Raw genomic sequence first — 56582 nt, forward strand, 5'->3', positions numbered from 1 at the left:
CCTGCGCGATCTGGCACAACCGCACCATCGGCGCACCCATCACCAGGTCACTGATCGCCTACGACCACTGAGCCACATCGGAACTACTCGTCTAGGGGCCCTCCATTGCAGGCAGCCCCGCTCGACTGGGCGGGGCCCGGGCAGGGCCGGGTTGTCAGTGGCCGCCCGTAGGGTGGCCGAATGAGCGAACGTGCCTCTCGGACCACTGCCTTCGGCCTCTCCGCGGCTCTGACCCGCGCCGCCGTCGCCGCCCTGCGCGCCAAGGCGCCCGGCGGCGGTGAGCGCTGGGAGCGGAAGAACTACGCCGGGCGGACCGTGGAGTTGTACGCCGGGCCCGCCTCCGCCCTGGCGGCCGCGGTCGGGGCCGGGCGGGTCTCGCCGGCCGCGGGGGCCGCCGTCGCGGTCGCGGGCATCTGCGGCGGCTACGACGACGTGGCGGGCGCCGATGACCCCCGCCGTGGGTTCCGGGCGCATCTCGGCGCGCTTCGGGACGGTGAAGTCACCAGCGGGACCGTCAAGTTGTTCGGGATATCGGCCGCCGGGCTCGTCGCGGGGGCCGTCATGAAGGAACGGCCCCTGGACAAGCTGCTCGCCGGGGTCGTGATCGCCGGCGCCGCGCACTTCGTGAACCTGGTGGACGTACGGCCCGGACGGGCCGCCGCCACGGTGCTCGCGCTCGGTGCGCCGGGGCTGCTGCGCCCGGGACATGCCGGCGCGCTGGCCGCCGGTGCCATGGGAGCCGCCGCGGCCGTAGTGCCCGACGACCTCGGGGAGCGGGCGATGATCGGCGACACCGGCGCCCATGCGCTGGGCGCGGCCCTGGGTGCCGCTGTCGTCGCCGGGAACGGCCGGGCCGGACTGGTCGCGCACGCCGCCGCCCTCGTGGCCGCGGCGGTGTACGGCGACAAGGTGAGCGAGGTCGCGCGGGGCGCCACCGCGCCGTGAGGTCGGTGAGGCTCGGTCCGCCACGCCGGTGCACGCCGGTCGCCGAAACGTGCTCCACGCGCGCATGTTCGGCCACAAACCCCACCCCGGATCACTCGTGCAGGTGACTCCGGCCACCGAGTTGCCCGGCACCAGGGCCGCCCGGGGCCTGCCGGCGTTCCCGGAACGGCCGTACGTCCTGGCATCCTTGGCGTAAACACGTCGTACGCGTAGGGATTCTCGCGGTGCACCCGGTCCGCCCGATCCTTCTGTACGTTCTTCGTGACCGCCCGACCCGAAGCAGGAGCCCCGGCCAGGTGACCCCCGTGAGCAGCCACGCACCGCACGGCCAGTCCTCGCTGCGCACCGTGCAGGTGCTGGGCGGTGGCAACGCCGGCAGCAGCGCGCATGTGCGATCACTGGCGTCGGGGCTGGTCGCGCGGGGCGTGCGGGTCACCGTGTGTGCCCCCGTCGAGGCCGAGCAGCTCTATGACTTCACCGGAGCCGGCGCCGACCATGTGCACGTGCCGCGCAGCAGCGATCCCGGCTCGGTGGCGGCCCTGCGGGCGGCGTGCGCGGACGCCGACCTGGTGCACGCGCACGGACTGCACGCGTCCTTCCGCGCGGTCCTGGCGCTGAGCGGGCGGCGTACCCCGCTCGTCGTCACCTGGCACGACCGGGCACATGCCGAGGGGGCCCGCGCCCATCTCGTACGGCTGTTGGAACGGCGGGTCGTCAAGGCCGCCTCCGTCGTGCTCGGAACCACCTCGGCGCTGGTCGACCGGGCCCGCCGGACCGGCGCCCGGGACGCGCGCCTGGCCGCGGTCGCCGTGCCCGGACCACCCCTGCGTGCCGTCGAGCACGACGACCCCGACCGGCTGCGGCCCAAGGTCCGGGCCGAACTCGGGGCCACCGGGCGACCGTTGCTGATCGCCGTCGGCTCGCTGGAGCGGCATCGCGGGTACGACGTGCTGCTGGACGCCTCGCGCGGGTGGCTGCAGCTCGACCCCGTGCCGTTGGTCGTGATCGCGGGGGAGGGAGCGCAGCGGGCCGAGCTCCAGCGGCGGATCGAGGACGAGGAACTGCCCGTACGGCTCATCGGGCGGCGCGACGACGTGTCCGAGCTGCTGGCCGCCGCCGATGTGGCGCTCCTGCCGAGCAGTTGGGAGTCGCGGTCCGTTCTCGCCCAGGAGGCGCTGCACGCGCGCGTGCCGCTCGTCGCCACCGAGGTGGGCGGCGTGCCGGAGCTCGTCGGCGACGCGGCCGAACTCGTCCCCTACGGTGATGCGAAGGCCCTCGCCGACGCCGTCGTACGGCTGCTCGACGACCCCGAGCGGCGGGAGCTGCTCAGGGAGCGCGGTGTGCGGCAGACGGCCACCTGGCCGACCGAGGACGAGACGGTGGCCCAAGTCCTCAGTGTGTACGACGAGTTGACCCAGACCCGGTTCGTGATCTAGACGCCGAGATTCCTGATCCGGACACCGACACGCGGGTCCGCCTCCCGGACGTCTACCCCGCGTGTCTGCGCGCCCGCAGCGCCAGGCTCAACGCCAGCACCGTCTGCGGGTCGTCGAGGTCGGTGCCCAGCAACTCGCCGATGCGGGCCAGCCGGTTGTAGAGCGTCTGCCGGTTGAGGTGCAGCTCGCGGGCCGTTTCCGCCTTGCGGCCCGCGTGGGCCAAGTACGTCTCCAGGGTGGGCAGCAGGGGCGGTTTCGAGCGGTTGTCGTGGTCGCGGAGCGGGCCGATCGCACGGTCCACGAAGGCCGCGAGGTCCGGATGGTCACGCAGCCGCCACAGCAGCAGGTCGATGTCCAGACGCCGGGCGTCGTACCAGGGGCGGTCGGTCAGGCCCTGCGCCGCCGTCGCCGTCTCCGCCGCGTGTCTGAGGCCCGCCGAGGCCGCCGCCCAGCCACCGGCCACGCCGACGACCACGACCGGCGGCGGCGCCCCGGGCCGCTGCACCCCGGCCCGCTCCACGCCCGCCCGCAGCGCCACCGCGACCCGGTCCGCGACCGCCGACCGGTCCGCCTCCGCACGCAGCCCCAGCAGCAGCGGCACCCGGCCCTCCACGGGCCGTACGCCCAACAGCACCGGCACACCGACGGAGGCAAGCTCCTCGCCGACCGCACGCGCCAGCACCGCCCAGCCTCCCCCTGGCGACAGCGCGTCCCCCAGCCGCATCACGACCGGCAGCAGCAAGCCGTCACCCGGCTTGAAGCCCAGCACGCGCGCCTGTGCCGGGGCGTCCTCGGCGGCGACCCGGCCCTCCGCGAGGTCGGTCAGGAAGTCGCCGCGCCCGCGCGCCGCCAGCTCCTCCTCCTGCCGTGCCTGCATCAGCACCACGGCCAGGATGCCGGCGGCCCGCTCGGCGGCGATCCGGTGCACCGGTGAGAGAGGGCCCCGTACGGGAAGGAGCGCGAGACGGGCCCGGACCGACACCGTTCCCGGGCCGCCCCCCGGAACGTCCACCAGCACCGAACCGGCGGGCGGCGGCCCGTCCTTGTGCTGCCCCCGCAGCCCCTCCCACACCTGAAGCGGATCCGCACCCTCCGGACCTGCCCCGGCGGCGTACAGCAGCTGTCCGTCCGTCGTCTCGAGGAACACCGGGTTGCCGCTGAAGTCGGCCAGGATGCCGAGCACCTGGGGCACTCCGCCGCCGCCGAGCAGGGCCTGCGTGCACCGTCGGTGCACCTCCTCCGCCCGCTGCAGCAGCGCGTAGTGGCCGTTGACGATCTCGGTGTGGATCTCCTCGGTGACCGTCACGAACGGCACCTCGCGATGCAGCTGGACCAGCGGGAGACCGGCCGCGCGTGCCGTGTCGACCAGCGTGGCGGGCAGCCGGGTGAAGCGGGTGCCGAGCTCGATGACCAGGGCCGCGATGCCCCGCTCGGCCAGGGTGCGCACGAACGCCCGCTGGTCGGCGGGGCGGGTGCCGATGCCGTAGCCCGTGGTCAGCAGCAGTTCCCCGCCCTTCAGCAGCGAGGCGATGTTGGGCACCTCGCCCGCGTGCACCCAGCGCACGGTCCGGCCCAGCCGGTCGGCGCCCGCGAGGACCTCCGGGAGCCCGCTGCGCAGACCGGGCAGCTCCAGCGCCCGGCGCACGGTGATCCCGGCGCTGTGGGTGTCGAATCCGCTGCTCATACCGCCCGTACCGCTGTCCATGAGGCGGACGCTACCCGTGGGCTCGCCGCCACGACATATCCGGACCGTCGCGTGCCTGTCGCGGAGGGGATCATCGCGCCGGGTTGGGGCGCGCTCGGCGGGGTAGCGGCGTCGGCATGGACTTCAGCGTGGTTGCCGTGGCACGGGAGGACGACAGTCCCATCGAGGAGCCGCTGCGGGTGGCGGTCGCCGCCGATCGGCTCGGGTACCGCGAGGTGTGGGCGGGGGAGGGGCCGACCTGGGACTCCTTCGTCCTCGCCGCGGCCATCGGACGGGCCACCGAGCGGGTCGCGCTGACGGCCGGTCCCGTGGCGGTGTCGGTGCGCGAGCCGTTCGGGATCGCACGGGGTGCCGCGTCGGTCGCCGCCGTCACCGGACGGCCGGTCGGGGTGGCGCTGGGGACGTCCAGCAAGCGGGTCGTCGAGGGCGTGCACGGGGTGCCGCGGGTGCGGCCCGCGGCGGCGATGGAGGCCTCCGCCGCGGCCCTGCGCGTCTTCCTGCACGGCGAGCCCGGTGAGCCGATCGTCCCCGGCAGTGCCTTCCCGCGCCGCCTCCCCCCGCCCGGCGGTCCGCTCACCGTCGCCGCCTTCGGCGACCGCGCCATCGCCACGGCCGCGACGCACGCCGACCGGATGCTGCTCGACATCGTCTCGCCGGACCAGGTGCGGACGCTGCGGGCCAAGCTGACGGCGGCCGCGGAACGCGTGGGCCGTACGCCGCCGACGCTGGCCTCCTGGCTGCCGGCCGCCGTCGACCCGGACCCGGAGTCCCTCGCGCAGGTCCTGCGCAGCGTCGCCGGGTATCTGACGGTGCCGGGCTACGGCGACATGTTCGAGGCGGCCGGTTTCGGGGAGGCGGTCGAGCTGGCCCGTACCGGCGCCGGCCTCGGCACACTGGTCCGGGCACTGCCCGCGACGGCGGCCGGCACGGTCGGTCTGGTGGGCGACCTGGACACCGTACGCGCGCGCGTGGCGCAGTACGCCGACGCCGGGCTCGACGAGATCGCCCTCGTCCCGGCGACGGCCGGCGATCCGGGCGGGGAACGGACGCTGACGGCGTTCCGGCGGGCCTGGTGACGGTGGTCAGGCCGGACGGATGTTGTGGTTGAACCGGAAGACGTTGTCCGGGTCGTAGCGCCGCTTCAGCTCCGCCAGCCGACGGGTGTTCCCGGCGCCCAGGCCGGCCACCACACGATCCGCGCCCTCGTCGCCGATGAAGTTCAGATAGACCGCGCCGCTGCTCCACGGCTGTACGTCCGCGCGGACCTCACGCACCCACTGCCGGCACCGCTCGTCGTCCGCAGGGTCCTGCCACATGCCGTACGGGTGAACCGCCCAGGGCGCGTCCCGGTACGGCACCGGGTACTCGTGCGGACCGGCGGCGACCGCCCCGCCCTGCGGCAGGAGCGCGTGCTGGGTGCCGGTCGGCACGGGCATGGACCGCCCGGCCGCACAGTAGACGTCGACGAAGTCGTCCGGCGCGCCCGTCAGGTACTCCGCCGACCAGTAGTGCCGCATGCCGGGCGGGTCGTCGATCATGCACTGCACATCGGCGTACGGCATCGGGCCGACGATCTCCGCCTCGTGCGGCAGCGCCAGCAGCGGCTCGGCGTACCTGCGCATGTCCTGCTCGGCACCGGCGTACGTCAGGAGCGCACCGCACACCAGATCGCCGACGAGGGACGGCGGTACGAACTCCTCGGGCGGGCCGGTGAAGTGGATGACGCCGCCGCTCACCTCGTCCGGGCCGGACTCGATCACGTCACGGAAGGTGCGCACGGCGTCCGGCGCGAACTCGGGCCGGTACAGCACCATCGCGATGGCGAAGTCGGGCAGCTCGTGCAGCTTCAGGGTGATCGCGGTGGCGATGCCGAAGTTGCCGCCGCCGCCGTGCAGGGCCCAGAACAGGTCCGGGTTCTCGTCCGCGCTCGCGTGGACCCGGCCGCCGTCGGCGGTGACCAGCTCCACGCCGAGCAGATTGTCCACGGCGAGCCCGCACCAGCGGTCCAGCCAGCCCGTGCCACCGCCGAGCACGAAGCCGCCGACGCCGGTCGTGGAGGCCCGGCCGCCGGTCGTGGCGAGGCCGAACACCTCGGTGGCGCGGTCCAGGTCGCTCATCGTCGCCCCGCCCGCGACCCGCACCGCCTCGGCCGCCGGGTCGACGGTGACCGCGCGCATATGGCGCAGGTCGACGACCAGGCCGTTGTCGTTCGACGCCATGCCCGCGACGCTGTGCCCGCCGCCGCGCACCGCGATGTGCAGATCCAGATCGCGGGCGAAGCGCACGGCGCGGACGACGTCGTCCTCGTCCACGCACTGCGCGATCACGGCGGGCCGCCGGTCGATCATGGTGTTGAAGACGACCCGCGCGTCGTCGTAACCGAAGTCCCCCGGCGCGAAGACATCACCGGCGAGATCCTCGCGCAGCGCGGCGAGGGCCGCGCCCGCCTTGGAGTGGGTAGCCATGGCCGCCCCCTTCCGACAAGGGGCAAGACAAGCGGCAATCGCTTGCTTCCAGGCTAGGCGGGCGCGATACGGGCGTCCTGTCGAGCGGTGCGGCGGCCGCTCGGCTCAGCCCCCGTAGGCCCCGGACGCCGTCAGCCGCAGGGCCGTGTCGATCAGTGGAACGTGGCTGAAGGCCTGCGGGAAGTTGCCCACCTGGCGCTGCAGGCGCGGGTCCCACTCCTCGGCCAGCAGACCGAGGTCGTTGCGCAGCGACAGCAGCTTCTCGAACAGCTTGCGGGCCTCGTCGACGCGGCCGATCATCGCCAGGTCGTCCGCCATCCAGAACGAGCAGGCGAGGAAGGCGCCCTCGTCGCCGGGGAGTCCGTCTACGCCCTCGTCGTCGCCCTGGGTCGGGTAGCGCAGGATGAAGCCGTCCGAGGTGGACAGCTCGCGCTGGATGGCCTCGATGGTGCCGATGACGCGCTTGTCGTCCGGCGGCAGGAAGCCCATCTGCGGGATCAGCAGCAGCGAGGCGTCCAGCTCCTTCGAGCCGTACGACTGCGTGAAGGTGTTGCGCTCCTTGTCGTAACCCTTCTCACACACGTCCCGGTGGATGTCGTCGCGCAGCTCGCGCCACCGCTCCAGCGGGCCGTCGGCGTCGCCGGACTCGATGAGCTTGATGGTGCGGTCGACGGCGACCCAGGCCATGACCTTGGAGTGCACGAAGTGGCGGCGCGGGCCGCGTACCTCCCAGATGCCCTCGTCGGGCTCGTCCCAGTGGTCCTCCAGGTAGCGGATGAGCTTCAGCTGGAGCAGGGAGGCGTAGTCGTTGCGGGCCAGGCCCGTCATGTGGGCCAGGTGCAGGGCCTCGGTGACCTCGCCGTAGACGTCCAGCTGGAGCTGGTGCGCGGCGCCGTTGCCGACCCGGACCGGTGCGGAGGCCTCGTAGCCGGGCAGCCAGTCCAGCTCGGCCTCGCCCAGCTCGCGCTCGCCCGCGATGCCGTACATGATCTGCAGGTTCTCCGGGTCGCCCGCGACCGCCCGCAGCAGCCACTCGCGCCAGGCGCGGGCCTCCTCGCGGTAGCCGGTGCGCAGCAGCGAGGACAGGGTGATGGCCGCGTCGCGCAGCCAGGTGTAGCGGTAGTCCCAGTTGCGGACGCCGCCGATGTCCTCGGGCAGGGAGGTCGTCGGCGCGGCGACGATGCCGCCGGTCGGGGCGTACGTCAGCGCCTTCAGCGTGATCAGCGAGCGGACCACCGCCTCGCGGTACGGGCCGTGGTATGTGCAGTGCTCGACCCACTCGCGCCAGAAGTCCTCCGTCGCCTCCAGCGACTGCTCCGGCTCCGGCAGCGCCGGCGGCTGCTTGTGCGAGGGCTCCCAGGAGATGGTGAACGCGATCCGCTCACCGGGGGCGACCGTGAAGTCCGAGTACGTCGTCAGGGACTTGCCGTAGGTCTCGGTCTCCGCGTCGAACCACACCGAGTCCGGACCGGCGACGGCGACCGTGCGGCCCTCGTGCTTGTGCACCCACGGCACGACCCGCCCGTACGAGAAACGCATCCGGAGCGCCGAGCGCATCGGCACCCGGCCCGAGACGCCCTCGACGATCCGGATCAGCTGGGGAGCGCCGTCACGCGGCGGCATGAAGTCGATCACCCGGACCGTGCCGCGCGGCGTGTCCCACTCGGACTCCAGGATCAGCGAGTCGCCGCGGTAGGTGCGCCGGGCCGCGGTCGGCGGCGGCGCGTCGGAGGCGTGGGCGGGGCCGAGCCGCCAGAAACCGTGCTCCTCGGTGCCCAGCAGCCCGGCGAAGATGGCATGCGAGTCGAAGCGGGGCAGGCACAGCCAGTCCACTGTGCCGTCCCGGCAGACCAGCGCCGCGGTCTGCATGTCTCCGATGAGTGCGTAGTCTTCGATGCGCCCGGCCACGTGCATCTCCAGTCGAACGGCCACGTCACCCCCTTCTGACAAGGGGGCTCTCGCTTGGTGCGGTCAAGGGGTGGGTTTTGTCATGCGTCGTTGAGCGATGAAGCAAAGCAGTCGTCTCGGCCGTGAGGCAAAACGACAGTCTCTTCTCGACAATCTCTGCTCAACGAACTGACGAGCTCTCGTTGTTCCGGTGGTTACGGGCGAGGGGTGGTGCCGTGATACCGGCCGGGCCCGGCAGCGAATGTCCGAGCAGGATACGACGCACGTAGATGATCTGCGTGCCGCTCCGGGCAACCCGGGTCGGCCGAACGGGTGAGCAAGGGGTGACCGATGGGTGGGAACCAGGTGGGGCGTGCGGATCCGTGCCGACTCGTGTGCGGAGCGTGGCCGGAAGCCATCGGTCCTAGTCGCTGATACCCTGGTAGCCCGTGGACCGGTGGGCGTGAAGACCCCCGAACCGCACTTCAAGATCGCGACCACGGGAGCCCCCTCTTGGCCATGCCAAAATCCACGACGACCAAGCACATCTTCGTCACCGGGGGTGTCGCCTCCTCGCTCGGCAAGGGCCTGACGGCCTCCAGCCTCGGCATGCTGCTCAAGGCCCGGGGTCTGCGTGTGGTGATGCAGAAGCTGGACCCGTACCTCAATGTCGACCCTGGCACGATGAACCCCTTCCAGCACGGCGAGGTGTTCGTCACCAACGACGGCGCCGAGACCGACCTGGACATCGGCCACTACGAGCGCTTCCTCGACCGCGACCTGGACGGTTCGGCGAACGTCACCACCGGCCAGGTCTACAACACGGTGATCGCCAAGGAGCGGCGCGGCGAGTACCTCGGCGACACGGTGCAGGTCATCCCGCACATCACCAACGAGATCAAGCACCGCATCCGCCGCATGGCGACGGACGAGGTCGACGTCGTCATCACGGAGGTCGGCGGCACGGTCGGCGACATCGAGTCGCTGCCGTTCCTGGAGACCGTCCGCCAGGTCCGTCACGAGGTCGGTCGTGACAACGTCTTCGTCGTCCACATCTCGCTCCTGCCGTACATCGGCCCCTCGGGAGAACTGAAGACGAAGCCGACCCAGCATTCGGTTGCGGCGCTGCGCAACATCGGTATCCAGCCAGACGCGATCGTGCTGCGCTGCGACCGCGAGGTGCCGACCGCCATCAAGCGGAAGATCAGCCTGATGTGCGACGTCGACGAGGCGGCGGTTGTCGCCTGTCCGGACGCCCGCTCCATCTACGACATCCCCAAGACCGTGCACGGCGAGGGCCTGGACGCCTATGTCGTCCGCAAGCTGGACCTGCCGTTCCGGGATGTGGACTGGACGACCTGGGACGACCTGCTCGACCGCGTCCACAACCCCGACCACGAGATCACCCTCGCGCTGGTCGGCAAGTACATCGACCTGCCGGACGCGTACCTGTCGGTCACCGAGGCGCTGCGCGCGGGCGGCTTCGCCAACAAGGCCCGCGTGAAGATCAAGTGGGTCACCTCCGACGACTGCAAGACCCCGGCCGGCGCCAAGCAGCAGCTCGGTGACGTCGACGGCATCTGCATCCCGGGCGGCTTCGGCGACCGCGGCGTGCTCGGCAAGGTCGGCGCGATCAAGTACGCCCGCGAGAACAAGATCCCGCTGCTCGGCCTCTGCCTGGGCCTGCAGTGCATCGTGATCGAGGCGGCGCGCCACCTGGCCGACATCTCCGACGCCAACTCCACCGAGTTCGACCCGGCCACCGGCCACCCGGTGATCTCCACCATGGCCGAGCAGCTCGACATCGTCGCCGGTGAGGGCGACATGGGCGGCACCATGCGCCTGGGCATGTACCCGGCCAAGCTGGCCGAGGGCTCGATCGTGCGCGAGGTGTACGACGGCAAGGAGTACGTCGAGGAGCGGCACCGTCACCGGTACGAGGTGAACAACGCCTACCGGGCGGAGCTGGAGAAGAAGGCCGGCATCCTGTTCTCCGGCACGTCGCCCGACGGCAAGCTCGTGGAGTACGTGGAGTACCCGCGCGAGGTCCACCCCTACCTGGTGGCCACGCAGGCCCACCCCGAGCTGCGCTCGCGCCCGACGCGCCCGCACCCGCTGTTCGCCGGGCTGGTGAAGGCGGCCGTCGAACGCCGGCAGGGCGGCGGCGCAGGCAAGAATTCGAAGTAACACGAGAGTTGTACGGTGGCCGGGGTGCAAACCTTCAAAGGTGGGCACCCCGGTTTTCTTTGCGCACGTGGAAGGGCAGGGCATGACGATCAAGGACACCCCCGAGGACTGGGAGGTCCGGGCGACGGACACCCCCTTCGTGGGCAACAAGACCTCCGTCCGCACGGACGACGTGGTCATGCCCGACGGCTCGGTGGTGCGACGCGACTACCAGGTCCACCCCGGATCGGTGGCGGTCCTCGCCCTCGACGCCGAGGACCGGGTCCTGCTCATCAAGCAGTACCGCCACCCGGTGCGCGAGAAGCTGTGGGAGATCCCGGCCGGACTGCTCGACGTCCCCGGTGAGAACCCCCTGCACGCCGCCCAGCGCGAGCTGTACGAGGAGGCCCACGTCAAGGCCGACGACTGGCGGGTCCTGACGGACGTCTACACCACCCCCGGCGGTTGCGACGAGGCCGTGCGGATCTTCCTCGCCCGCGGGCTGTCCGAGGCGGACGGCGACCGCTTCGAGGTGGAGGACGAGGAGGCCGACATGGAGCACGCGCGCGTGCCGGTCGACGAGCTGGTCCGGGGCGTCCTCGCGGGCGAGCTGCACAACAACTGCCTCGTCGTGGGCGTCCTGTCGCTGGTCGCCGCGCGGGCCTCCGGCGGGGTGGACGGGTTGCGGTCGGCGGATGCGCCCTGGCCCGCGAGGCCGTTCGAGGCGTGAGCGCTCCGCTGGGGGAGCCGGACGACCACGGGGGCTCCGCGGCGGGTCGTCCGGTCGCCTGCGGCGCCGTTGTGGCTGAGCGCGCAGTTCCCCGCGCCCCTGGGGCGTTGCCGTGACGCTCGTCAGTAAGTGCCGGTCCCGCCACCTGCTGGACAGCGCCGGTCGTACCATCTGCTGATCCGGTCGGGGGATGTATCCGCCGTGCTGCGCCCAGATCGTCGCAGAGCGTGAACTAGGCTCTGGAAACGCCCTGACCGGAGTCCCGGCGGGCTTGCGCGTGCGTGGGACGGGAGCGTGGCCCGTGACGGATCAGGTGGTGGACACAGGCGGCGTGCAGGTGTCGGCTCGGACTTCCGCTGCGAACCAATTCCTCGGCCGCACCCGCGAGTTGAAGGAGCTCCGCGCCGACATCGAGCGCGCGGGCCTGGACACCCTCTCCGGCCGCAAGGCGCCACGCGCGCGTGTGCTGCTCATCGCGGGCCGCCCCGGCTCGGGCCGCACGGCCCTCGCCGAGGAGCTCGTACGGCAGGTGGCGGACCGTTACGCCGACGGCGTGCTGCGCGCCCGCCTCAGCGAACCCGACGGCACTCCCGTCCCCGTCGAGCGCACCGCCCGCGAACTGCTCACGGTCCTGGACAGGCCCGCCCCGGCCGGCGCCGCCGATGACGACCTCACCGCCGAGCTCCGCGAGACCCTCGCCGACCGCCGGGTCCTGCTGCTGCTCGACGACGCGGCCGAGTCCGAGCAGGTCGACGCGCTGCTCCCGGACACGCCGGAGTGCCTGGTCGTCGCCGTCTCCCACGGCCCGCTGACCGGGATCCCGGACGTGCGGCCCTGCACGCTCGGCGGTCTCGACACCAAGTCGGCGGTGGAGCTGCTGTCCCGGCACGCCGGCTCGGTCCGCATCACCGTCGACCCACGGGCCGCCGAGGGCCTCGTCGAGGTGTGCCAGGGCCAGCCGGCCGCGCTGACACTGACCGGCCGCTGGCTCGCCGCCCGCCCCAAGGTGGCCGTCTCCGACCTCGCCAAGCAGGTACGTGCCGAGGGCGAGGAGGGCAGCCCGCTCAGCCGGGTCTTCCGCCTCGTGTACGGCGCCCTGCCGGCGCCCGCGGCCCGGCTGCTGCGGCTGCTCACCCTCGCCCCGGGCGGTGTCGTCGACCCGCACACGGCCTCCGCGCTCGCCGGCTGCTCGGTGGACGGCGCCCGCGCCACCCTGGACGACATCGTCGCCCTCGGCCTGCTGCGCGCCGTGGACTCGCCGCTGCCGCAGTACGAGGTCCCGGCATGTCTGTACCCGCTCCTGAAGGCCCTCACCGAGACCCAGGACCGCCCCGCAGAGCTCCAGCTGGCCCGGGCCCGGATGCTGGAGCGGACCGTACGGCTGCTCCAGTCCTGCCGGGCGATCACCGAGACCGACAGCCCCGAGACCCGCCAGAAGCTCCTCGGCATGCCCCAGGCCCTGCGCTTCCCCAACCCGCGGGCCGCCGCCGAGTGGCTCGGCATCCGCCGGCCCGCCCTGCTGGCCTCGGCCCGCGCCGCGGTCGCCGACGGCGAGCTGGACACCCTCGCCCGCCGTCTGATGTCCCAGCTGGTCAGGGCGATGGTCGCGCACTTCGGCACCCAGGAGGCCGCCGCCGACCTGTACGGCATCCACAGCCTGGTCCTCGATGTCGCCGAGCGCCGGAAGCTGCCCCGCGAGAAGGCCGCCGCACTGCTGAACCTCGGCGACCTCGACGCCCGGACGGGGCGTACGCGCGAGGCGCTGGTGCGGTACCGGGCCGCGCTGGACGCCGGATGGGAGGCGAACGACCCGTATGCGACCGGCCGCGCGATGGAATCCGTAGGCGGCGCCCATCTGGAGCTCGGGGACTACGACCGGGCCGCCGACTGGTTCGGCCGCGCGCTCGCCCAGCGGCTGGCCCGGGGCGAGCGGGCCGACGCCGCCCGGCTGTACGGCCGTATCGGCGAGGCGCACACCTATGCGGGCCGGTACGGCGACGCGCTGCGCAACTGGCGGGCCGCCGTCGCCGGACACCGCAAGAACGGCGATGTCGCCGGGCACGCACGGGCGTTGAGCGAGCTGGCCCGGGTCCAGGAGTACGCCGGCCGGCCCGAGGAATCGCTGCGCACCTGCCAGGAGGCGGTGGAGTGGGCGCGGCGCGCCGAGGACGTACGGCTCCAGGGGGCCCTGCATCTGCGGCTCGCCGACACGCTGGACCATCTCGGCGACTCGTCGGCGGCGCAGCTGCACCGCGGCGCGGCCGAGCGGATGCTGGGAGAGGAGCCTCGGGAGCCCGATGCGGCGGTGCCTGAGCCCGGGCAAGACGCTTTCGAGCCGGAACACGACGCTAACGCCTGCGAAATCCGTAGTACATCCGCTGAAGATTGATGCAATGAAAGGCTAGACAGCGGGAACACCTTCATTAGACTGGCTCTGCCGCACCTTCTCCTGCGGTGTACCCCGGTGTGCCCGCGCATGCCTGGGAATGTCATGCAATGCCCCACACCCTCTGAGCCAAGGACCGTGATCGACGTGAAGGTCGGCATCCCCCGCGAGGTCAAGAACAACGAGTTCCGGGTGGCCATCACCCCCGCCGGCGTGCTGGAGCTGGTGCGCCACGGCCACCAGGTCGTCGTCGAGCAGAACGCCGGTGTCGGCTCGTCGATCCCGGACAGCGAGTACGTCGCCGCAGGCGCCCAGATCCTGCCGACCGCCGACGAGGTGTGGGCCGCCGCCGACCTGCTGCTGAAGGTCAAGGAGCCCATCGCCGAGGAGTACCACCGCCTCCGCAAGGACCAGACGCTCTTCACCTATCTGCACCTGGCCGCCTCCAAGGAGTGCACGGACGCCCTCGTGGAGTCCGGCACCACGGCGATCGCCTACGAGACGGTCGAGCTGCCCTCCCGCGCCCTGCCGCTGCTCGCCCCCATGTCCGAGGTGGCCGGCCGGCTCGCCCCGCAGGTCGGTGCCTACCACCTGATGCGCGCCGGCGGTGGCCGCGGCGTGCTGCCCGGCGGCGTCCCCGGCGTGCCGGCCGGCAAGGCCGTCGTCATCGGCGGTGGCGTCTCCGGCTGGAACGCCGCGCAGATCGCCATCGGCATGGGCTTCCACGTGACCCTGCTCGACAAGGACATCAACAAGCTCAAGGAGGCTGACAAGATCTTCGGCACGAAGATCCAGACCGTCGTCTCCAACGCCCTGGAGCTGGAGAAGGCCTGCCTCGAGGCCGACCTCGTCATCGGCGCCGTCCTCATCCCGGGCGCCAAGGCCCCGAAGCTGGTCACCAACGAGCTGGTCTCCCGGATGAAGCCGGGAAGTGTCCTTGTCGACATCGCGATCGACCAGGGCGGCTGCTTCGAGGACTCGCACCCCACCACCCATGCCGAGCCGACCTTCCCGGTCCACAACTCGGTCTTCTACTGCGTCGCCAACATGCCGGGTGCGGTGCCCAACACCTCCACCTACGCGCTGACCAACGCCACGCTGCCCTACATCCTCGAACTCGCCGACCGGGGCTGGGTGGAGGCGCTGCGCCGCGACGCCGCGCTGGCCAAGGGCCTCAACGCGCATGACGGCAAGGTGGTTTACCGGGAGGTCGCCGAGGCGCACGGCCTGGAGCACGTGGAGCTGGAAACGCTGCTCGGCTGAGCCGATCGGTTAAGTCACTATCTGGTAAAGGCGATACGTCAACACGAGTCGTCAACCGAACGCACCCGGCCGGACCTTGCCCGAAAAGGTCCGGCCGGATGTGTGTATGGTCACTTTGCGACTCTCGGTCAACTCGCCTCGAACGCAACCCTTCGCCCGATTCGCACACCCGTGAAACCTGCCGTGCGACGGCCGTACGCCCTTGACAGCGGGATGTTTCATTGTCGACACATCTGCCCGGTCCGGCGGATTGTGTTGCTGCGGATGCCCGACACGCCATAGAGTCGCCGACTGTCGGCATGGTGCCACGCTGACCTGTCTAGAAGTTTCCTGGTCACCAAGGAGGTAAGACGACTTGTGAATGAGTCGACATTTTCTCCCGGGGGTGGTCAACCAGGAATGCCGGTACGGGGCCAGGGTCCCGCGGGATTCGAGGCTGTCGGCTCCGTTGCGGTGCGCACCTTCGCAGCCCACCAGAGTCACCAGATCTCAGGGTTGACTCAGACAGCACACCAGAGCATGGATGGCCATCACGTGAACGCCATGGCCGGCGACGGAAGTGGCGCGCCCCACAACCAATTCGCCGACTACGACGAACTGCCCGAAGGGCACTTCTACGACCCCGACGCGGAGTACGAGCCCGACCCCGAGTACGCGGCCACCCTCGCGCCCGACGCTGCCCGTCAGCGCCGCGAGCGCATCGGCCCGACCGGGCGTCCGCTGCCGTACTTCCCGATCCCGGGTCCGCTGACCGACCACGGCCCCGCGAAGATCATCGCGATGTGCAACCAGAAGGGCGGCGTCGGCAAGACGACGTCGACCATCAACCTGGGTGCCGCCCTCGCGGAATACGGACGCCGGGTCCTGCTCGTCGACTTCGACCCCCAGGGCGCGCTCTCGGTCGGACTCGGCGTCAACCCGATGGAGCTCGACCTCACGGTCTACAACCTGCTCATGGAGCGGGGCATGTCGGCCGACGAGGTGCTCCTGAAGACGGCGGTCCCCAACATGGACCTGCTGCCGAGCAACATCGACCTGTCGGCCGCCGAGGTCCAGCTGGTCAGCGAGGTCGCGCGCGAGTCGACGCTCCAGCGCGCCCTGAAGCCGCTGATGGACGACTACGACTTCATCGTCATCGACTGCCAGCCCTCGCTCGGCCTGCTCACGGTCAACGCGCTGACGGCCGCCCACAAGGTGATCGTGCCCCTGGAGTGCGAGTTCTTCGCCCTGCGTGGTGTGGCGCTGCTGACCGAGACCATCGAGAAGGTCCAGGAACGGCTCAACCCGGAGCTGGAGCTCGACGGGATCCTGGCCACGATGTACGACTCGCGCACGGTCCACAGCCGTGAGGTGCTGGCCCGTGTGGTCGAGGCGTTCGACGACCACGTCTACCACACGGTCATCGGGCGCACGGTCCGCTTCCCGGAGACCACGGTCGCCGGTGAGCCGATCACCACGTACGCCTCCAACTCCGTCGGTGCCGCCGCCTATCGCCAGCTCGCCAGGGAGGTGCTCGCCCGGTGTCACGCCGAGTGAGTCTGCCGGGGGCCGACGAACTGTTCCGTACGACAGGGGGTATGGCGCTCCAGCCGTCCACTCCCCGGCGCCCGGCCAACGGCGAGGCCCGGGTGCCGGCTCCCGCGGGGGAGAGCGATCCCGCCGCGGGCGCCGAGGACGCGCCGCAGTCGGTGCCCGTGCAGGGCGGCGACGGTGACGGCGCGGAGCATGTGGCGGCCGACGCGGAGTCCGTCGACGCCGGTGAGTCACGCAGCAGGGCGGCGGAGCGTTCCGGGCGACGGCAGGGGGCGCAGGAAGGTTCTGCCGCGGGTGCCTCCGGCGGTTCGGCAGGGCCCGGTGCCGCTTCTTCCGGTTCGGCTCCCGCTTCCGCCGCCGCTTCGCCACGCAAGCGGGGGCGCAGTGCCTCGCGTCGGCCCAGTGGGCGTGAACGGCACGACGAGAAGATCACCGTGTACGTCTCCGCCGAGGAGCTCATGGACCTGGAGCACGCGCGTCTGGTGCTGCGCGGTGAGCACGGGCTGGCCGTCGACCGGGGGCGGATCGTCCGGGAGGCGGTGGCCGTGGTGCTGGCCGATCTGGAGTCCCGCGGGGACGCGAGCATCCTCGTACGACGGCTTCGCGGGCGGTAGCGGTAGCCTGCGGGGGCCATGACCTCGAACGACGTTCCCGCCTCGGCCTCCGGTGCAGCAGCCGGTCGTCGGCGTGCGCTGGGGCGAGGGCCGGGGGCTCCGCCCGTGGCTCCGCCGGTTGAGCCGGTGCTTTCGCCTCCTGCGGAGGCGGAGAGCGGGTCGTCGGCTGAGGTCCAGTCATCGGCTCCGGCCGGTGGGCCGTCGTACCCACCCGTTCCGCCCAGCGGAACAGCCGCCCACAACGGCGGCGGCAACGAAGCGGAACCGCCCCCTGCCGAACCGGAAGAACCCGACGACGGCGTCTTCAAGGTCCGGCTCTCCAACTTCGAGGGGCCCTTCGATCTCCTCCTCCAGCTGATCTCCAAGCACAAGCTCGACGTCACCGAGGTCGCGCTGTCCAAGGTGACCGACGAGTTCATGGCGCACATCAGGGCCATGGGCTCGGACTGGGACCTGGACGAGACGACCGAGTTCCTGGTCGTCGCGGCCACGCTGCTCGATCTGAAGGCGGCCCGGCTGCTGCCCGCCGCCGAGGTGGAGGACGAGGCCGACCTCGCGCTCTTGGAGGCGCGGGACCTGCTGTTCGCGCGGCTGCTGCAGTACCGGGCCTACAAACAGATCGCCGACATCTTCAGCCGGCGGCTCGACGACGAGGCGCGGCGCTATCCGCGGACCGTCGGGCTGGAGCCGCAGCACGCCGAGCTGCTGCCCGAGGTCGTCATCAGCATCGGGGCGGAAGGATTCGCCAAGCTCGCGGTCAAGGCGATGCAGCCCAAGCCGAAGCCGCAGGTCTACGTCGATCACATCCACGCGCCGCTGGTCAGCGTGCAGGAACAGGCCGGGATCGTCGTCGCGCGGCTGAAGGAGCTCGGCGAGGCCAGCTTCCGGGCTCTCGTCGAGGACACCGACGACACCCTCACCGTCGTGGCGCGGTTCCTGGCCCTGCTGGAGCTCTACCGGGAGAAGGCCGTCGCCCTGGACCAGGAGACCGCGCTCGGGGAACTCACCGTCCGCTGGACCGGCGGGGACGGGGACGAGACGCCCACGGTGACCGACGAGTTCGACCGGCCGCCCGAGCCGCCGAAGGAGGAGAAGAAGGCGTGAGTGAGGAGACCACCGAGCTTCCGGCCGCGCTGCGCGGTGTCGCGGACCTCGACCTCAAGCCCGCCCTGGAGGCGATGCTCATGGTCGTGGACGAGCCCGCGACCGAGGAGCGTCTCGCCAGGCTCCTGGAGCGGCCGCGCCGGCAGATCGCCGGCGCACTGCGGGAGCTGGCCGACGACTACCGGGTGCAGGGGCGCGGCTTCGAGCTGCGGTTCGTCGCGGGCGGCTGGCGTTTCTACACCCGCCCCGAGTACGCGGCCGCCGTCGAGCGGCTGGTGCTGGACGGGCAGACCGCCCGGCTCACCCAGGCCGCCCTGGAGACGCTCGCCGTCGTCGCGTACCGCCAGCCCGTCAGCCGCAGCCGCGTCTCGGCGGTACGCGGAGTGAACTGCGACGGGGTCATGCGCACCCTCCTTCAGCGCGGGCTGGTCGAGGAGGCGGGCACGGAACCCGAAACAGGTGCGATCCTGTACAGGACGACGAACTACTTCCTGGAGCGGATGGGCCTGCGCGGCCTGGACGAGCTCCCGGAGCTCGCGCCCTTCCTCCCGGAGGCGGAGGCGATCGAGGCCGAGACCCAGGAAGGGGTGCCGTCGTTCGACCCGGACGCTCCCGATGACGGTCCGGGCACCCCGGTGAGCCGGGGTACCGACGACGTAGACGACCAGACGGAACTTTGATGCGAAGCAGCAGCGGCAGGAACAGCAGCGGAAACAACGGCGGGAGCCGTGGTGGCAACAGCGGCGGCCGCGGCGGGAGCAGCGGGGGCCGCGGCAACTACCGCGGCGCCGGTAACAACCGCGACGACAAACAGGGCGGTCGGCCGAAGAAGCCGCGCCCGGAGGAGCGGCGCTACGACGTAGGCCCCGGCGCCACCCAGGACGGCCCGAAGTCGGGACGCGGTGCCTCCGCGCGCGGCGGCGCCAAGGGCGGGCCCAAGCAGGGCCGGCAGAGCGGCACCGGACGGGGCCGTTCGGCGCCGGCGACCTCCCGTGAGTACGACGCCCGCGCCGAGGAGCGCAACCGGGAGCGCTACGCGGGCAAGAAGGACGTCAAGCTGCCCAAGACCTTCCCGGGCGCCGAGCAGGAGGGCGAGCGCCTCCAGAAGGTGCTCGCGCGGGCCGGATACGGCTCCCGGCGTGCCTGTGAGGAGCTCATCGAGCAGGCGCGGGTCGAGGTCAACGGCGAGATCGTGCTGGAGCAGGGCAAGCGGGTCGACCCGGAGAAGGACGAGGTCAAGGTCGACGGGCTGACCGTCGCCACGCAGTCGTACCAGTTCTTCTCGCTCAACAAGCCCGCCGGTGTCGTCTCGACCATGGAGGACCCGGAGGGGCGGCAGTGCCTCGGTGACTACGTCACCAACCGTGAGACCCGGCTCTTCCACGTCGGCCGGCTCGACACCGAGACCGAGGGCGTCATCCTGCTCACCAACCACGGCGAGCTGGCCCACCGCCTCACCCACCCCAAGTACGGCGTGAAGAAGACCTACCTCGCGGCCATCGTCGGCCCGATCCCGCGCGACCTGGGCAAGAAGCTCAAGGACGGCATCCAGCTGGAGGACGGCTACGCGCGCGCGGACCACTTCCGGGTCGTCGAACAGACCGGCAAGAACTACCTGGTCGAGGTCACGCTGCACGAGGGCCGCAAGCACATCGTGCGCCGCATGCTGGCGGAGGCGGGCTTCCCCGTCGAGAAGCTGGTGCGCACCTCCTTCGGGCCGATCACCCTCGGCGACCAGAAGTCGGGGTGGCTGCGGCGGCTGTCGAACACCGAGGTCGGGATGCTGATGCAGGAGGTCGACCTGTAGGTCGCCTCTGTGGGTCGCCTCCTGGCGTCGGCCGGTTCTGGATTCGTCCAGGACCGGCCGATTCGTTTTCGCCGCTCCGCCGGTCTGTATCGGTGACGGAGGGAGCGGTGATGGACTCGACAGCGGACGCGACCGCGGGGATGGACACGACCGGCCAGGAGGTGCCCCAGACGGCGCCTGAGGGGCCGCTGACGGCCTTGCGGGGGCTGTCATGACCTCCGGGGAGTCCGGGGAGCTGCTGGAGCGTTCGCTCGCCTACGCGCTGGGGAGCGTCGCCGAGGTGGAGGCGGGGAGCCTCCAGGGCCGGACGCCGTGCGCCGGGTGGGATCTGGGGCAGTTGCTCGGGCACCTCGACGACTCCCTGGACGCGCTCTACGAAGGGCTGACGGGCGGGCGGATCGGGCCGTTCCCGCGTACCGACCGGGCCTGCGGCTTCCGTACGCGCGCGTGCGCGGTGCTCGGTGCCTGGGCGGCCGGACCCGCCGGGCAGCGGGTGCTGGTCGGTGAACGGTCGCTCGACGTACGGGTGATGGGCGCTGTCGGTGCCGTCGAGATCGCCGTGCACGGGTGGGACGTCGCCCAGGCCTGCGGTCGGCCCAGGCCCATCCCGGTGTCGCTCGCGGCCGAGCTGCTGAACGTCGCCCGCTGCGTGGTCACCGAGGCGGACCGGGGCGTGCGGTTCGGGCCGCCGGTCGAGGTGCGGCCACGCGCGCGTGCCGACGTCCGGCTGCTGGCCTTCCTGGGGCGCCGCGAGTCCTGTGCGTGACCGGGGTTGTGGTGGCCCCCTCGGCCCCTTTATAGTCGTACTGACTATTAAAGTGTTGAGGGGGTGGGCGGTTCTCATGGGTACGGCCTACGACAAGTACGCGCACGAACCCTTCGCCGTCACCGCCGACCTCGCCGTCCTCACCCTCCTCGACGGCGCCCTGCGCGTCCTGCTCGTGGAGCGCGGGCAGGAGCCCTTCAAGGGCCACTGGGCCCTGCCCGGCGGATTCGTTCAGCCCGATGAGTCGGCGGAGACGGCGGCCCGGCGTGAACTCGCCGAGGAGACCGGGCTGTCGAACGTCTCCGGACTGCACCTGGAGCAGCTGCGAACCTACAGCGAGCCCGACCGTGACCCCCGGATGCGGGTCGTGACGGTCGCCTTCGCCGCCCTACTGCCCCACCCTCCCCCGGACTCCGTCCGGGGGGACCCCCACCTCGCTTCGCTCGAACCGCACGGCGGCAGCGACGCGTCCCAGGCGCGCTGGGTGCCGTACGACACGGCCGGACCCCTCGCCTTCGACCACGACCGGATCCTGGCCGACGCCCATGACCGCGTCGGCGCCAAGCTGGAGTACACCGGGCTCGCCACCGCGTTCTGCCCACCCGAGTTCACGCTCGGCGAGCTGCAACAGGTCTACGAGACGGTGTGGGGCACCACCCTCGACCGCCCCAACTTCCGCCGCAAGGTCCTCGCCACGCCGGGCTTCGTCGAAGCCGTGCCCGGCGCCGCCCGGCTCACCGGCGGCCGCGGCAAACCGGCCGCGCTGTACCGCGCGGGCACCGCCGCCACCCTCCACCCGCCCCTGCTGCGGCCCACCCCGGAAGGACGCCCCGCATGACCACGACCACCGTCCGCAAGCGCGCCGCCACCGGCTCCCTGCTCGGCCTCGCCCTCGGGGACGCGCTCGGCTTCCCGACCGAGTTCAACGATGTGCCGTCGATCCTCGCCAAGTGCGGGCCCTGGACCGGGATGGAGCTGCCGACGCCGGCGATCGTCACCGACGACACACAGATGACGCTGGCGTTGGGGAAAGGGCTGCGGACGGCAATGGACCTGGGTGTGCTCGGGCCCGAGGCGATGGTGGAGCCGGTGCGCGCGGAGTTCATCGCGTGGAATCGCTCACCGGAGAACAACCGCGCCCCGGGCAACACCTGCCTAAGGGCCTGCGACCTCCTGGAGCGCACGGACCTCCCCTGGCAGGACGCCAGCCAGATCGGTTCCAAGGGCTGCGGTGCCAACATGCGCGTGGCGCCGATCGGGCTCATCCCGGGCCTGAGCGACGAACAGCGCGCGGGCGCCGCCCAGTTGCAGTCCGCGCTCACTCACGGCCATCCGACGGCGCTCGCCGCCTCCGACCTGACCGCGCACGCCGTACGCCTCCTCGCGCAGGGCGCTGAGCCGACCGGCCTGGTGGGGCTGCTGCGGTCGTACGCCTACGAGAACCGCGGCCGCTACCACGAGCGCTGGCTCGGCGACCTGTGGACCCGCGGTCAGGACCCGACGCCCGAGCACTTCATCGCGCGCGGCTGGGACGAGTGCCTGGGCGTCCTGGACCGGCTTCAGGAGGCCGTGCGTACCGTCTCGCCCGAGACCGACCCGTGCCTGGCGACCGGTGCCGGCTGGATCGCCGAGGAGGCCCTGGCCACCGGGCTGCTCTGCTTCCTGTGGTTCGTCGACGAGCCGCTGACGGCCCTGCGCCGGGCCGCCTGCACGTCCGGCGACTCGGACTCGATCGCGTGCCTGGCCGGCGCGTTCGCGGGCGCCCACCTGGGCGCCGAGGCGTGGCCGACGGAGTGGGCGGACCGCATCGAGTACCGGGGCGACCTGCTGACCCTCGGGGCGCTCTGGGACGCTTGACGGATGATCGACGCCCTGGACATCGACCTCGTGCCCGTCGTCGCCGAGCAGCCCGACCCGGTGCTGTTCGCGACGGTCTCCGGCGCGCATCTGTACGGCTTCCCGTCGCGCGACTCGGACGTCGACCTGCGAGGCGTCCATCTGCTGCCGACCGCCGACCTCGTCGGGCTGCGGGAGCCGGACGAGACGCGGTCGCGGATGTGGGTGCGGGACGGCGTCGAGATGGACCTGGTCACCCACGACCTGCGCAAGTTCGTACGGCTGATGCTGCGCCGCAACGGCTACGTCCTGGAGCAGCTGCTCTCGCCGCTCGTCGTGCACACCACGGACGCCCACCGGGAGCTGGCCGGGCTGGCGCCGGGCGTGCTCACCAGCCATCACGCCCACCACTACCGTGGGTTCGCGAACACGCAGTGGCGGCTGTTCGAGAAGACCGGCGAACTCAAGCCGCTGCTCTACACCTTCCGTGTGCTGCTCACCGGGATCCATCTGATGCGCAGTGGCGAGGTGCAGCCGCATCTGCCGACGCTGATCGGGGAGGTCGATGCCCCCGGCTATGTGCCGGAGCTGATCACCGCCAAGGCCGAGCAGGAGCACGGAGCCGCCGACGTCGACCACGCGCGCGTGGCGGCCGACGTGGAGCGGCTGCGCGGCGCGCTGGACGAGGCGCAGGCCGCCTCAGCGCTGCCCGATGCCCCGACCGTCCATGACGCCCTGCACGCCTTCGTCGTGCGGACCCGGCTGGAGAGCTGACGCGCGGCGGACGCCGATCAGGAAGTCCTCGACCCGGCGGCGGTCCGGTTCGGCCGGGAGCGGGCTGTGGCGGGCGGCCTCCTCCGCCTCCCGTGCCAGCCGGCTCATCCGGGACTCCACCTCCGACCACGGGACCTCGCCGCGCTTGACCTCCAGCAGCGGCTCGCGCTGGTCGCCGACGTCGATCGTGAGGCGGCCGGTGCGCAGCAGGTCGCGGGCGCTCGTCAGCAGGCGCAGGAGGTGCATCGCGTGCTTCCAGCGCGGGGCGCCGTGGGAGCGGACGTCCGCCTCCAGTTTCTTGCGCTGGCCCAGCGCGTAACGCGTGAACGTCTCCAGGGCCTGCCGGGACAGGAAGGCCTCGCGCAGGGCGAGAAGCTCCTGGCCGGTGTCGTCGACGTACTCCACGAGCGGCGAGTGCAGGCACTCCAGGATGTTCGGGTTGGCGCGCAGGGCCAGCTCGCAGAAGCGTTCCAGCTCCCAGCTGAACTGCTCCTCCAGCGGGCCGTCGACATGCGTCGGCGGCTTGTCGAAGCGCCAGAAGAGGGGCGTGGGGGCGAGGAAGACGCCGCGGCGGTCGGTGTCGCTGCCGTCCGCCGCCAGACCGAAGGCGCGCGAGCCCATCACACAGGCGTAGATCGTGTGGTCGCGGACCAGGGACTCGGGGCGCATGCCCGGAGCGTACGCGGCCGATCAGACCAGGCGGATCGAATTTCCGTCCACGGTGATCTTCTTCTCGGGCAGCGGCCGTGTCGCCGGAGGGTGGGCCACCGAGCCGTCCGTGATGTTGAACTTGCTGCCGTGGCACGGACAGTTGATCGTGCCGTCCGCGACCGTCGCGACCGTGCACTGCTGATGCGTGCAGATGGCGGTGAAGCCCTTGAACTGGCCGGTCTCCGGCTGGGTCACCACCACCTTGTCGTCGGCGAAGATCTTGCCGCCGCCCACCGGGATCTCGGACGTGGTGGCCAGCTCCTTGCCTTCCTGACCGGTCTGGCCGTCCTGGTCGTCCTGACCGGGGGAGGTGGTGGAGGTCGAGGTGGAGTCGCCGTTGCCGCCGGAATCGCCACAGCCCGCGACGAGCGCCGTCGCGCCTGTCGCGCCCGTCGCGATGAGGATCGTGCGCCGCGTCGGACGGTAGGTCATGTCGTCACTCCGAAAGTGCGGAAGAACCAGAGGGCGCCGGGAAGTCGCTCCGAGCCGAGCAACAGCATCTTTGCACTGAAAGCATCTAAGAAGAAGCAAGCTGGGGCATAGTGCGGAAAAACGCGCGTTTCACGCATTCGTCAGGCAGGTCGGGCTGTCTCAGCGGGCGGGCGAGATGGGCCCGGCGCACCCGGGCTGACTAGGCTGGACAGCCGAACAGCGATCCGTACGTCAGCAAGGAGCAGCGTCGTGGCGGTACGAGCGGTCCGGGGGGCCGTCCAACTGGAACGGGACGAGGCCGGCCACATGGACGAGCAGGTCGGTGTCCTGCTCACCGCGATCCTGGAGCGGAACGACCTCACCGCGGACGACCTGATCAGCGTCTGGTTCACGGCCACGCCCGACCTGCACAGCGACTTCCCGGCGGCTGCCGCCCGCAAGCTCGGCAGCGGCTTCGCCGACGTCCCGCTGATCTGCGCCCAGGAACTGGACATCGAGGGTGCCATGCCCCGGGTCGTACGGGTCCTCGCGCACATCGAGTCCGACAAGCCCCGCGCCGACATCGCGCACGTCTACCTCGGCGCCGCGGCCGCCCTGCGCAAGGACATCGCCCAGTGAGAACCGCACTCGTCATCGGCACCGGCCTCATCGGTACGTCCGCCGCCCTCGCGCTGGCCGGGCGCGGGGTCACCGTCCACCTGGCCGACCACGACCCCGAGCAGGCCCGGACGGCGGCCGCGCTCGGCGCCGGCACGGACGAGGCGCCCGAGGGCCCCGTGGACCTCGCGATCGTCGCCGCCCCGCCCGCGCACGTGGCCGGCGTCCTCGCCGACGTCATGCGCCGGGGCGTGGCCCGCGGCTACCTCGACGTGGCCAGCGTCAAGGGCGGGCCGCGGCGTGAGCTGGAGGCGCTCGGGCTCGACCTGTCGTCGTACATCGGCACGCATCCCATGTCGGGCCGGGAGAAGTCCGGTCCGCTGGCCGCGACCGGCGACCTCTTCGAGGGGCGGCCCTGGGTGCTGACGCCGACCCGGGACACCGACACCGAGGTGCTGAACCTCGCCCTGGAGCTGGTCTCGCACTGCCGGGCCGTGCCGGTCGTGATGGACGCCGACGCCCACGACCGCGCGGTCGCGCTCGTGTCCCACATGCCGCATCTGGTGTCCAGCATGGTCGCCGCGCGGCTGGAGGACGCCGAGGAGGCGGCCGTACGGCTGTGCGGTCAGGGCATCCGTGACGTGACGCGGATCGCGGCGTCCGATCCCGGGATGTGGATCGACATCCTCTCCGCGAACCCCGGGCCCGTCGCCGATCTGCTCACGGATGTCGCCGCCGATCTGGAGGAGACGGTGCGGGCGCTGCGGGCCCTGCAGTCCTCCGACGAGGACAAGCGGGTGGAGGGCACGGCCGGTATCGAGGGTGTGCTGCGGCGGGGGAACGCGGGGCAGGTGCGGGTGCCCGGCAAGCACGGTGCCGCTCCGCGGATCTACGAGGTGGTCGCCGTGCTCATCGACGACCAGCCGGGGCAGCTGGCTCGGATCTTCGCGGATGCGGGGCGGGCCGGGGTCAACATCGAGGACGTGCGGATCGAGCACGCGACGGGGCAGCAGGCGGGTCTGGTGCAGCTGATGGTGGAGCCCAAGGCCGCGCCCGTTCTGTCGGCGTCGCTGCGGGAGCGGGGCTGGGCGATCCGCCAGTAGCGGATTCTCGCCCCCGCCGCCCCTACCCGTCCCGTCCCTGGGGGCTGCGCCCCCAGACCCCCGCTGTCGGCCCTGCGGGCCTCGTCCTCAAACGCCGGACGGGCTGAAAAGCCCAGCCCCTCCGGCGTAGCTCCCTGCGGGTGGGTGGGGGTTCGGGACGGCGATGGTCTCGTCCTCGAACGCCGGACGGGCTGGAGTACTCAGCCTCTCCGGCGTTTGAGGAGCGGGGTCCGGGACGGAGCCCCAGACGGATCGAACGGGTAGGGGCGGCGGGGGCGAGCCCTGGGCGGCCGGACGAGTGAGTTGAACCCAGTAACCTTGTGCGGGGCGCCCTCGCGTCCTCGCACTCCCGTCACACCGCATCTGGAAGGTGTCCCCCCGTGGAAAACGGTGCCGCCAAGCCCGTGATTGTCGCCATCGACGGCCCCTCCGGCACGGGCAAGTCGAGCACGTCGAAGGCCGTTGCCGCGCAGCTCGGGCTGAGCTACCTGGACACCGGTGCCCAGTACCGGGCGATCACCTGGTGGATGGTGACCAACGGGATCGACATCGAGGACCCGTCCGCCATCGCCGCCGTGGCCGGCAAGCCCGAGATCGTCTCCGGCACCGAGCCGGGCAACCCGACGATCACGGTGGACGGCACCGACGTGGCCGGGCCGATCCGCACCCAGGAGGTCACCTCCAAGGTCAGCGCGGTCAGTGCCGTGCCGGAGGTGCGGGCACGGATCACCGAGCTGCAGCGCTCCCTGGCCAAGTCCGCGGAGATCGGCATCGTCGTCGAGGGCCGTGACATCGGTACGACCGTGCTGCCCGACGCCGACCTGAAGATCTTCCTCACCGCCTCCCCGGAGGCCCGCGCCGCCCGCCGCAGCGGTGAGCTGAAGGGCGCCGACGTCAACGCGACCCGGGAGGCGCTGATCAAGCGCGACGCGGCCGACTCCAGCCGCAAGACCTCGCCGCTCGCCAAGGCCGACGACGCGGTCGAGGTGGACACCACCGAGCTCACCCTGCCGCAGGTCATCGAGTGCGTCGTCACGCTCGTCGAGGAGAAGCGGGCGGGGAAGTGACGCAGGCTTCGGAGCGGGGCGCCGAGGTCGGGCGGCGGATCGGCGTCGGCCTGATGTACGGGCTGTGGAACCCGCGCGTGCTCGGCGCCTGGAAGGTGCCCGCGAGCGGCCCGGTGATCTTCGCCGTCAACCACTCGCACAACATAGACGGCCCGATGGTCATGGGCGTGGCGCCCCGGCCGACGCACTTCCTGATCAAGAAGGAGGCGTTCGTCGGTCCGCTGGACCCGTTCCTGACCGGGATCGGCCAGCTGAAGGTGGACCGCGAGACCACCGACCGTACGGCGATCACCCGGGCCCTCGACGTCCTGTCGGCCGGCGGTGTCCTCGGGATCTTCCCGGAGGGCACCCGGGGTGAGGGCGACTTCGCCTCCCTGCGTGCCGGGCTCGCCTACTTCGCCGTGCGCAGCGGGGCGCCCATCGTCCCGGTCGCCGTGCTGGGAAGTTCCGAGAAGCGGGGACGGTTGATGAAGGGGCTGCCTCCGCTGCGCAGCCGTATCGACGTCGTCTTCGGGGACCCCTTCGAGGCGGGCGACGGCAGCGGACGACGTACGCGCAAGGCACTGGACGAGGCGACCGAGCGCATCCAGAAGCAGCTCGCCGCGCACCTGGAAAACGCCAGGCGACTGACCGGTCGCCGGGCGACACTGGACTGACTGAGTAGTGGATCGGCCGGGGGACACCCGGTGTTCCACCGATCACCACGATGAACGACGAGGTACGGACTTCATGAACGACCACATCCACTCCGAGGGCTCGCTCGAAGAGCACGACCACGGAGAGCTTGGCGATGCCGAGTACGCGGAGTTCATGGAGCTCGCCGCGGAAGAGGGCTTCGACCTCGAGGACGTCGAGGGCGCGATCGAAGCGGCCGGTCACGGTCCGCTTCCCGTGCTCGCCGTCGTCGGACGACCCAATGTCGGCAAGTCGACTCTCGTCAACCGGATCATCGGCCGCCGCGAGGCCGTCGTCGAGGACAAGCCCGGCGTCACCCGCGACCGCGTGACCTACGAGGCCGAGTGGGCCGGGCGCCGCTTCAAGGTCGTCGACACCGGCGGCTGGGAGCAGGACGTCCTCGGCATCGACGCCTCCGTGGCCGCCCAGGCCGAGTACGCCATCGAGGCCGCCGACGCCGTCGTGTTCGTCGTCGACGCCAAGGTCGGCGCCACCGACACCGACGAGGCGGTCGTACGACTGCTGCGCAAGGCCGGCAAGCCCGTGGTGCTGGCCGCCAACAAGGTGGACGGCCCGAGCGGCGAGGCCGACGCGACGTATCTGTGGTCCCTCGGGCTCGGCGAGCCGCACCCGGTCTCCGCGCTGCACGGCCGTGGCACCGGCGACATGCTGGACGCCGTCCTGGAGGCGCTGCCGGACGCCCCCGCGCAGGCCTTCGGCGGCGCCGGGATCGGCGGCCCGCGTCGTATCGCGCTCATCGGCCGCCCGAACGTCGGCAAGTCCTCCCTGCTGAACAAGGTGGCGGGCGAGGAGCGCGTCGTCGTCAACGAGCTGGCCGGCACCACTCGTGACCCGGTCGACGAGCTCATCGAACTGGGCGGCGTCACCTGGAAGTTCGTCGACACGGCGGGCATCCGCAAGCGCGTCCACCTCCAGCAGGGCGCCGACTACTACGCCTCGCTGCGCACCGCCGCCGCCGTCGAGAAGGCCGAGGTGGCGGTCATCCTGATCGACGCCGCCGAGTCCATCTCGGTCCAGGACCAGCGGATCGTGACGATGGCCGTCGAGGCCGGGCGCGCGATGGTCATCGCCTACAACAAGTGGGACACCCTCGACGAAGAGCGCCGCTACTACCTGGAGCGCGAGATCGAGACCGAGTTCGGGCAGGTCGCCTGGGCGCCGCGGGTCAACGTCTCCGCGCACACCGGCCGGCACATGGAGAAGCTGGTCCCCGCGATCGAGACCGCCCTCGCCGGCTGGGAGACCCGAGTCCCGACGGGCCGCCTCAACGCCTTCCTCGGCGAGCTGGTCGCCGCCCACCCCCACCCGATCCGGGGCGGCAAGCAGCCGCGCATCCTCTTCGGCACGCAGGCCGGCACCAAGCCCCCGCGGTTCGTCCTCTTCGCCTCCGGCTTCATCGAGGCGGGCTACCGCCGCTTCATCGAACGCAGGCTGCGCGAGGAGTTCGGCTTCGAGGGCACGCCGATCCATATCTCCGTGCGCGTGCGCGAGAAGCGCGGCAAGAAGAAGTAGCGGCGAGCGGAAGCAGCCGGCATGACGGAAGGGCGGCCCGGTGAGGGCCGCCCTTCCGTCTGTTCAGCCTCTGCGCGCTGTTCAGCCTCTGCGCGCCGGCGGCAGCGCGGCCGGTACGTGATGCATCCCCGTGCCCTGCGGACCGATGTGCCCGACGCGCTGCCACTGCGGCTGCTGGTTGTTGCCGTGCCGGGCGCTGTGGGCCCCCGCGCTGTAGGCGCTGTACGAACTGCTGAACGACCCCGGGCGATGGCCGCCGTACGTGCCGGTACTGCGCTGGATGTTCCCGAACGCGACGAACCCCAGGTCCTCCTCACCGCTGCGATCACCCGGCAGCGAACGGAAGGACTTGACGTACTCGGCGTAGAGCGCGTCGTAGATCGGCGTGGGCGAGGGACCGCCCTGGTGGCGGGGAACGTCGTATGCATGCACGTATGTCCAAACGACGGCAGGCTTCATGAGATGCGGTTCGGTAGCGCCCCTTTAGGGGCGCGGGGAACCGCGCGATCAACCACGATCCACCTGCAGTCGCCGTACGGCCTTCGGTCCTCACCCGGTAGGCGCAATCACGTCCCCGCAAGAGGCAGCGCCGCCCCCACCAGCTTCCCGTTCGCCGCCGCCTTGTCCAGCGCGTCCCGCAACAGATCCTCCCGGGGCTGGCGCCCGATGGAGCCCACGGGCGCCGCGAACATCAGCACCTGCTGGTGCTTGTTCGCGGCGGCCCGCCACCCATCGGTCACCTGCAGCGGCTGATGCGCCTGCCACCACGCAACCGGCTGCCCCCCGTTCGGGCCCGGCTGCAGCACCGCGTGCAGCTGCCCCATCGCCAGCAGCACCGACCAGCCGTGCAGCACCGGCGGCACATCGGTCAGCTCGGTCACCGGCATGAACCCCTGCTCGATGAGCAGCGGAAGGAAGTCGTCCCCGGCGTCGACCGCCCCGGGGCGCACGATGGGGCCGGTCGGCTCCACGACCAGGGCCGGGTGCAGTTCCCCGGCGATCAGCACCAGCCCGCTGGTCACGCCCAGCACGGCCTGCTCCGGCACGATCGCCTTCGGCTCCAGATCGACGCGGTCGCCGGTGATGGACTTCACGGCGCCCCGCAGCTGCTCCTCGGTGACCTGGACGACCTGGGAGGGCAGGCAGGTGGCGTGGGCGAAGGCGAGCACGGCGGTCTCGTCCCCGATGAACAGGACGGTGCTGGTGCGCTCCTGTTCGGAGTCGCCCGGGGTGCGGCAGGAGGTGCAGTCGTAACTGCCCGGGGCGTTCTCTCCGGCGAGCAGCCGGTCGGCCTCTTCGTCGCCGATCTCGGCACGTACCTCGTCGCTGACGTCGAGCATGCGCGGCACGGGTGGCTCCCTCGGGATGTGGCGTGGCGGGGCCGGGTGGCTCCCGGCCCGTGAACCGGGCGGGTCCCGGGCTCATGAAGAAGACAACGGACGATCTGTGGCGGGAGTCACGCACCACGGCGAACGGAATCGAACCATCCATCGCGCACCGTCACGTTCGGTGCGGAATCGCGCACTCACGGTCAACTCCGTGGAAACCCAAGGAAGTTGGTTGCGTGGGGTGGGTCACAGATTGCCAGGGGGGCAGGTCGACAAATCCTGAAATCAGCGAATGAAGTGGGTGGCCGAAAATCGCCGATACCTGGGGTAACGGCGAACTGGCCTGGAATGACAAGGAGTTGGTTGATGCCGACCGGCCGCTGTCCCTAGATTCCTCGACCGTGTGCAACGAGCACCGCTCGGGTACGTCCGCCGACCGCACCAGCCAGCGCACAGCACCACCTCCGGCGGACGGGGCCGCATCGCTCACCCGCCCCATGGCGTGGCGAGCGGCGCTCAGCCTTGGGGGACCCCGAGTGCTTCGAGAGGGAACTACATGTCCGAATGTGCCGACAACACGCGCGACAACACCCGCAAGGCGCCGAAGACTTCGGCTCCGAACGGGAACCGGACCCGTACGACGGCGGTCCTCGCCGGAGCGGCACTGCTCGCTCCGCTCGGGCTGCTGGCCGCGACCGGCAACGCCGCAGCGGCGGACAGCGCAGTGTGGGACCGCATCGCCCAGTGCGAGAGCGGCAGCAACTGGCACATCAACACCGGCAACGGCTACTACGGCGGACTCCAGTTCGCCGCCTCCACCTGGCGCGCCTTCGGCGGCACGGCCTACGCGCCGACGGCCGACCGGGCGAGCAAGGACCAGCAGATCGCCGTGGCCACCAAGGTGCAGCGCGCCCAGGGATGGGGCGCGTGGCCGACCTGTTCGGCCCGGGCCGGAGCATCCGGGAGCGCACCCGCGGCTTCCGCCGCCGGCTCGGCCCCCTCCGCAACCAACTCGGCCCCCTCCGCGACGAAGGAGGCCCCGTCCACTTCGTCACGGACACCGGAGCGTTCGGCGGAGCACACGAACCGCAGTTCGTCCCGCGGGGACTACACCGTCCGTGCGGGCGACACACTGAGCGGCATCGCAGCCCGCCACGGGACCAGCTGGCGGCAGCTCTACGCCGCCAACAAGTCCGTCATCGGTGCTGATCCCCACCTGATCGTGCCCGGGCAGCGTCTCGAACTCTGAGTGTCGCTCCCTGTCCAGGGCGCTGTGCCCCGCCCGGTCCGCCGACCGGGTGGGGCACCCGCTTTCGTCGGACGCGCCGCCCCGGAAGGTCGCAATAAGCTGCCTAGCGTGCTCATATGAAATGCACACCGCTCAAGATCGTTCTGGCCGCCGCCCTGTTCACGGCGGTGGCCCCGGGAACGTCGAACGCCACGCACACGTCGAACGCCACGCAGGTGACGCGTCCGGCCAACGCCACGCACGCGACGCACACAGCGCGTGCCACACATGCGACACGCGACAGTCATACGGCGCCGCGACCGGCCCCCGGACCTCCGCCCAAACGCGTGGCGTACGAGTGCGCCAAGGACCAGTGGCCCTGGGGCTGTGTCGCCCAGTGCGAGAGCGGCGGCAACTGGCACATCAACACCGGCAACGGCCACTACGGGGGACTGCAGTTCTCGCAGCAGACCTGGGAGGGCTTCGGCGGGGGTAGGTACGCAGCGCGCGCGGATCTCGCCAGCCGCCAGCAGCAGATCGCCATCGCCCGGAAGGTGGTGGCCGTGCAGGGCTGGGGAGCCTGGCCGCACTGCTCCAGTCGGTACGGGCTCAAGGGCCGTATGGAGCTGGGCCGACCCGGCGGCGTCACCGAGCGGCTGACCGCGAAGGCGACGGTGGTCATCCGGAAGGGATCGACCCGGTTCGGCGCGCGGCACGGCGCTCCCATTCCCCCGACTCGCCGCTGAACACGACCACGCCGCGCCGCAGTTCGTGGACGAGTGCCGCCCGGCCGTGCAGGACGGGCGGCAGCCGTTGCTCGGCGACGACCACGCACGCGTGGAGTTCGCTCAGCAGCCGGTATGTGTGAGCGGCCACGGTGGGCGACATGCCCTGGGCGGGCTCGTCCACGAGCACGACACGCGCGCGTGCCGACAGGGCGCGGGCGAGGGCGAGCATGCGCTGCTCGCCGCCGGACAGGGTGCCGGCGCGGCGTGCGAGGAGGGGTTCGAGGCCGGGGAAGGCGTCCAGGGCGATGTCGTACGATCCGGCCGCGAGTTCGAGGTGCTCGCGGACGGTGAGGGAGGCGAACACCGCCTGCCGTTCGGGGACCAGGCACAGTCCGCGGCGGGCCCTCTCGTGTGCCGGCACACGGGTCACGTCGGCGCCGTCCCAGACCACCGCGCCGCCGGACAGGGGCACGGTTCCGGCGAGGGCCCGCAGGGCGGTCGTACGGCCGGAACCGTTGCGGCCCAGCAGCACGGTGAGGCCGGGGCCGGGGGCGGTGAGGGTGACGCCGTGGAGGGCCTCCAAGGGGCCGTAGCGCACGCGCGCGTTGTGCAGGGAGATCTTGGTCGCGGGCGGGGTCGTGGTCATGCGGGGGTCTCCTGGGAGCCTGCCGCGTCGAGAACGCGGTCGGGAGGGCCCGAGGCGACGATGCGGCCCGCCGCCATGACGTGCACGGTGTCGGCGAGGTCGGCGACGAGGTCCAGGTCGTGTTCGACGACCAGCAGGGCCAGGCCGTCTGCGGCGAGGGCCTTCAGGACGCGGGCCAGCGCCGTGACTTCGGCGGTGTCGAGGCCGGCGGCGGGTTCGTCGAGGAGCAGCACGCGCGGGTTGCCCGCGAGGGCCCTGGCCAGTTCCACGCGCCTCAGTGTGCCGGTGGGGAGGTCTGCGGCGGGGAGGGTTCTTACGGGGCCGTCGAGTCCCAGGAGCCGGAGGGAACGCTCGACGGCGGACGGGTCTCGGGTTCTTCCCTGTTCTGCGCCGACGCGGACGTTCTCGGTGACGGTCAATGAGGGGAAGACGGCGAGTTGCTGGAAGGTGCGGGCGATGCCGAGGCGGGTGCGGGTGTGTGCGGGGAGGTGGGTGATGTCGTGGGGGCCCAGATGGACTTGGCCGTGGGAGGGGTGGTGGGTGCCGGCGAGGCAGTGGAACAGGGTTGATTTGCCCGCGCCGTTGGGGCCGATGACGGCGGTGATCCTGCCGGGTGGGACGGTGACGGTTACGTCGTTGAGGGCGGTGAAGCCGTTGTAGTGGGCCTGGAGGTGGTGGGTGGTGAGGGTCGTGGCCTTGGGTGCGGGTGTGTGGGTGGGCGCGCGGCCTACGGCCGCGTCGAGGGTCCCACCCGCACCGCCAGTGCTGCTTTCGTCGTCGGGTGCGGGTGGCCCTTGTGGGGGTTCAGCGCCGTCGCCGGCCGCGGCCGGACGGGGGGTGGTGGTCGGGCTGGGGCCTGTGCGTCTGGCCGGAGCGGGGGGCGTCCGCGCGACGCCTGCCGCCGTCAGCCCCGTCAAGGTCGGCCGGGACTCAGCCCCCTGCCCCGTCGGCCGCAACCGCCCCCGCACCCCCACTCCCACCGCCGTCAGACCCGTCCTCCGCCTCCTACGCGACCGCCACGCCTCGTACGGGCCGCCGGGGAAGCGGCCCACCAGTACCGCCAGGACGCCGATCAGGGCCGCCGCCACGCCGCCCCGGGTGCCCGCGTCGAGGCCGACCAGCAGGGCCGCCGCGGCCAGGGCGCCCAGGGTGCTGTCGGCGCCCAGGACGATCACCGCGGCGAACCAGAGGAGACCGCGCACGGGGTCGTAGGCGGCCGGGTCGAAGGCGCGCAGGCCCATGCCGAGCAGTCCGCCGCCCAGAGCGGCCAGGGCGGCGCCCGTGACGAAGGCCAGGAGCTTGAGGGAGGGGACCTGGACGCCTGCCGCCGACGCACCGGACTCGTGGTCGCGCATCGCGGCCAGGGCCCGGCCCGTGCGGCCCCGGCGCAGCAGCCAGGTCGTGAGGAGGGCGGCGCCCAGGAGCAGCAGTTCGAGGACGTAGTACGCGCGGTCGCCCTCGAAGCCCGTCGGGCGGCCCAGGGACAGGCCCGAGACGGCGTACGGCTGGGCGAAGACGAAGCGGCTCACGCCGACCCCGACCGCGAAGGTCACCAGCGCCAGCGCCAGGCCCCGGCGGCTGATCGCGGGCCAGCCGGTGAGCAGGCCCAGCGGAGCCACCAGGACGACCGCCAGGGCCAGGGCCGCGAGCTCCGGCAGGCGGGGCAGGCCCGGGAAGCGGCCCGCCGCCAGCAGGGCCGTGAACAGGGCGCCCAGGCCCGCGTACGCCGCCTGGCCGAGCGAGATCTGGCCGCCGCGGCCCGTGACGACGACCAGGGAGAGCAGCACCACGGCCAACGCCGGCACCTGCACCGACGTGTGCAGGTCCGAACCCGCGAAGCCGAGGGGGAGCAGGAAGAGCACGAGCGCCACGATCCAGGCGCCCGGAGGTGTCGGTACGCGCGCGGTGGACGTGCGGGGGAGGGCGTCGCGGGTACCGACGCGGGGGAGGGCCAGCGCCGCGATCAGCAGGGCCACGACGAAGAGGTTCGTGCTGAGGGCCTGGAGGAGGGGTGCGCCCCAGCCCGACGGGTGCAGGCGCGTCAGCTGGCTCTGGGCGACCCCGATCGTCACGGCCGTCAGCACCGCGACCGGCAGGCTGCGCATCCGGGCGGCCACCGCGACCGCGACGACCTCCATGACCAGCAGCGGCATGCCGTACGGGTCGAGACGGACGTACGGCGCCAGCAGTACGCCCGTCAGGCCCGCCGTGAACGAGCCGAACGCCCAGCCCGCCGCCGCCACCCGGTCCGCGTCGATGCCCCCGAGGACGGCCAGCCGCCGGTCGTCCACCACGGCACGCAGTTCCCGGCCGAAGCGCGTCCAGCGGATGACCGCCGTGACGCAGGCCGCCAGCAGCAGCGCCACCGCCAGCCCGCCCCAGGGGTCCGCCGACACCAGCTCCGGCGCGTCGTCCCGTGCCCCCTGGCCCCAGAGCAGCACCGCGCCGCCCACCAGCAGCACGAACACGCCGATGGACGCGACCAGGTTCTGCGCCGGGTCGCCGCCCAGGACGGCCGGCGGCCGGAAGACGAACCGTTCCAGCACCAGCCCGATGCCGGGCGCCAGGACCAGCAGCGTCACCGTGGCGCCCGCCCACAGCGGCCAGCCCCACTCGACCACGCACTGGCGCAGCGCGTACGCGCACACCATCGCGACGGCACCGTGCGCGAAGTTCAGCACGCCGGTCGCCCGGTACGTCACGACCAGGCCGATCCCGGTGAGCGCGGCGGCCGCGCCGACCGACAGACCGGCCAGCGTGAGGTCGTACGTCAGCGAGGACATCGTCGTCCGCCTCAGTCGTCCGCTTCGGCGGGCTCACAGATCGGGCACGGGCCCAGTTCGCCGCTCCGCACCAGTTTCGCGTCGACGGGCACGGCCTCCACCTTCCCGGCGACCAGCGGGCAGTCCGCGCGGTGCCAGAGGGTGCCGCCGGGCACCATCAGCAGGTCCCCGCTGACCGCCGGCGGGGCCGAGGCCGCCTGCCCGGACTCCTCGGCGCCGGCCGGCTCCACGGCCACCAGAAGTCCGTACAGCTCCTCCACGCGCGCGGCGGCGAGCGCGCCCCGGCCGTGGGTCAGCAGCACCGAACCCGCGATGATCAGCGCGGCGCCGGGGACCGTGCAGGACGCGAGGTACGGCAGCTGCCGCTCGGCGAACCGCTCGCCGGAGACGCCGTACCAGCCGATGACACACAGCACCGCGCCGACGGCGAGCGCGGCCCAGCCGGCCCACAGGACGGGGTGCACGGTCCGCAGTCGCGCTGTCCGCATCGCTGGCTCCCACACCTCGGGTTCGTCTGCATGCGCGTCGGGTTTTCGCGCATGTGCCCGGCCCTATTCCATGTCTGCCAATGGACTTGCACTATGCCTCCTGCAAGCTGACCCTGAAAGCACCGGGCGCACCCGGCCCGGATCGACACCCGGCGGTGAGCCAGATGGTTCTCGGGAGCGACCTCAGGCGGAGCAACGCACACGGGCGGCGTGGTCCACGCGCGGCGGGACGGGGGACCGCCGTGGCGGCGGCCCTGCTCCTCTTCCTCGCCCCGGCCCTCGCGGCCTGCAGTGACGACGAGGGAGGCGGCGGCAACGAGACCCCGCCGACCCCGACCGTCGAGCAGACGGAGGGGACCGAGGGGGCCGAGCAGTCTCCGGCCGCGACGGCGCCCCCCGACGTGGGCGCGGCCGAGACGGAGATCAAGCAGAACTGGCAGAAGTTCTTCGACCCGGCGACCTCCACGGAGGAGAAGCAGGCCGTGCTGGAGAACGGCGACCGGATGGGGCCGGTCCTCCAGGCGTTCAGCGGTGACGAGCGCGGCGGACAGGTCGAGGCGAAGGTCTCCAAGGTCGAGTTCACCTCGCCGACCGAGGCGAACGTGACGTACGACCTGACCCTGAAGGGCGCGACCGCCCTGCCGAACGCCTCCGGGACCGCGGTCGAACAGGACGGCACCTGGAAGGTGTCCGTCAAGACGCTGTGCGCGCTGGTCCAGTTGAGCGGCAATGGGTCGCCGGTCCCGGGGTGCTGAGGCGGCGATCGTCGTGGTGCTGCTGGCCCTGAGCACGGCGTGCGGCAGCAGGCTGCCGGAGAGCGACTTCGAGCACCGCGACCGTGGCACCTCTCCGGCGCCGGCCGGCGACCGCACCCCGATCCGGGTCGGGATCATCACCAGCGCCACCAGCCCGGTCGGCGGCGACGCCTTCACCGGCCCGCAGGACGGCGCCAAGGCGTACTTCGACCGCCTCAACGCGCGTGGCGGCGTCGACGGCCGCCGGGTCGAGGTCCGTGAGTGCGACGACGGCGGCAGCGGCGTCGGCAACAACGAGTGCGTGCACCGGCTGATCGACGAGGAGAAGGTCGTCGCCCTGGTCGCCACCACCGCCCTCGACTACGCCGGCGCCTCCCGCGTCGCACGCGCACGCGTGCCCGACATCGGCGGCCAGCCCATCGGGGCCGCCTACGACACCTACCCGCACCTGTACGGCATCTACGGCAGCCTCGCGCCCCGCGACGGCACGACCGGATGGGACGGCAGGCAGTACGGCGGCACGGAGGTCTACCGCTACTTCAAACGCGAGCACGGCGCCCGTACGGCCGCCGTCGTCTCCTACAACCAGCCCGCGTCCGCCGCCTACGCCCGGCTCGTCGAGCGGGGACTGAAGGCCGAGGGCTACAAGGTGGTGACCGAGCAGGTCGACTTCGCGCTGCCCAACTTCCGCGCGGTGGCCGCCGACCTCAAGGAGCAGGGGGCCGACCTCGTCTTCGACGCCATCGACACGCACGGCAACGTCCAGTTGTGCGAGGCGATGGACGACGTCGGCGCCGAGGTCACCGCCAAGGTCACGAACGTACAGAACTGGACGTCCACCGTCGCCGACGACTACAACGACGCCCCGCGCTGCCGCAACGCCCTGTGGGCCACCGGGTCCTCCCGCAACCACGAGGACACGGAGCAGGACGCCGTACGGGAGTTCCGGGACGCCACGAAGGGACTGAAGACGCACTCGCAGTGGCAGCTGGAAGGCTGGGCGGCCGCCATGTGGTTCACGGACGCGGCGAAGTCGTGCGCCGGACAGGGCGTCACACGCGCGTGCGTCGACGACTTCATGAACCGCAGCCAGGGATACACCGCCGACGGCCTGCTGATCCCGGTCAGGTTCGAGCGGCTGGCCGAACCGCCGAAGAGCCGCCGGACCTGTCTGTCGGTGGCCCGCTGGGAGGACGGCCGGGGCTGGGTCTCCCAAGGAGACATGAACACCACGTGCTTCGACGTCCCGCAACTGCCGTACCAGCCGTGACGGGCAACCATAAGGCCCCACCACTGGTCCAACTGACGCAGCAGAACAGGGAGTGGACCGAGCAGCGAGCCCAGGGAGGTACCGCGCGCATGACGCCCGTGTCGCACGCCTCACCCCTGCGCGCCGACTGCATCGCGGATTCGGCCGGCGGACTGACCTTCGACGTCACGGCGGCCGGGACGACCGAGGCGGCCCACCTCGTGCTGCGCCACCGCGAGGGCCACGAGGAGGTCAGCCTCCCGCTGCCCCCTGCCACCACCGGCCGCCTGCGCGCCGCCCTGCCCAGCAGCGTCGCCCTGCCGGAGGGCCACTGGGACGCGTACGCGAGTGTGACGGAGGGCGAGCCGCACCGCCTGGCACCGGGCGCGATGAAGGTGCACTCCCTGGCCTCCCGGGTCCCGTACCGGACCCGCCAGGGAAACCTCAGCGTCGAATGCCGGTTAGCGACAACGCCCTCAGGGGCACGGGGAACTGCGCGATCAACCCCTACGAGCCCGCACCCGCCCGCGATATCCGTACCCCCGAGCCATTAGGCGACTGGCAGACTGGGATCATGCTGGACACCTCCGCCAGGCTCCTGCGACTGCTCTCCCTCCTCCAGTCCCACCGGGAATGGTCCGGCGCCCAGCTCGCCGAACGCCTCGGCGTCACGCCCCGCACAGTGCGCCGCGACGTCGACCGCCTGCGCGAACTCGGCTACCCGGTCAACGCCAGCCCCGGCACCGGCGGCGGCTACCAACTGGGCGCCGGCGCCGAGCTGCCACCCCTGCTGCTGGACGACGACGAGGCGGTGGCCGTGGCCGTAGGGCTGCGCACCGCCGCGGGCCACGGCATCGAGGGCATCGGTGAGACCTCCGTACGGGCCCTCGCCAAGCTGGAGCAGGTCCTGCCGAACCGGCTGCGCCGCCGCGTGGGCGCCCTCAACGCCTTCACCGTGCCCATGCTGCGCGGTCCCCAGCCCTCCACCGTCGACCCGGCCGTCCTGACCGAGCTCGCCAACCTCTGCCGGGACTCCGAGCGCCTCAGGTTCGAGTACCGCGACCACGAGGGCGCCCCCACCCGCCGTACCGTCGAACCGCACCGCCTGGTGTGCAGCGAGCGCCGCTGGTACCTGGTCGCCTGGGATCTCGACCGCGAGGACTGGCGTACGTTCCGTGTCGACCGCATCACGCCCAAGCCACCGCACGGCCCGCGCTTCACGCCGCGCACCCCGCCCGCCGAGGACCTCGCCGCGTACGTCTCCCAGGGCGTCTCCACGCGCGCGTACGCCTCGCATGCCGTCATCCGGCTGCTGGTGCCCCTGGAGGAGGCCGCCGAGCACATCTCACCGTCGGACGGGCAGCTGGAGGCGGACGGTCCCGACAGCTGCCTGCTGCGCACCGGCGCCGGAAGTCTCGACGTGATGGTGATCCATGTGATGCTGATGGGCTTCGAGTTCGAGGTCCTGGAACCGGCCGAGCTCGTGGCGAGGATCAGGACGGCTCACGGCCTGCTTGCTCGCTCTTTGGCTCGGGCTGTGGAGCCTCCAACGCGTGCGCCGGATGGTGCAGGTCGAACGCCGGGGACTCGGAGCGGATCCGCGGCAGCGCGTTGAAGTTGTGCCGCGGAGGCGGACAGGAGGTCGCCCACTCCAGGGAGCGGCCGTAGCCCCAGGGGTCGTCGACCTCGACCTTCCTGCCGTACTTGGCGGTCTTCCAGACGTTGTAGAGGAACGGCAGCGTCGACAGGCCGAGCAGGAACGCGCCGATCGTCGAGACCGTGTTCAGTGCCGTGAAGCCGTCGGCCGCCAGATAGTCGGCGTACCGGCGTGGCATGCCCTCCGCGCCCAGCCAGTGCTGCACCAGGAACGTGGTGTGGAAGCCGACGAACAGCGTCCAGAAGTGGATCTTGCCGAGCCGTTCGTCGAGCATCTTCCCGGTGAACTTGGGCCACCAGAAGTGGAACCCGGCGAAGATCGCGAAGACGACCGTGCCGAAGACGACGTAGTGGAAGTGGGCGACGACGAAGTACGAGTCGGAGACGTGGAAGTCCATCGGCGGCGACGCCAGGATCACCCCGGTCAGCCCGCCGAACAGGAACGTCACCAGGAAGCCGGTCGCCCACAGCATCGGTGTCTCGAAGGACAGCGAGCCCTTGATCATGGTCCCGGTCCAGTTGAAGAACTTCACGCCCGTGGGCACCGCGATCAGGAAGCTCATGAAGGAGAAGAACGGCAGCAGCACCGCGCCGGTGACGAACATGTGGTGCGCCCACACCACGATCGACAGACCGGTGATCGCCATCGTCGCCGCGACCAGCGTCAGATAGCCGAACAGCGGCTTGCGCGAGAAGACCGGGATGATCTCGCTGATGATGCCGAAGAACGGCAGCGCGATGATGTACACCTCCGGATGCCCGAAGAACCAGAACAGGTGCTGCCACAGCAGCGCCCCGCCGTTGCCCGCGTCGAACACCACCGAGCCGAACCGGCGGTCCGCCTCCAGCACCAGCAGGGCCGCGGCCAGCACCGGGAACGCCATCAGGATCAGGATCGACGTGAACAGCGTGTTCCACACGAAGATCGGCATCCGGAACATCGTCATACCGGGGGCGCGCATCCCGATGATCGTGGTGATGAAGTTGACCGCGCCGAGGATCGTGCCGAAGCCCGCCAGCGCGAGGCCCATGATCCACAGGTCGGGGCCGATGCCGGGCGAGCGCTCCAGGCTGTTCAGCGGCGCGTACGCGAACCACCCGAACGAGGCCGGTCCGTCGGGCACGATCAGCGAACCCATCACGATCAGACCGCCGAACAGGAACAGCCAGTACGAGAACATGTTCAGCCGTGGGAAGGCCACGTCCGGCGCGCCGATCTGGAGCGGCATCAGCTCGTTGGCGAAGCCCGCGAAGGTCGGGGTCGCGAACAGCAGCAGCATGATCGTCCCGTGCATGGTGAACAGCTGGTTGAACTGCTCGTTGCTCAGCAACTGCATGCCCGGCCGAGCCAGTTCGGCCCGCATCACCAGCGCCATGACACCGCCGGCCAGGAAGAACAGGAACGACGTGATCAGGTAGAGATGGCCGATCTTCTTGTGGTCGGTCGTGGTCAGCCAGTCGACGACCACTCGGCCGCCCGGCTGTCTGCTTCGCATGGGTCGTGCCGTCGCCGGTACGGTCTGCGTCCCCATCGCTCGCTCGCCCCTTCGCTCGTCGCGCCCCGGGCCCGCTGAAGCCCGCGCCGCACGCGCCGACGCGAGCCCACGCCATGATGCTCGCGTCGACGGTGCTCCGACAGGGGGCGTACGGGGTTTCTATGTCGGAACCATGTATTTTCTGTGCGGCATCGGATCGCGCGGCCCGTACGCCCGCCGCGGCGGCAGTCATTGTCACGGCGGCGGGAAAAGGGGGCGGCGGCAGTTCCCCGGGAACTTTTCCCCGTGCTATTGGCCGGGTCGGCGCGACACGCGGGAATTACGATCGAATGCCTGCGGAAGGCCTAGGGAACCGCCCGTCCGTGTGACGAAGAGTGGCCGAAACGCGTGTCGTGATTCTGTGACGAAAGCGTGACCCCAGAGGTACGTGCGACCTGGATGGCAGCTACAAAGGTTCTCTGTCCGCTCTGGCCCGAACCCTCGCGCAGGCCCTAGCGTGGCGGCATGGCACCCATTCCGAAACCCCCCGCCGAACCGCAGGACAACCCGGATGCATACGTCGGTCTGGACGCCGACCGGGCCGAGCGACTCGCCCGTGACCGAGGGTGGTCGACGGTGCGTTCGCTGCCGCCGGGGGCGATCATCACCATGGAGTACCGGAGCGGTCGCCTGAACTTCGAGGTGAAGGACGGTCAGGTGGCGCGGGCCTGGAAAGGCTGACAGAGGCCGAGGAACGGGCGAAGGCCCCGGTTCCTGTCGAGGAGCCTGGGCCTTCGTCCGCACCGTGCGGGCGGACGGGGTGGGTGTGCGTACCGAACCCCGCCGTACGGGCGGTCAGCCGCCCGTGAGGGGGCGGGCCGCCTGGGGCGCGCCGCGCGCGATGCGGTCCGTGTGCGGCGGGCGGCGGCTGCCGGCCGGGGTCACCGGAGTCCGCTCCGCGCGGGCCGTGTGCGGGCCGGGCGCCAGGTAGGCGGGCGAATGGACGGTCGCCCGGGGCGAGTGGGCCGCGGGGGCCGTCTCGCGGGCGGCGGCCTCGTCCTCGGCGACCACCGGGCGCGGCTTGAGCAGCACCGGAGCCTCGACCGGGGCGGTCGGCACCGCCACCGCGCCGGCCCGGCGCTCGCGCCAGCGGTCGCGCAGGTCGAAGATCAAGGCCTCGGACCGGGCGATCAGCGGCTCGAACCAGGGCAGGGCGAGCAGAATGAGCAGGCCGGCGGCCCAGCCCAGCAGCACATCGCTCAGCCAGTGCGTACCGAGGTAGACGGTGGACAGGCCCACGCCCAGCGAGGTCACCGCCGACAGGGCCGACAGCCAGCGGCGCGCTCTCGGGGTCGAGGCCAGATAGGCCAGGATTCCCCAGGTCACCACGGCGTTGGCGGTGTGGCCGCTGGGAAATATATCGCCGCCCAGCCACATCTCGTTGGAGCCGACGGTCGTCGCGTAGTGCGGTCCGAGGCGGCCCATGCCGATCTTGGCGGCGCCGACCGTGACGTTCAGCAGCAGCAGCGAGACGCCGAGCGCGAGCAACGGGCGCAGCGTGTGCTGCCGCCAGGAGCGCCAGCCGAGCCATGCCGCGACCATCACGGCGGTCGGGCCGCGCTGGCCGAGCACCACGTAGTAGTCGACGAAGGCGTGGATCTCCGCCCACTGCTGGTAGGGCCGGAAGAACATGACCTGCCAGTCCAGCCGGACCAGCCAGGAGGTGATGACGACGGCCCACACGATGGCCGAGTAGAAGGCCAGGGTCGCGCCGAGGAGCACGATCCGGTGTCGGCTCATCGTCGGCACACTGATGTGGGCCGGCCGTTCCGGCTCACGATCAAGTCTGGCGAACACCCGGTCCAGACGGGTGGGCTTCGGTTTGGTACGCACCCAATCGACGTTACAGCGAGTGAGCTCGGATCCCGGTCGATTCACCGGCTTTGTGATGACGATGTGATGTGGGATTCCTCTCAGGAGGGGGTTTATTTCGAGCGAATGCGCAATCGCCGGAGACGGTGGCCTTCAATTCCTTTGATCATTCCGGACCGGGCGTTTATCGCGCTTTTAGATTTGTTCACCGGCTCATAATGCGGAATTCCCCCGGAGCTTCCCGGGGCTCACCGACGGTCAGGGCGGACCGCTGCCGTTCAGCCAGAACCCCCCGTACGCCGCCGAGGCCATGGCCACGGCACCCACCACCAGCGCCGACCTGCGGGTACGCAGCCCGGCGAGGGACCGGGCGAGCGGCAGGAGGAGCGGGAAGGCGGGCAGCAGCAGGCGCGGTTTCGAGCCGAAGTAGCTCGACGCGCACAGGGCGAGCGCGGTGACGACACCCGCGTACACCAGCAGCGGCAACGGCTGGCGCTGCCGTACGCAGACCACATACAGCCAGACCACCAGGCCGACGCCGACCAGCAGTCCGACCCCGGCCAGGGCCGACGGGAACGACGTGAACTTTTCGGCGACGAACCGGGCGAAGGCGTATCCGCCGTCGAAACCGTTGCGCCAGCCCGCCTGGACGTCGAGATAGCCCAGCGGACCCTTGCCGGTGCGGTGGCCGACCCACAGGACATAGGCGGCGGCGCCGAGCGGGGCGAGCAGCATCGCGAGTACGCGGCGCACCGGAACACCGAGGAGGAGTCCCGCGCCGTCCGCGCCCGGTGCCCGGCCCGCCCCGCGGTCCCGCGCGAACGAGGCGATGCCCGCCGCCCACACCGCCGCGACCACGGCCAGCCCCACCGGACGGGTCAGCCCGGTCAGCAGGGCCAGGGCGCCCGCCGTGATCCAGCGGCCGGTCAGGACCGCGTACAGCGACCAGGCGGCCAGCGCCGTGAACAGTGACTCGCTGTACGCCATCGACTGCACGATCCCGACCGGCAGGACCGCCCACAGCAGGACCGCGCACACGCCGACGCGACGGCCGTACACGTGCTCCGCCACCGCGAAGATCCCCCAGGCCGCGGCGAGCGAGGCGAGCAGGCTGACGACGAAGCCGCCGTCGGCGTACGACAGCGGGGAAACCTCCGCGACCAGCCGCTCCAGCCAGGGCAGCAGCGGGAAGAACGCGAGATTCGAGTGCACGTCGCCGTTGGGCAGCCGCACCTCGTAGCCGTACCCCAGCTCGGCGATCCTGGTGTACCAGAGCGCGTCCCAGCGGGCGGTCAGCAGGGTGTACGCGTCCTTGTCGCGCACCGCGCTCCACAGGGCCAGGACGAGCAGGCCGAGGGCGCGTACGGCCGCATACCCGAGGAGCGCCGGGGCGGCCCGGCGCAGCGCCTCGGAACGGGCCGGGGTCACGCGCGTCGCAAGATCGGTCACGGGCCCGATTATCCGGCTCGGGGCGAACGTCGAGGTCGGCGGGAGCGCGACGGAAGGAGGCGTGAGTGGCGTACGCCACACTTGTTCCGCGGAGGTGTGAGAGGTCCGCCACTCGGCGCCGAGACGGACTCGCGTACTCTGACGAGTCACTCGCCCTTCGTCGCGTGGGCCGGAGACCACCGCTCCTCTCCGGCCGGGCCACGGGGAGTCCCCACCCCGTGTGACCGCCGGGGGCGAGGGAAAATCTGGGAGGTACGTACATGTCCGGGACGACCACGGCTGCCGCTGGGCTGCGCCGTCGGGCGGCCGGGGCCGGTGCAAACCGCTGGGTCGTCCTCGTCGTCCTCTGTGTCAGCCTGCTGCTCGTCGCGGTCGACGCGACCGTGTTGCACGTGGCTGTGCCCGCCGTCACCGAGGACCTCAGGCCCGGCGCGATAGAGCTGCTCTGGATCGTCGACATCTATCCACTCGTCTGCGCCTCGCTGCTGATCCTCTTCGGCACCCTCGGCGACCGGGTGGGCCGCAGACGCGTCCTGCTGCTCGGTTACGGCCTCTTCGGCCTCGCCTCCGGCCTCGCCGCCCTCGCGCACGATCCACAGGTGCTGATCCTGGCCCGCGCCCTGCTCGGTGTCGGCGGCGCGATGATCATGCCCGCGACCCTGTCGATCCTGCGCCAGGTCTTCCCCGACCGGCGTGAACGGGCCCTCGCCATCGGTATCTGGAGCGCCGTCGCCGCGGTCGGCGCGGCCGTCGGACCGCTGCTCGGCGGCTTCCTCCTCGAACACTTCTGGTGGGGCTCGGTCTTCCTCGTCAACATCCCGCTGATGCTGGTCAGCCTCCCGGTGGGACGGCTGCTGCTGCCCGAGTCCAAGGGCGACGGCAAGGGCCCCTGGGACGTCGTCGGCGCGCTGATGGCGGCGGCCGGGCTGTTCGGCATGGTGCTCGGCGTCAAGCGGCTCGGCGGCGGGGAGCAGGTGGCGAGCCTGCTCACCCTGGTGCCGCTGGTGGTCGGCGCGGCGCTGCTGGTGCTCTTCGTACGGCGGCAGCGGCGCCGGGAGTTTCCGCTGGTGGACCTGCGGATGTTCGCGCGGCCGGCGTTCAGCACCTCGGTCGGGTGCATCGTGCTGGCGATGCTCGCGCTCGTGGGGCTCGAGTTGATCGCGGCGCAGTATCTGCAGCTGGTGCTGGGACTCTCGCCGCTGGAGACGGGGCTACGGCTGCTGCCGCTGACGTTCGCGGCGATGGCGGCCGGGCTCGCGGGCGCCCGGCTGCTGCGCCGGTTCGGGCCGCGGCGGATGGTGTGCGCCGGGTTCGTGCTGACGGCCGTCGCGGTGCTGCTGCTGACGGCGATGGGCGGCGAGGACAACCCCGGGCTGCTGCTGTCCGGGTTCGTGCTGCTGGGCTTCGGGCTGGAGACGACGCTCTTCGGGGCGTACGAGTCGATGCTGAGCGAGGCTCCGCAGGACCAGGCGGGCGGGGCGGCCGCGATCGGCGAGACCTCGTACCAGCTGGGCGCCGGCATCGGCATCGCACTGCTGGGCAGCGTGATGAACGCGGCGTATGCCCCCGGGCTGGCGGACGTGTCGGGTGTTCCGGCGTCGGCCTCCGCTGCGGCTTCCCATTCGCTGGGTGAGGCGTACGAGGTCGCTGCGCGGCTGGGCGGGCCCGCGGGGGTGGCTCTGCAGCGGGCGGCTCGGGACTGTTTTGTGCACGGGCTGCATGTGACGTTGCTGGTGAGTGCGGGGTTGTTGCTGCTGGGGGCCGCGATGGCGTTGCGGTTGCCGCGGGTGATGCAGTGTGAGGCGCCTGCGGTGGAGCTGCCCAAGCCGAGGGAAGTCGTGGAGTCCCGCGTCTCCGCTTGACCAAAGCCTTCTCCTGCGGTGTGGGGTCGTACTGGACGCGGGGGACACTGCGTCGTAGCGTCTGCCCAGAGTCGTAACTAGCGGCGCTAGTTTTAATCCTTCCCGGAGGGTGTCCCATGTCCGCGTCCTCGAAGTTGCCCCCGTTCGACCCCGCCGATCCCCTCGGCATCGACGACCTCCTGGAGCCCGAGGACCTGGCGATCCGGAGCACCGTGCGGGCGTGGGCGGCGGATCGGGTGGTGCCGTATGTCGCCGAGTGGTACGAGAAGGGGGAGCTGCCGGAGATCCGGGAACTCGCGCGGGAGCTCGGGGAGATCGGTGCCCTCGGGATGTCGCTCGAGGGGTACGGATGTGCCGGGGCCTCCGCCGTGCAGTACGGGCTCGCCTGTCTGGAGCTGGAGGCCGCCGACTCCGGGATCCGGTCCCTCGTCTCCGTGCAGGGCTCCCTCGCCATGTACGCCATCCACCGGTTCGGCAGCGAGGAGCAGAAGCAGGCGTGGCTGCCGCGGATGGCCTCCGGTGAGGTGATCGGGTGCTTCGGGCTGACCGAGCCCGACCACGGGTCCGACCCGGCGTCCATGCGGACGTACGCCAAGCGCGACGGCGCCGACTGGGTGCTCAGCGGGCGGAAGATGTGGATCACCAACGGGTCCGTCGCCGGGGTCGCCGTCGTGTGGGCGCAGACGGAGGAGGGGATCCGCGGGTTCGTCGTGCCGGCCGACAGCCCCGGCTTCTCCGCTCCCGAGATCAAGCACAAGCTGTCGCTGCGCGCCTCCGTCACCAGTGAGCTCGTCCTCGACGACGTACGGCTGCCCGCCGATGCCGTGCTGCCGGAGGTCGTGGGGCTCAAGGGGCCGCTCAGCTGTCTCTCGCACGCGCGGTACGGGATCGTGTGGGGTGCCATGGGGGCGGCGCGGTCCTGTTTCGAGGCCGCTGTCGACTACGCGAGGACGCGGGAGCAGTTCGGCCGGCCGATCGGGGGCTTCCAGCTCACCCAGGCCAAGCTCGCCGACATGGCGCTCGAACTGCACAAGGGGATTCTGCTCGCCCATCATCTGGGGCGGCGGATGGACGCCGGCCGCCTGCGCCCCGAGCAGGTCAGCTTCGGCAAACTCAACAACGTCCGTGAGGCCATCGACATCTGCCGTACGTCCCGGACGATCCTCGGTGCCAACGGGATCTCGCTCGAATACCCCGTGATGCGGCACGCGACCAACCTCGAATCGGTGCTCACCTACGAGGGCACCGTCGAGATGCACCAGCTCGTGCTGGGCAAGGCGCTCACCGGACTCGACGCCTTCCGGTGAACCCGTCAGGAGGGGGCAGGGCCGGTGGACGGCCCTGCCTCAGCTCTGGTTGTAGAAGCCGTCCTCGCGGTGAGACGCGCGCTCACCGCTGATGATCTCCGTGTCGGCCGGGGTCAGCAGGAACACGCGGTTGGACACACGGTCGATCGAGCCGCGCAGACCGAAGATGAGGCCCGCCGCGAAGTCGACGACACGCTTGGCGTCCGCGGGCTCCATGGCCGTGAGGTTCATGATGACCGGGACCCCGTCCCGGAACAGCTCGCCGATGGCGCGGGCGTCCCGGAAGCTGTCCGGAGTGACCGTGCCGATGCGGCGGCCCTTCTCCTCGGCGACGTCCGTGGCCACCTTGACCCGCGGATCGGTGACCCAGGCATCCCCGGGCTCGGTCCCTTCGGAGTAGTCGTCGTCGTAATAACGCTCGTCATCGTTGTCGTCAACGAGGCCCAGCCAGGCACTCGCCTTGCGCACCGATCCCATGGACGCCTCCTCTCACAGCGGTCTCTCTTACATTCCGCATCCCTATGGTCATCCATGATGCGGACGTCTCGCCAAGTGGATAGACGCCGCGCGGGGGGTTTGTGACGGTACTGGTGCACAGCGAATACGTCGAGAGCCCGTGTACCCCAAGGGGCATGCCACGTACGGCTGCTGACTGTGAGTGAAATATGATTCTTCACGGCGTATGGGTGATGTGAGGTGCGTACGGGTGAACGAGCCCGTCATGGCGTTCACTACTCCGCTCGGTACGATGCGGCAGCTCAGCGTCATGAGTACGCCGTAAGAACCTCGGGGGAACGTCATGTTCGGAATGGTCAGGCCCTGCCGTCATCGACTGGGAGAGAAGCTCACCGGCCAGTGGATGGCGCATTTGTGCGGGCTGTGCCTCGCGCTGCGCTCAGACCACGGCCAGTTCGCGCGGATCGTGACGAACTACGACGGCCTTCTCATCTCCGTTCTGACAGAGGCTCAGGCGGGCCAGGACAGTGGACTGCGGCGTACGGCCGGACCGTGCCCGCTGCGCGGTATGCGCACCGCGTCCGTCGCGCAGGGCGAGGGCGCCCGGCTGGCCGCCGCCGTCTCGCTGGTGCTGGCCTCGGCCAAGGTGCGTGACCATATGGCCGACGGCGACGGGCTGCTGGCCCGTAAGCCGGTGGCGCTCGCCGCGCGCCGGGTGGCAGCCGGCTGGGGTGCGGCGGGCGCCCGGAGCGGCTCGGCCGTCGGGTTCGACACCGCCGTACTCGTCGACGCCGTGGACCGGCAGGTCGGCATCGAGACGCTCGCCGGGCTCGGGACGTCGATCCTCGCCGTGACCGAACCGACCGAGACGGCGACGGCCGCCGCCTTCGCGCACACCGCGATCCTGGCCGGACGGCCGCAGAACGCCGAGCCGCTCGCCGAGGCCGGGCGCCTCTTCGGACGGCTGGCCCACCTCCTGGACGCCGTGGAGGACCGGGCGGCCGACGCCGAGTCGGGCGCGTGGAACCCGCTCACCGCGACCGGTACCCCGCTCGCCGAGGCGCGACGGCTCGCGGACGACGCCGTGCAGGGTGTGCGGCTGGCCCTGCGCGAGGTCGAGTTCGCGGATGCGGCGCTCGCGCACCTGCTGCTCGTGCACGAACTGCGGCGCTCGGTGGACCGCGCCTTCGGCACGGTGCCCGCGTGCGCGTCCCATCAGCCGGGGCCCGGGCCGTACGGGCAGCCCCCGCAGCAGGGTCAGGGGCCGTACGGGGCACCGCAGAATCCGTACGCCGGTGGTGGCAATCCGTATGCCGGCGGGAACCCGTACGCGGGTGGCGGGGGTGCGCCCGGCGGAGGCGGCGGGGGTGTGTCCGGCGGAGGCGGGGGCGGCTTCGGCGGGTTCGGAGGGGTGCCGGCGCCCCAGCCGCCGAAGGGGCGGCGTGGGTTCTGGGCCGGCTGCGGGATGTTCTGGCTGCTGTGCTGCACCTGCAAGCTGTGCTGTGCGAAGGAGTACGAGGGGCCGTGGTCGCGCAAGAAGCGTGAGGGCTGCTGCCGTGACTGCGACGGGTGCGATTGCTGTTGCCCTTGCGACGGTTGCTAGGTGTTCCGCTTGGGGTGTGCGGGGCGGGCAGAAGGGCGTCGCTGAGCGGGGGCTGATGGCCAGAACCTACAGGTGGTTCAAAAGTTGACGGCCGAAAGGCGCTCTTGCGCCAACCGGCCGTTCGGCCGAATACTCCCCCTCAGCGCTTGTCAGGGGCACGACGTGTTCGGAATCCGGAGACGATCGGCCGGCTGACTGCGCCTCACGGGCCCCGACCCCACGCGGGCCCCCGACTTCCCTTGGAGGGAACGAAAAGTGAGGATCAAGCGCACCACCCCCCGCAGTGGCATTACGAGACGGACCCGGCTGATCGCCGTTTCCTCCGGCCTCGTCGCCGCAGCCGCGATCGCGATCCCCAACGCGACCGCCGCGGAGACTCCCGCCACCTTCAGCGCCGCCGAGCTCAAGAGCGTCAGCGGCTCCGTGCTGAAGGCCGACGTCCCCGGCACCGCCTGGGCCGTCGACAGCAAGACCAACCGCGTCATGGTGACCGTCGACTCCACGGTCTCCCAGGCGGAGATAGCGAAGATCAAGCAGCAGGCCGGGGCGGACGCCGACGCGCTCACCATCAAGAAGGTCCCCGGCAAGTTCAGCAAGTTCATCCAGGGCGGCGACGCCATCTATGCGAGTAGCTGGCGCTGCTCGCTCGGCTTCAACGTCCAGGACAGCAGCGGCAACCAGTACTTCCTGACCGCCGGCCACTGCACCGACGGCGCGGGCACCTGGTACTCCAACTCCGGCCGCACCCAGGTCATCGGCACGACCGCCGGCTCCAGCTTCCCGGGCAACGACTACGGCATCGTGCGGTACTCCGGTTCCGTCAGCCGGCCCGGCACCGCGAACGGCGTGGACATCACCCGTGCGGCCACGCCCAGCGTGGGCACTACCGTCATCCGTGACGGCTCCACCACCGGTACGCACAGCGGCCGGGTCACCGCCCTGAACGCCACCGTCAACTACGGCGGCGGCGACGTCGTCGGCGGTCTGATCCAGACCACCGTCTGCGCCGAGCCCGGCGACTCCGGTGGTTCGCTCTACGGCAGCAACGGCACCGCGTACGGTCTGACCTCCGGCGGCAGCGGCAACTGTTCCTCCGGTGGCACGACCTTCTTCCAGCCGGTCACCGAGGCACTGAGCGCGTACGGCGTCAGCGTCTACTGACGTTCGCGCCGTACCTCGGCACCTGACCTGATCTGCAGCCGGCAGCAGGCGAGCCCCCGCACGCAACCGCCGTGCGGGGGCTCGCTATTGTCGGCCTGATCACGGGGGAGGGAGCGGAGTTGGAGTTCGACGACCGGCAACGGCGGGTCCGGCGCAGCCCGTTGCTGTTCGTGGCGCCGCTCGTGCTGCTGATCCTGCTGACACTGGTGCTGCTGTGGGAGATCGTGCGGTCGAACGTGACCGGCACGGCGAGCCAGCAGTGGCCCTGGCGCCTGCGCCTGATGGACATGAATCCTCTGGGCAGCCTGCTGGCTGTCGCGCTCGCCGCCGTGTTCGGCCGGGCCCAGTACGGGCGGACCGTGCGGCCCGCGCTGGGCTGGCGCTCCACCTGGACAGCCGGCGACCTCGGTCCGGACGAGTCGGCCTGGACCGTGGAGGTACTGAACGGCGGCTCCCAGCACGTGGTCGTGGAGGTGGTGGAGTACTGCTTCGTGCCGCGCGGTGGGGAACCGGGCGAGTGGACCGGCCACGCCGGGCTGTTGGAGTCACTCGCGGGCCGGGGGCTGGTGCAGGGCAAGGACTACTACCAGTGGCAGACCGGTGCGGGGTTCCCTCTGGGGGGCGGTGGGATGCGGGCGGGAGCGTACGGTCAGCGGTTCGTCGACGAGATCGACCAGCTGCGTTTGCGGCTGCGGGTGGTCGACGCCGTGGGCGACAGCCATGAGCGGACCATGGACCTGATGCGGGGCGCCCGTATGGACCGGCCGCGCGTCCGCCCTCAGCGGTCCTCGTCACGAGGTGGCCGAAACCGGTACCGTGCGAGGCCGCGGTCATGACGCGGGCGCCGGTGTCGCGCGCAGCCAGTCGAGTACGGCGGGAAGGGCCTCCAGCGCCCCGAAGTGGCCCGCGTCCGGCTCCAGAACGGGACGGGCGCGGGGGACGCGGGCCGCGAGCCACTTGAAGTGACTCACCGGTGAGAACGTGTCCAGGGCGCCGTGCCACAGCAGGACCGGCCTGGTGACGGTGGCCGGATCGAAGCCCCAGTCGCTGAGCATGGCGAGGTTGTCGTCGAGCCAGCCGTACGCCGAAGCGCGCAACGCCTCACGGTAGTTGCGCAGCAGCATCTCCCCGACGGCCGGCGTCGAGACGATCCGCCGGTCGGCGTCGGTGAGCCCGTCGCGGATGGACACCAGCAGTTGCGCGGGATCCCTGCGGATGGCGGCGGCGCGGGCGGCGAGCCGGTCGGCGAAGCCGAGCGGGTCGGTCAGTGCCCGGGTGTACTCCTCGACGTTGGACCGGGCCATCCCCTCGAACCAGCTCAGCCCCTCCGCGTCCGGCGGTGCGAGGGACACGAGCGCCGCCGCCCGCCGCACCCGCGCCGGCAGTAGCGCGGCGCAGGCCAGCGCGTGCGGGGCGCCGCCCGAGCGGCCGAGGACGGCGAACCGGTCGAGCCCGAAGGCGTCCGCCAGCTCCTCCACATCGCGGGCGGCGTCGGCCACCCTGCGGCCCGGCAGGCGGTCCGAACCTCCGTATCCGGGGCGGTCGTAGGCGATGAACCGTATCCCCGGACACGCGGCCACGACGTCCTCGGGCGCTACTCCGACCCGGCAGCCGGGGGTGCCGTGCAGCAGCACCACCGGCGTGCCGTCCGGATCGCCGCGTTCCTCGACCGTCAGCCACCGGCCGTCCCGCATCCTTACCCTGTCGACCACCTGAGTCCTCCGTCTCCCCTTCGTGTACATCCCGGAGTCACCGTCGAAGTACACACCTGGCGTGCTTCATGCGGCCCCCGGTGCGGTGTACGTGACGACCGGCGCGGGTCGTCAAGCCGTACGAACGAGGCGTGGTCTGCCGCCTCGGCAGGCTCCGGCCCAAGTGCGCGGACCCGGGTTCACGGTGATCGTGCCGGGTGTGGACAAGCCGCCGCAAAGTGAACATGCGGATCCACTCCACGTTGGCGCTTCCGATTCCGGTTGAGTTGTTGCGGTTTCTGGAGAAAGAGGCGCAGCGGTGGTGGGCTCCGGGGAGTGGTCGTCTGTGGCGGCGCCGCCCGCGAAGAGTGAAGTTCCGCCTCTTGAGCCGCGCTTGGAATCGGATTCCGAAGGGTCGATTTTGAGACAGGAGTAGACCTCACGCGTTGCGTATGGTTCGCTCGCTTGCGGTGTTTGCTGTGTGAAGAGACCCCGTATGACTGTGCACGGTCAAGGTGGCGGGGGCGTGCAACCGTGTTCTACGCGCGTCCGGAAGTCGACCTTGTGCGCTCCCCCGGGGTCTCGGAATAGTGAGCGTTGTTCAACCGGTGCGGGTGCGGCTTTTGTTGTGTGTCGCCCCCGTGGCCGTACGCCTTCCGGTCCGACGAGGTCCCCACAACCTTTCGGGCCGACCCCCCACAGGAGGACGTGAGTTGAAGCACCGACGCATACCCAAGCGGCGTGCAGCCGTGGCAGGTGCGGGTATCGCCGCACTGGTCGCCGCAGGCGTGACCTTGCAGACTGCGAACGCGAGTGAGACGCCCGAGGCGTCGACACCGAAGATCCTTTCGGTCGGCGCGGCCGGAAAGCTCGCCTCGACGCTCGCGAAGGACCTCGGCGGGGACGCCGCGGGTACCTACTACGACGCGCAGACCAAGAACCTTGTCGTGAACGTCCTCGACGAGGCCGCCGCCGACGCCGTCGAGGCGGCCGGCGCCAAGGCCAGAGTCGTGGAGAACTCGCTCGCCGAACTGAAGAGCGCGCGTACGACGCTCAAGCAGGACGCGACCATTCCCGGCACCGCGTGGGTGACGGACCCGGCGACCAACAAGGTGGTCGTCACCGCCGACCGCACGGTGTCCGACGCCGAGTGGGCCAAGCTCGGCAAGGTCGTCGACGGGCTGGGTGCCACGGCGGAACTCAAGCGGACGAAGGGGGAGTTCAAGCCCTTCATCGCGGGTGGTGACGCCATCACCGGTGGCAGCGGGCGTTGCTCGCTCGGCTTCAACGTCGTCAAGGGCGGCGAGCCGTTCTTCCTGACCGCCGGGCACTGCACCGAGGGCATCACGGAGTGGTCGGACGCGGACGGCAACGCGATCGGCACCAACGCGGACTCCAGCTTCCCGGACAACGACTACGGGCTGGTCAAGTACACCGCCGAGGTCGACCACCCGAGCGAGGTCAACCTCTACAACGGCTCCTCGCAGGCCATCAGTGGTGCCGCCGAGGCCACCGTCGGTATGGCCGTCACGCGGAGCGGTTCGACCACCCAGGTGCACGAGGGCAAGGTCACCGGCCTGGACGCCACCGTGAACTACGGCAACGGTGACATCGTCAACGGGCTGATCCAGACGGACGTCTGCGCCGAGCCGGGTGACAGTGGTGGGTCGCTGTTCTCCGGTGACAAGGCGATCGGGCTGACGTCCGGTGGCAGTGGTGACTGCACCTCCGGCGGGGAGACGTTCTTCCAGCCGGTGACCGAGGCGTTGTCCGCCACGGGTACTGAGATCGGCTGACGGGTCGTCGGCTGTTCGCCGTGAAGTCCCGCCCCTGTGTGTCAGGGGCGGGACTTTCGTGTGCCGCGCAGCGCTGCCGCCAGGAGGGTGATCGCTGTTCCCGCTGCTGCCCATGCCGAGAGGACCAGGAGGGAGGGGGTTGTGTCGTTGCCCTTGAAGTAGGCGATCGAGCGGGTTGTCCAGGTGCCCGCGCCCGGGGGCAGGGCTGGGCCGATGTCTCGCCAGAACGGGGGGAGGAGTGGGGGTGGGAGGGCGCCGCCCGCGCTGGGGTTGCCCAGGATGACGATGATCAGGATGACCAGGCCGATGCCGGCCAGGCCGAAGATGGCCTGGAAGGCGAGGGTGGCGGCGCCTACCGCGAAGGTGATCAGGGCGCCTACGCCCCAGAGGGCGGCGATGCTGCCGGGGAGCGCGCCCAGGACGGGGCCGACGATGAGGGCGCCGCCCAGTCCGGCTACGAGGGCGACCACGGCCATGGCGATGAGGCGGATCAGCGAGCGTCTCGTGGTGGGGCGGCCGGCGCCCGAGCTGATCGTCATGATCGATGCGCAGAGGTAGCCGCCCACGCACCAGCCCACGGTCACGTAGAAGGACGTGAGGCCGCTGGCGTCGTGACGGTCGGCCGGGGCCACGTCGAGGGTGCGCAGGGTGCGGGCCTCGGATCTCTCCAGGGTGGTGAGGAGCGTTTCCAGGGTGGTGGCCAGGACCCTGCCGGCTCCGGTGGCGACCAGGAGGGTGTCGGTGGTGCCGGTCGGGTCGACCAGGAGGGCGCCGTCGATGTCGCGGTTCAGGATCTGGCGGCGGGCTGATTCCTCGTCGGGCACCGTGCGGGGGGACAGGGGGTCGCCGGGCAGGCCTTCCAGACGGTCCACCGTTTGCCGGGCGGCCACCTCGGGGGCCACGACGCCGAAGGGGACGTTCCTGGGCTTCGGGTCGTGGAGGGCGCCCACGTAGGAGGCGATGAAGAGCAGGGCGAGGGCGACCACGCCGGTCACGAGCAGGGTGGCCCGGGGGGTGACGGCGTCCTTCACTTCGGCGAGGAAGGGGCTGGGGGTCATGCCCCCACGGTCGGGGGCTCGGGGCGTTTGCGCAGGTGGGAGGCGGCCGAACGGATGTCGCACGGATGTTCGAGAAACGGTCTCGAGATGGTCTATGGTGGGGGTGGGGGCATTGGGAACTGATGTTCGAGAGTCGGTGTCCGGCCGGGTCTCGGAGTGCGAGTCGGGAGGTGCGTGTGTCCGGGTTCGCGCATCTGCACACCGTCTCCGGGTTCTCCCTGCGGTACGGCGCCTCGCACCCGGAGCGGCTGGCCGAGCGCGCCTCCGAGCGGGGGATGGATGCCCTGGCTCTTACTGACCGGGACTCGCTCGGGGGTGCGGTTCGGTTCGCCAAGGCCTGTGCGGCGGCGGGGGTGCGGCCGTTGTTCGGTGTGGAGCTGGCCGTGGAGGAGTTCGTGTCCGGGGGCTCGGGGGCGGGGCGGCGGCGGGCTCCGGTGCGAGGTGGTGCCTTTGTCG

49 protein-coding genes and 3 pseudogenes (1 of these 52 running past the window's edge) are annotated in these 56582 nt (G+C 71.4%); 35 read left to right on the forward strand and 17 right to left on the reverse strand.

Features of this window, described 5'->3' with window-relative positions; all coding sequences use genetic code 11:
* Window positions 1-180: 180 nt before the first annotated feature.
* Together ACZ4UU_RS22100 and ACZ4UU_RS22105 are read left to right on the forward strand one after the other, a co-directional pair.
* A complete protein-coding gene (locus ACZ4UU_RS22100; RefSeq protein WP_471905103.1) occupies window positions 181-945 on the forward strand; it encodes a hypothetical protein in 765 nt (254 codons plus the stop codon).
* Between the two features lie 296 nt (window positions 946-1241).
* Entirely contained in the window at window positions 1242-2381 is a 1140-nt protein-coding gene (locus ACZ4UU_RS22105; protein WP_471905104.1) for a glycosyltransferase family 4 protein, read from the forward strand.
* 52 nt (window positions 2382-2433) lie between these two features.
* Here ACZ4UU_RS22105 and ACZ4UU_RS22110 read toward each other — a convergent pair whose 3' ends face one another.
* Window positions 2434-4086 (reverse strand): PucR family transcriptional regulator, encoded by a 1653-nt coding sequence (locus ACZ4UU_RS22110; RefSeq protein WP_471905105.1) that lies wholly within the window; start codon window positions 4084-4086, stop codon window positions 2434-2436.
* Between the two features lie 116 nt (window positions 4087-4202).
* On the opposite strand from ACZ4UU_RS22110, the gene ACZ4UU_RS22115 reads away from it, so the two are divergent.
* Window positions 4203-5162, forward strand: coding sequence for an LLM class F420-dependent oxidoreductase (locus tag ACZ4UU_RS22115; protein ID WP_471905106.1), 960 nt, complete (start codon window positions 4203-4205; stop codon window positions 5160-5162).
* A 6-nt stretch (window positions 5163-5168) separates the two neighbouring features.
* Here the strand turns inward: ACZ4UU_RS22115 and ACZ4UU_RS22120 are convergent, their stop codons facing one another.
* Window positions 5169-6551 carry an FAD-binding oxidoreductase gene (locus ACZ4UU_RS22120; protein WP_471905107.1) on the reverse strand — a complete coding sequence of 461 codons (1383 nt, stop codon included), beginning with the start codon at window positions 6549-6551 and terminating at the stop codon, window positions 5169-5171.
* Window positions 6552-6656: 105 nt separating this feature from the next.
* Window positions 6657-8459, reverse strand: coding sequence for a glycoside hydrolase family 15 protein (locus ACZ4UU_RS22125; RefSeq protein WP_471905480.1), 1803 nt, complete (start codon window positions 8457-8459; stop codon window positions 6657-6659).
* Window positions 8460-8957: 498 nt separating this feature from the next.
* Between ACZ4UU_RS22125 and ACZ4UU_RS22130 the strand changes: the two genes are divergently transcribed.
* The 13 genes from ACZ4UU_RS22130 to ACZ4UU_RS22190 all read left to right on the forward strand — a co-directional run bounded on the left by ACZ4UU_RS22130 (window position 8958) and on the right by ACZ4UU_RS22190 (window position 23417).
* Window positions 8958-10625, forward strand: coding sequence for a CTP synthase (locus tag ACZ4UU_RS22130; RefSeq protein ID WP_471905108.1), 1668 nt, complete (start codon window positions 8958-8960; stop codon window positions 10623-10625).
* A gap of 82 nt (window positions 10626-10707) precedes the next feature.
* Window positions 10708-11334, forward strand: coding sequence for an NUDIX domain-containing protein (locus ACZ4UU_RS22135; RefSeq protein ID WP_471905109.1), 627 nt, complete (start codon window positions 10708-10710; stop codon window positions 11332-11334).
* A 301-nt stretch (window positions 11335-11635) separates the two neighbouring features.
* Complete coding sequence (locus ACZ4UU_RS22140; protein ID WP_471905110.1) at window positions 11636-13723, forward strand: tetratricopeptide repeat protein; 2088 nt, start codon at window positions 11636-11638, stop codon at window positions 13721-13723.
* A 135-nt stretch (window positions 13724-13858) separates the two neighbouring features.
* A complete protein-coding gene (gene ald / locus ACZ4UU_RS22145; protein ID WP_471905111.1) occupies window positions 13859-14983 on the forward strand; it encodes an alanine dehydrogenase in 1125 nt (374 codons plus the stop codon).
* Between the two features lie 399 nt (window positions 14984-15382).
* Window positions 15383-16519: a ParA family protein gene (locus ACZ4UU_RS22150; protein ID WP_471905112.1), complete on the forward strand. Its 1137-nt coding sequence runs from the start codon at window positions 15383-15385 to the stop codon at window positions 16517-16519.
* The gene (locus ACZ4UU_RS22155; RefSeq protein ID WP_471905113.1) at window positions 16504-17130 is read left to right on the forward strand and encodes a hypothetical protein; all 627 of its coding nucleotides are present in this window, start codon (window positions 16504-16506) and stop codon (window positions 17128-17130) included. The genes ACZ4UU_RS22150 and ACZ4UU_RS22155 overlap by 16 nt, the downstream gene beginning before the upstream one ends.
* 18 nt (window positions 17131-17148) lie before the next feature.
* Entirely contained in the window at window positions 17149-18234 is a 1086-nt protein-coding gene (locus ACZ4UU_RS22160) for a segregation and condensation protein A (protein WP_471905114.1), read from the forward strand.
* Window positions 18231-18914: an SMC-Scp complex subunit ScpB gene (scpB, locus tag ACZ4UU_RS22165; protein WP_471905115.1), complete on the forward strand. Its 684-nt coding sequence runs from the start codon at window positions 18231-18233 to the stop codon at window positions 18912-18914. The genes ACZ4UU_RS22160 and scpB overlap by 4 nt, the downstream gene beginning before the upstream one ends.
* Window positions 18914-20041, forward strand: coding sequence for a pseudouridine synthase (locus ACZ4UU_RS22170; RefSeq protein ID WP_471905116.1), 1128 nt, complete (start codon window positions 18914-18916; stop codon window positions 20039-20041). The genes scpB and ACZ4UU_RS22170 overlap by 1 nt, the downstream gene beginning before the upstream one ends.
* 211 nt (window positions 20042-20252) lie before the next feature.
* Window positions 20253-20807, forward strand: a complete 555-nt coding sequence (locus tag ACZ4UU_RS22175) for a TIGR03086 family metal-binding protein (protein ID WP_471905117.1) — start codon at window positions 20253-20255, stop codon at window positions 20805-20807.
* Between the two features lie 76 nt (window positions 20808-20883).
* A complete protein-coding gene (locus tag ACZ4UU_RS22180) occupies window positions 20884-21645 on the forward strand; it encodes an NUDIX hydrolase (protein WP_471905118.1) in 762 nt (253 codons plus the stop codon).
* Window positions 21642-22664: an ADP-ribosylglycohydrolase family protein gene (locus tag ACZ4UU_RS22185; RefSeq protein ID WP_471905119.1), complete on the forward strand. Its 1023-nt coding sequence runs from the start codon at window positions 21642-21644 to the stop codon at window positions 22662-22664. The genes ACZ4UU_RS22180 and ACZ4UU_RS22185 overlap by 4 nt, the downstream gene beginning before the upstream one ends.
* A 3-nt stretch (window positions 22665-22667) precedes the next feature.
* Entirely contained in the window at window positions 22668-23417 is a 750-nt protein-coding gene (locus ACZ4UU_RS22190) for a nucleotidyltransferase domain-containing protein (protein ID WP_471905120.1), read from the forward strand.
* On the opposite strand, the gene ACZ4UU_RS22195 is transcribed toward ACZ4UU_RS22190, so the two are convergent.
* The 3 genes and pseudogenes from ACZ4UU_RS22195 to ACZ4UU_RS22205 form a co-directional block, all read right to left on the reverse strand.
* On the reverse strand, window positions 23343-24086 hold the full coding sequence (locus ACZ4UU_RS22195) for a nucleotidyltransferase domain-containing protein (protein WP_471905121.1): 744 nt from the start codon (window positions 24084-24086) through the stop codon (window positions 23343-23345). The genes ACZ4UU_RS22190 and ACZ4UU_RS22195 overlap by 75 nt on opposite strands.
* A 21-nt stretch (window positions 24087-24107) precedes the next feature.
* Window positions 24108-24560: a Rieske (2Fe-2S) protein gene (locus ACZ4UU_RS22200; protein WP_471905122.1), complete on the reverse strand. Its 453-nt coding sequence runs from the start codon at window positions 24558-24560 to the stop codon at window positions 24108-24110.
* Window positions 24557-24691, reverse strand: a pseudogene (locus ACZ4UU_RS22205) (DUF6529 family protein); the annotation flags it as partial. The pseudogene ACZ4UU_RS22205 and the gene ACZ4UU_RS22200, both read right to left, overlap by 4 nt.
* 118 nt (window positions 24692-24809) lie before the next feature.
* Between ACZ4UU_RS22205 and aroH the strand changes: the two are divergent.
* The 5 genes from aroH to der all read left to right on the forward strand — a co-directional run bounded on the left by aroH (window position 24810) and on the right by der (window position 29535).
* Window positions 24810-25178, forward strand: a complete 369-nt coding sequence (gene aroH, locus ACZ4UU_RS22210) for a chorismate mutase (protein WP_471905123.1) — start codon at window positions 24810-24812, stop codon at window positions 25176-25178.
* On the forward strand, window positions 25175-26260 hold the full coding sequence (locus ACZ4UU_RS22215) for a prephenate dehydrogenase (protein WP_471905124.1): 1086 nt from the start codon (window positions 25175-25177) through the stop codon (window positions 26258-26260). Before aroH ends, ACZ4UU_RS22215 begins: the two co-directional genes overlap by 4 nt.
* A 380-nt stretch (window positions 26261-26640) precedes the next feature.
* Window positions 26641-27327: a (d)CMP kinase gene (cmk, locus tag ACZ4UU_RS22220; RefSeq protein ID WP_471905125.1), complete on the forward strand. Its 687-nt coding sequence runs from the start codon at window positions 26641-26643 to the stop codon at window positions 27325-27327.
* A gap of 53 nt (window positions 27328-27380) precedes the next feature.
* Window positions 27381-27983, forward strand: a complete 603-nt coding sequence (locus ACZ4UU_RS22225; protein ID WP_471905481.1) for a lysophospholipid acyltransferase family protein — start codon at window positions 27381-27383, stop codon at window positions 27981-27983.
* 73 nt (window positions 27984-28056) lie between these two features.
* Window positions 28057-29535 (forward strand): ribosome biogenesis GTPase Der, encoded by a 1479-nt coding sequence (gene der / locus ACZ4UU_RS22230; protein WP_471905126.1) that lies wholly within the window; start codon window positions 28057-28059, stop codon window positions 29533-29535.
* A gap of 81 nt (window positions 29536-29616) precedes the next feature.
* Here der and ACZ4UU_RS22235 read toward each other — a convergent pair whose 3' ends face one another.
* Complete coding sequence (locus ACZ4UU_RS22235) at window positions 29617-29967, reverse strand: hypothetical protein (RefSeq protein WP_471905127.1); 351 nt, start codon at window positions 29965-29967, stop codon at window positions 29617-29619.
* A 134-nt stretch (window positions 29968-30101) separates the two neighbouring features.
* The gene (locus ACZ4UU_RS22240; RefSeq protein ID WP_471905128.1) at window positions 30102-30884 is read right to left on the reverse strand and encodes a hypothetical protein; all 783 of its coding nucleotides are present in this window, start codon (window positions 30882-30884) and stop codon (window positions 30102-30104) included.
* Between the two features lie 535 nt (window positions 30885-31419).
* Here ACZ4UU_RS22240 and ACZ4UU_RS22245 point away from each other — a divergent pair.
* Both ACZ4UU_RS22245 and ACZ4UU_RS22250 read left to right on the forward strand, forming a co-directional pair.
* The gene (locus ACZ4UU_RS22245) at window positions 31420-32112 is read left to right on the forward strand and encodes a transglycosylase family protein (protein ID WP_471905129.1); all 693 of its coding nucleotides are present in this window, start codon (window positions 31420-31422) and stop codon (window positions 32110-32112) included.
* Window positions 32113-32228: 116 nt separating this feature from the next.
* Window positions 32229-32837: a transglycosylase family protein gene (locus ACZ4UU_RS22250; protein WP_471905130.1), complete on the forward strand. Its 609-nt coding sequence runs from the start codon at window positions 32229-32231 to the stop codon at window positions 32835-32837.
* Here ACZ4UU_RS22250 and ACZ4UU_RS22255 read toward each other — a convergent pair.
* The 3 genes from ACZ4UU_RS22255 to ACZ4UU_RS22265 are packed head-to-tail and all read right to left on the reverse strand — an operon-like array spanning window position 32770 to window position 36736.
* Complete coding sequence (locus ACZ4UU_RS22255) at window positions 32770-33465, reverse strand: ATP-binding cassette domain-containing protein (protein WP_471905131.1); 696 nt, start codon at window positions 33463-33465, stop codon at window positions 32770-32772. The two genes, ACZ4UU_RS22250 and ACZ4UU_RS22255, sit on opposite strands and share 68 nt — an antisense overlap.
* Window positions 33462-36248 (reverse strand): ABC transporter permease subunit, encoded by a 2787-nt coding sequence (locus ACZ4UU_RS22260; protein WP_471905132.1) that lies wholly within the window; start codon window positions 36246-36248, stop codon window positions 33462-33464. The genes ACZ4UU_RS22255 and ACZ4UU_RS22260 overlap by 4 nt, the downstream gene beginning before the upstream one ends.
* An 11-nt stretch (window positions 36249-36259) precedes the next feature.
* Entirely contained in the window at window positions 36260-36736 is a 477-nt protein-coding gene (locus ACZ4UU_RS22265) for a hypothetical protein (protein WP_471905133.1), read from the reverse strand.
* A 164-nt stretch (window positions 36737-36900) separates the two neighbouring features.
* Here ACZ4UU_RS22265 and ACZ4UU_RS22270 point away from each other — a divergent pair, with 164 nt between their 5' ends.
* From ACZ4UU_RS22270 to ACZ4UU_RS22280, 3 genes are all read left to right on the forward strand, one after another.
* On the forward strand, window positions 36901-37491 hold the full coding sequence (locus ACZ4UU_RS22270) for an MTB12 C-terminal domain-containing protein (protein WP_471905134.1): 591 nt from the start codon (window positions 36901-36903) through the stop codon (window positions 37489-37491).
* Window positions 37466-38761 carry an ABC transporter substrate-binding protein gene (locus ACZ4UU_RS22275; RefSeq protein ID WP_471905135.1) on the forward strand — a complete coding sequence of 432 codons (1296 nt, stop codon included), beginning with the start codon at window positions 37466-37468 and terminating at the stop codon, window positions 38759-38761. The genes ACZ4UU_RS22270 and ACZ4UU_RS22275 overlap by 26 nt, the downstream gene beginning before the upstream one ends.
* A 553-nt stretch (window positions 38762-39314) precedes the next feature.
* The gene (locus ACZ4UU_RS22280; protein ID WP_471905136.1) at window positions 39315-40355 is read left to right on the forward strand and encodes a helix-turn-helix transcriptional regulator; all 1041 of its coding nucleotides are present in this window, start codon (window positions 39315-39317) and stop codon (window positions 40353-40355) included.
* Here ACZ4UU_RS22280 and ctaD read toward each other — a convergent pair.
* A pseudogene (gene ctaD, locus ACZ4UU_RS22285) lies at window positions 40354-41928 on the reverse strand (aa3-type cytochrome oxidase subunit I); the annotation flags it as partial. The gene ACZ4UU_RS22280 and the pseudogene ctaD sit on opposite strands and share 2 nt — an antisense overlap.
* A 468-nt stretch (window positions 41929-42396) precedes the next feature.
* On the opposite strand from ctaD, the gene ACZ4UU_RS22290 reads away from it, so the two are divergent.
* Complete coding sequence (locus ACZ4UU_RS22290) at window positions 42397-42612, forward strand: I78 family peptidase inhibitor (RefSeq protein ID WP_383421615.1); 216 nt, start codon at window positions 42397-42399, stop codon at window positions 42610-42612.
* Between the two features lie 114 nt (window positions 42613-42726).
* Here ACZ4UU_RS22290 and ACZ4UU_RS22295 read toward each other — a convergent pair whose 3' ends face one another.
* Complete coding sequence (locus ACZ4UU_RS22295) at window positions 42727-43764, reverse strand: phosphatase PAP2 family protein (RefSeq protein WP_471905137.1); 1038 nt, start codon at window positions 43762-43764, stop codon at window positions 42727-42729.
* A 237-nt stretch (window positions 43765-44001) separates the two neighbouring features.
* A complete protein-coding gene (locus tag ACZ4UU_RS22300) occupies window positions 44002-45192 on the reverse strand; it encodes a mannosyltransferase family protein (RefSeq protein WP_471905138.1) in 1191 nt (396 codons plus the stop codon).
* A 260-nt stretch (window positions 45193-45452) separates the two neighbouring features.
* Here ACZ4UU_RS22300 and ACZ4UU_RS22305 point away from each other — a divergent pair, with 260 nt between their 5' ends.
* Window positions 45453-47054, forward strand: a complete 1602-nt coding sequence (locus tag ACZ4UU_RS22305; RefSeq protein WP_471905139.1) for an MFS transporter — start codon at window positions 45453-45455, stop codon at window positions 47052-47054.
* 116 nt (window positions 47055-47170) lie between these two features.
* Window positions 47171-48361 (forward strand): acyl-CoA dehydrogenase family protein, encoded by a 1191-nt coding sequence (locus ACZ4UU_RS22310; protein ID WP_471905140.1) that lies wholly within the window; start codon window positions 47171-47173, stop codon window positions 48359-48361.
* Between the two features lie 39 nt (window positions 48362-48400).
* Here ACZ4UU_RS22310 and ACZ4UU_RS22315 read toward each other — a convergent pair whose 3' ends face one another.
* The gene (locus ACZ4UU_RS22315) at window positions 48401-48838 is read right to left on the reverse strand and encodes a cell division protein SepF (RefSeq protein ID WP_217209019.1); all 438 of its coding nucleotides are present in this window, start codon (window positions 48836-48838) and stop codon (window positions 48401-48403) included.
* Between the two features lie 322 nt (window positions 48839-49160).
* Between ACZ4UU_RS22315 and ACZ4UU_RS22320 the strand changes: the two genes are divergently transcribed.
* The 3 genes from ACZ4UU_RS22320 to ACZ4UU_RS22330 all read left to right on the forward strand — a co-directional run bounded on the left by ACZ4UU_RS22320 (window position 49161) and on the right by ACZ4UU_RS22330 (window position 52417).
* On the forward strand, window positions 49161-50420 hold the full coding sequence (locus tag ACZ4UU_RS22320; protein WP_471905141.1) for a DUF5685 family protein: 1260 nt from the start codon (window positions 49161-49163) through the stop codon (window positions 50418-50420).
* A gap of 255 nt (window positions 50421-50675) precedes the next feature.
* A complete protein-coding gene (locus ACZ4UU_RS22325; protein WP_471905142.1) occupies window positions 50676-51581 on the forward strand; it encodes a S1 family peptidase in 906 nt (301 codons plus the stop codon).
* A gap of 71 nt (window positions 51582-51652) precedes the next feature.
* Complete coding sequence (locus ACZ4UU_RS22330) at window positions 51653-52417, forward strand: hypothetical protein (protein WP_471905143.1); 765 nt, start codon at window positions 51653-51655, stop codon at window positions 52415-52417.
* Here ACZ4UU_RS22330 and ACZ4UU_RS22335 read toward each other — a convergent pair.
* Entirely contained in the window at window positions 52412-53275 is an 864-nt protein-coding gene (locus ACZ4UU_RS22335) for an alpha/beta fold hydrolase (protein ID WP_471905482.1), read from the reverse strand. The genes ACZ4UU_RS22330 and ACZ4UU_RS22335 overlap by 6 nt on opposite strands.
* Window positions 53276-53354: 79 nt before the next feature.
* On the opposite strand from ACZ4UU_RS22335, the pseudogene ACZ4UU_RS22340 reads away from it, so the two are divergent.
* Both ACZ4UU_RS22340 and ACZ4UU_RS22345 read left to right on the forward strand, forming a co-directional pair.
* A pseudogene (locus ACZ4UU_RS22340) lies at window positions 53355-53559 on the forward strand (SPFH domain-containing protein); the annotation flags it as partial.
* 426 nt (window positions 53560-53985) lie between these two features.
* Window positions 53986-55068 carry a S1 family peptidase gene (locus tag ACZ4UU_RS22345; RefSeq protein WP_471905144.1) on the forward strand — a complete coding sequence of 361 codons (1083 nt, stop codon included), beginning with the start codon at window positions 53986-53988 and terminating at the stop codon, window positions 55066-55068.
* A 41-nt stretch (window positions 55069-55109) separates the two neighbouring features.
* Here the strand turns inward: ACZ4UU_RS22345 and ACZ4UU_RS22350 are convergent, their stop codons facing one another.
* Entirely contained in the window at window positions 55110-56126 is a 1017-nt protein-coding gene (locus ACZ4UU_RS22350; protein ID WP_471905145.1) for an ABC transporter permease, read from the reverse strand.
* Between the two features lie 176 nt (window positions 56127-56302).
* On the opposite strand from ACZ4UU_RS22350, the gene ACZ4UU_RS22355 reads away from it, so the two are divergent.
* Window positions 56303-56582 carry the 5' end (the start) of a DNA polymerase III subunit alpha gene (locus tag ACZ4UU_RS22355; protein WP_471905146.1) on the forward strand. 3164 nt of this gene lie beyond the right edge of the window, so the window shows 280 of its 3444 coding nt (coding positions 1-280); the start codon lies at window positions 56303-56305; its stop codon lies off the right edge, out of view.

The organism is Streptomyces sp. NPDC028907, from assembly GCF_055564995.1.

Excerpts from the sequence above, each read along its gene's own strand:
- ACZ4UU_RS22150 (WP_471905112.1), top strand. The coding sequence starts at position 15,383 with ATGCCGGTACGGGGCCAGGGTCCCGCGGGATTCGAGGCTGTCGGCTCC.
- ACZ4UU_RS22170 (WP_471905116.1), top strand. The coding sequence starts at position 18,914 with ATGCGAAGCAGCAGCGGCAGGAACAGCAGCGGAAACAACGGCGGGAGC.
- ACZ4UU_RS22175 (WP_471905117.1), top strand. The coding sequence starts at position 20,253 with ATGACCTCCGGGGAGTCCGGGGAGCTGCTGGAGCGTTCGCTCGCCTAC.
- ACZ4UU_RS22120 (WP_471905107.1), bottom strand. The coding sequence starts at position 6,551 with ATGGCTACCCACTCCAAGGCGGGCGCGGCCCTCGCCGCGCTGCGCGAG.
- ACZ4UU_RS22265 (WP_471905133.1), bottom strand. The coding sequence starts at position 36,736 with ATGCGGACAGCGCGACTGCGGACCGTGCACCCCGTCCTGTGGGCCGGC.
- ACZ4UU_RS22280 (WP_471905136.1), top strand. The coding sequence starts at position 39,315 with ATGCTGGACACCTCCGCCAGGCTCCTGCGACTGCTCTCCCTCCTCCAG.
- ACZ4UU_RS22260 (WP_471905132.1), bottom strand. The coding sequence starts at position 36,248 with ATGTCCTCGCTGACGTACGACCTCACGCTGGCCGGTCTGTCGGTCGGC.
- ACZ4UU_RS22200 (WP_471905122.1), bottom strand. The coding sequence starts at position 24,560 with ATGACCTACCGTCCGACGCGGCGCACGATCCTCATCGCGACGGGCGCG.
- ACZ4UU_RS22130 (WP_471905108.1), top strand. The coding sequence starts at position 8,958 with ATGCCAAAATCCACGACGACCAAGCACATCTTCGTCACCGGGGGTGTC.
- ACZ4UU_RS22110 (WP_471905105.1), bottom strand. The coding sequence starts at position 4,086 with ATGGACAGCGGTACGGGCGGTATGAGCAGCGGATTCGACACCCACAGC.
- ACZ4UU_RS22250 (WP_471905130.1), top strand. The coding sequence starts at position 32,229 with ATGAAATGCACACCGCTCAAGATCGTTCTGGCCGCCGCCCTGTTCACG.
- ACZ4UU_RS22160 (WP_471905114.1), top strand. The coding sequence starts at position 17,149 with ATGACCTCGAACGACGTTCCCGCCTCGGCCTCCGGTGCAGCAGCCGGT.
- ACZ4UU_RS22135 (WP_471905109.1), top strand. The coding sequence starts at position 10,708 with ATGACGATCAAGGACACCCCCGAGGACTGGGAGGTCCGGGCGACGGAC.
- ACZ4UU_RS22275 (WP_471905135.1), top strand. The coding sequence starts at position 37,466 with ATGGGTCGCCGGTCCCGGGGTGCTGAGGCGGCGATCGTCGTGGTGCTG.
- ACZ4UU_RS22225 (WP_471905481.1), top strand. The coding sequence starts at position 27,381 with ATGTACGGGCTGTGGAACCCGCGCGTGCTCGGCGCCTGGAAGGTGCCC.
- der (WP_471905126.1), top strand. The coding sequence starts at position 28,057 with ATGAACGACCACATCCACTCCGAGGGCTCGCTCGAAGAGCACGACCAC.
- ACZ4UU_RS22310 (WP_471905140.1), top strand. The coding sequence starts at position 47,171 with ATGTCCGCGTCCTCGAAGTTGCCCCCGTTCGACCCCGCCGATCCCCTC.
- ACZ4UU_RS22190 (WP_471905120.1), top strand. The coding sequence starts at position 22,668 with ATGATCGACGCCCTGGACATCGACCTCGTGCCCGTCGTCGCCGAGCAG.
- ACZ4UU_RS22245 (WP_471905129.1), top strand. The coding sequence starts at position 31,420 with ATGTCCGAATGTGCCGACAACACGCGCGACAACACCCGCAAGGCGCCG.
- ACZ4UU_RS22350 (WP_471905145.1), bottom strand. The coding sequence starts at position 56,126 with ATGACCCCCAGCCCCTTCCTCGCCGAAGTGAAGGACGCCGTCACCCCC.
- ACZ4UU_RS22115 (WP_471905106.1), top strand. The coding sequence starts at position 4,203 with ATGGACTTCAGCGTGGTTGCCGTGGCACGGGAGGACGACAGTCCCATC.
- ACZ4UU_RS22185 (WP_471905119.1), top strand. The coding sequence starts at position 21,642 with ATGACCACGACCACCGTCCGCAAGCGCGCCGCCACCGGCTCCCTGCTC.
- ACZ4UU_RS22315 (WP_217209019.1), bottom strand. The coding sequence starts at position 48,838 with ATGGGATCGGTGCGCAAGGCGAGTGCCTGGCTGGGCCTCGTTGACGAC.
- ACZ4UU_RS22305 (WP_471905139.1), top strand. The coding sequence starts at position 45,453 with ATGTCCGGGACGACCACGGCTGCCGCTGGGCTGCGCCGTCGGGCGGCC.
- ACZ4UU_RS22100 (WP_471905103.1), top strand. The coding sequence starts at position 181 with ATGAGCGAACGTGCCTCTCGGACCACTGCCTTCGGCCTCTCCGCGGCT.
- ACZ4UU_RS22270 (WP_471905134.1), top strand. The coding sequence starts at position 36,901 with ATGGTTCTCGGGAGCGACCTCAGGCGGAGCAACGCACACGGGCGGCGT.
- ACZ4UU_RS22335 (WP_471905482.1), bottom strand. The coding sequence starts at position 53,275 with ATGCGGGACGGCCGGTGGCTGACGGTCGAGGAACGCGGCGATCCGGAC.
- ACZ4UU_RS22195 (WP_471905121.1), bottom strand. The coding sequence starts at position 24,086 with ATGCGCCCCGAGTCCCTGGTCCGCGACCACACGATCTACGCCTGTGTG.
- ACZ4UU_RS22290 (WP_383421615.1), top strand. The coding sequence starts at position 42,397 with ATGGCACCCATTCCGAAACCCCCCGCCGAACCGCAGGACAACCCGGAT.
- ACZ4UU_RS22320 (WP_471905141.1), top strand. The coding sequence starts at position 49,161 with ATGTTCGGAATGGTCAGGCCCTGCCGTCATCGACTGGGAGAGAAGCTC.
- ACZ4UU_RS22180 (WP_471905118.1), top strand. The coding sequence starts at position 20,884 with ATGGGTACGGCCTACGACAAGTACGCGCACGAACCCTTCGCCGTCACC.
- ACZ4UU_RS22255 (WP_471905131.1), bottom strand. The coding sequence starts at position 33,465 with ATGACCACGACCCCGCCCGCGACCAAGATCTCCCTGCACAACGCGCGC.